The sequence below is a fragment of the Robbsia sp. KACC 23696 genome (assembly GCF_039852015.1).
Classification (GTDB): domain Bacteria; phylum Pseudomonadota; class Gammaproteobacteria; order Burkholderiales; family Burkholderiaceae; genus Robbsia.
Genome location: NZ_CP156626.1, coordinates 749,553 through 807,223, shown reverse-complemented (window position 1 = coordinate 807,223; position 57,671 = coordinate 749,553). Strand labels below are relative to the sequence as shown.

44 protein-coding genes and 2 pseudogenes (2 of these 46 cut by a window edge) are annotated in these 57,671 nt (G+C 62.8%); 22 read left to right on the top strand and 24 right to left on the bottom strand.

Annotated features, from left to right (window positions below; genetic code table 11):
* Positions 1 to 1,807 carry the beginning of an exodeoxyribonuclease V subunit gamma gene (gene recC / locus ABEG21_RS03255; protein WP_347555846.1) on the bottom strand. The gene continues 2,279 nt to the left of window position 1, outside the view, so 1,807 of the gene's 4,086 nt are visible here — the first part of the coding sequence; the start codon lies at positions 1,805 to 1,807; its stop codon lies beyond the left edge, outside the window.
* Positions 1,808 to 1,904: 97 nt separating this feature from the next.
* On the opposite strand from recC, the gene ABEG21_RS03250 reads away from it, so the two are divergent.
* A complete protein-coding gene (locus ABEG21_RS03250; protein WP_347555845.1) occupies positions 1,905 to 2,660 on the top strand; it encodes a histidine phosphatase family protein in 756 nt (251 codons plus the stop codon).
* A 36-nt stretch (positions 2,661 to 2,696) separates the two neighbouring features.
* On the opposite strand, the gene ABEG21_RS03245 is transcribed toward ABEG21_RS03250, so the two are convergent.
* Positions 2,697 to 3,635, bottom strand: coding sequence for a DMT family transporter (locus tag ABEG21_RS03245; protein ID WP_347555844.1), 939 nt, complete (start codon positions 3,633 to 3,635; stop codon positions 2,697 to 2,699).
* Positions 3,636 to 3,925: 290 nt separating this feature from the next.
* Here ABEG21_RS03245 and ABEG21_RS03240 point away from each other — a divergent pair, with 290 nt between their 5' ends.
* Positions 3,926 to 4,711, top strand: a complete 786-nt coding sequence (locus tag ABEG21_RS03240; protein WP_347555843.1) for a TetR/AcrR family transcriptional regulator — start codon at positions 3,926 to 3,928, stop codon at positions 4,709 to 4,711.
* Between the two features lie 10 nt (positions 4,712 to 4,721).
* On the opposite strand, the gene ABEG21_RS03235 is transcribed toward ABEG21_RS03240, so the two are convergent.
* Both ABEG21_RS03235 and nadC read right to left on the bottom strand, forming a co-directional pair.
* The gene (locus ABEG21_RS03235) at positions 4,722 to 5,444 is read right to left on the bottom strand and encodes a Sua5/YciO/YrdC/YwlC family protein (RefSeq protein WP_347555842.1); all 723 of its coding nucleotides are present in this window, start codon (positions 5,442 to 5,444) and stop codon (positions 4,722 to 4,724) included.
* Positions 5,445 to 5,459: 15 nt separating this feature from the next.
* Complete coding sequence (gene nadC, locus ABEG21_RS03230; RefSeq protein ID WP_347555841.1) at positions 5,460 to 6,293, bottom strand: carboxylating nicotinate-nucleotide diphosphorylase; 834 nt, start codon at positions 6,291 to 6,293, stop codon at positions 5,460 to 5,462.
* A gap of 121 nt (positions 6,294 to 6,414) precedes the next feature.
* On the opposite strand from nadC, the gene ABEG21_RS03225 reads away from it, so the two are divergent.
* From ABEG21_RS03225 to ABEG21_RS03215, 3 genes are all read left to right on the top strand, one after another.
* On the top strand, positions 6,415 to 8,907 hold the full coding sequence (locus ABEG21_RS03225; RefSeq protein WP_347556601.1) for a molybdopterin cofactor-binding domain-containing protein: 2,493 nt from the start codon (positions 6,415 to 6,417) through the stop codon (positions 8,905 to 8,907).
* Positions 8,908 to 9,041: 134 nt separating this feature from the next.
* Positions 9,042 to 10,226: a YeeE/YedE family protein gene (locus ABEG21_RS03220; RefSeq protein ID WP_347556600.1), complete on the top strand. Its 1,185-nt coding sequence runs from the start codon at positions 9,042 to 9,044 to the stop codon at positions 10,224 to 10,226.
* 210 nt (positions 10,227 to 10,436) lie between these two features.
* Positions 10,437 to 11,006 carry a hypothetical protein gene (locus ABEG21_RS03215; protein WP_347555840.1) on the top strand — a complete coding sequence of 190 codons (570 nt, stop codon included), beginning with the start codon at positions 10,437 to 10,439 and terminating at the stop codon, positions 11,004 to 11,006.
* Here the strand turns inward: ABEG21_RS03215 and hemB are convergent.
* Complete coding sequence (gene hemB, locus ABEG21_RS03210) at positions 10,939 to 11,922, bottom strand: porphobilinogen synthase (protein WP_347555839.1); 984 nt, start codon at positions 11,920 to 11,922, stop codon at positions 10,939 to 10,941. The genes ABEG21_RS03215 and hemB overlap by 68 nt on opposite strands.
* A 424-nt stretch (positions 11,923 to 12,346) precedes the next feature.
* Here hemB and ABEG21_RS03205 point away from each other — a divergent pair, with 424 nt between their 5' ends.
* On the top strand, positions 12,347 to 13,978 hold the full coding sequence (locus ABEG21_RS03205) for an ABC transporter substrate-binding protein (RefSeq protein ID WP_347556599.1): 1,632 nt from the start codon (positions 12,347 to 12,349) through the stop codon (positions 13,976 to 13,978).
* Positions 13,979 to 14,150: 172 nt separating this feature from the next.
* On the opposite strand, the gene ABEG21_RS03200 is transcribed toward ABEG21_RS03205, so the two are convergent.
* From ABEG21_RS03200 to ABEG21_RS03180, 5 genes are all read right to left on the bottom strand, one after another.
* Positions 14,151 to 15,851, bottom strand: coding sequence for an electron transfer flavoprotein-ubiquinone oxidoreductase (locus ABEG21_RS03200; protein ID WP_347555838.1), 1,701 nt, complete (start codon positions 15,849 to 15,851; stop codon positions 14,151 to 14,153).
* A gap of 203 nt (positions 15,852 to 16,054) precedes the next feature.
* Positions 16,055 to 16,777 carry an amino acid ABC transporter ATP-binding protein gene (locus ABEG21_RS03195; protein ID WP_347556598.1) on the bottom strand — a complete coding sequence of 241 codons (723 nt, stop codon included), beginning with the start codon at positions 16,775 to 16,777 and terminating at the stop codon, positions 16,055 to 16,057.
* An 82-nt stretch (positions 16,778 to 16,859) separates the two neighbouring features.
* A complete protein-coding gene (locus ABEG21_RS03190; protein ID WP_347555837.1) occupies positions 16,860 to 17,858 on the bottom strand; it encodes a dihydrodipicolinate synthase family protein in 999 nt (332 codons plus the stop codon).
* 20 nt (positions 17,859 to 17,878) lie between these two features.
* Positions 17,879 to 18,556, bottom strand: a complete 678-nt coding sequence (locus tag ABEG21_RS03185; RefSeq protein ID WP_347555836.1) for an amino acid ABC transporter permease — start codon at positions 18,554 to 18,556, stop codon at positions 17,879 to 17,881.
* Positions 18,557 to 18,678: 122 nt separating this feature from the next.
* Positions 18,679 to 19,542, bottom strand: a complete 864-nt coding sequence (locus ABEG21_RS03180; protein ID WP_347555835.1) for a transporter substrate-binding domain-containing protein — start codon at positions 19,540 to 19,542, stop codon at positions 18,679 to 18,681.
* Positions 19,543 to 19,914: 372 nt separating this feature from the next.
* On the opposite strand from ABEG21_RS03180, the gene ABEG21_RS03175 reads away from it, so the two are divergent.
* The 6 genes from ABEG21_RS03175 to ABEG21_RS03150 all read left to right on the top strand — a co-directional run bounded on the left by ABEG21_RS03175 (position 19,915) and on the right by ABEG21_RS03150 (position 24,938).
* On the top strand, positions 19,915 to 20,952 hold the full coding sequence (locus ABEG21_RS03175) for a LysR substrate-binding domain-containing protein (protein ID WP_347555834.1): 1,038 nt from the start codon (positions 19,915 to 19,917) through the stop codon (positions 20,950 to 20,952).
* Between the two features lie 259 nt (positions 20,953 to 21,211).
* Positions 21,212 to 22,411: a CaiB/BaiF CoA-transferase family protein gene (locus ABEG21_RS03170; RefSeq protein WP_347555833.1), complete on the top strand. Its 1,200-nt coding sequence runs from the start codon at positions 21,212 to 21,214 to the stop codon at positions 22,409 to 22,411.
* Positions 22,412 to 22,434: 23 nt separating this feature from the next.
* Positions 22,435 to 23,598 (top strand): acyl-CoA dehydrogenase family protein, encoded by a 1,164-nt coding sequence (locus tag ABEG21_RS03165; protein ID WP_347555832.1) that lies wholly within the window; start codon positions 22,435 to 22,437, stop codon positions 23,596 to 23,598.
* Positions 23,599 to 23,708: 110 nt separating this feature from the next.
* Positions 23,709 to 24,122, top strand: a complete 414-nt coding sequence (locus tag ABEG21_RS03160) for a MaoC/PaaZ C-terminal domain-containing protein (protein ID WP_347555831.1) — start codon at positions 23,709 to 23,711, stop codon at positions 24,120 to 24,122.
* 13 nt (positions 24,123 to 24,135) lie between these two features.
* Entirely contained in the window at positions 24,136 to 24,594 is a 459-nt protein-coding gene (locus tag ABEG21_RS03155) for a MaoC/PaaZ C-terminal domain-containing protein (protein ID WP_347555830.1), read from the top strand.
* Positions 24,591 to 24,938 (top strand): hypothetical protein, encoded by a 348-nt coding sequence (locus ABEG21_RS03150; RefSeq protein WP_347555829.1) that lies wholly within the window; start codon positions 24,591 to 24,593, stop codon positions 24,936 to 24,938. The genes ABEG21_RS03155 and ABEG21_RS03150 overlap by 4 nt, the downstream gene beginning before the upstream one ends.
* 37 nt (positions 24,939 to 24,975) lie before the next feature.
* Here ABEG21_RS03150 and ABEG21_RS03145 read toward each other — a convergent pair whose 3' ends face one another.
* Complete coding sequence (locus ABEG21_RS03145; protein ID WP_347555828.1) at positions 24,976 to 26,145, bottom strand: alpha/beta hydrolase; 1,170 nt, start codon at positions 26,143 to 26,145, stop codon at positions 24,976 to 24,978.
* Positions 26,146 to 26,298: 153 nt separating this feature from the next.
* On the opposite strand from ABEG21_RS03145, the gene ABEG21_RS03140 reads away from it, so the two are divergent.
* The 3 genes and pseudogenes from ABEG21_RS03140 to ABEG21_RS03130 all read left to right on the top strand — a co-directional run bounded on the left by ABEG21_RS03140 (position 26,299) and on the right by ABEG21_RS03130 (position 29,489).
* A complete protein-coding gene (locus ABEG21_RS03140; RefSeq protein ID WP_347555827.1) occupies positions 26,299 to 27,180 on the top strand; it encodes a gluconate 2-dehydrogenase subunit 3 family protein in 882 nt (293 codons plus the stop codon).
* A 2-nt stretch (positions 27,181 to 27,182) separates the two neighbouring features.
* Positions 27,183 to 28,937, top strand: a pseudogene (locus ABEG21_RS03135) (GMC family oxidoreductase); the annotation flags it as partial.
* Between the two features lie 156 nt (positions 28,938 to 29,093).
* Positions 29,094 to 29,489 (top strand): cytochrome c, encoded by a 396-nt coding sequence (locus ABEG21_RS03130; protein WP_347556597.1) that lies wholly within the window; start codon positions 29,094 to 29,096, stop codon positions 29,487 to 29,489.
* A gap of 4 nt (positions 29,490 to 29,493) precedes the next feature.
* Here the strand turns inward: ABEG21_RS03130 and ABEG21_RS03125 are convergent, their stop codons facing one another.
* Both ABEG21_RS03125 and ABEG21_RS03120 read right to left on the bottom strand, forming a co-directional pair.
* Positions 29,494 to 30,447 carry a dihydrodipicolinate synthase family protein gene (locus tag ABEG21_RS03125; RefSeq protein WP_347555826.1) on the bottom strand — a complete coding sequence of 318 codons (954 nt, stop codon included), beginning with the start codon at positions 30,445 to 30,447 and terminating at the stop codon, positions 29,494 to 29,496.
* Positions 30,448 to 30,618: 171 nt separating this feature from the next.
* Positions 30,619 to 31,284, bottom strand: coding sequence for a FadR/GntR family transcriptional regulator (locus ABEG21_RS03120; protein WP_347556596.1), 666 nt, complete (start codon positions 31,282 to 31,284; stop codon positions 30,619 to 30,621).
* A gap of 295 nt (positions 31,285 to 31,579) precedes the next feature.
* Here ABEG21_RS03120 and ABEG21_RS03115 point away from each other — a divergent pair, with 295 nt between their 5' ends.
* Entirely contained in the window at positions 31,580 to 32,989 is a 1,410-nt protein-coding gene (locus ABEG21_RS03115) for a mechanosensitive ion channel family protein (RefSeq protein ID WP_347555825.1), read from the top strand.
* Here the strand turns inward: ABEG21_RS03115 and ABEG21_RS03110 are convergent.
* Positions 32,931 to 33,884, bottom strand: coding sequence for an inositol monophosphatase family protein (locus tag ABEG21_RS03110; protein ID WP_347555824.1), 954 nt, complete (start codon positions 33,882 to 33,884; stop codon positions 32,931 to 32,933). The genes ABEG21_RS03115 and ABEG21_RS03110 overlap by 59 nt on opposite strands.
* 506 nt (positions 33,885 to 34,390) lie before the next feature.
* Here ABEG21_RS03110 and ABEG21_RS03105 point away from each other — a divergent pair.
* Positions 34,391 to 34,960: a TetR/AcrR family transcriptional regulator gene (locus tag ABEG21_RS03105; RefSeq protein ID WP_347555823.1), complete on the top strand. Its 570-nt coding sequence runs from the start codon at positions 34,391 to 34,393 to the stop codon at positions 34,958 to 34,960.
* A 187-nt stretch (positions 34,961 to 35,147) separates the two neighbouring features.
* Here ABEG21_RS03105 and ABEG21_RS03100 read toward each other — a convergent pair whose 3' ends face one another.
* Positions 35,148 to 35,933 (bottom strand): EAL domain-containing protein, encoded by a 786-nt coding sequence (locus tag ABEG21_RS03100; protein WP_347555822.1) that lies wholly within the window; start codon positions 35,931 to 35,933, stop codon positions 35,148 to 35,150.
* Positions 35,934 to 36,197: 264 nt separating this feature from the next.
* Positions 36,198 to 37,229, bottom strand: a complete 1,032-nt coding sequence (locus ABEG21_RS03095; RefSeq protein WP_347555821.1) for a hypothetical protein — start codon at positions 37,227 to 37,229, stop codon at positions 36,198 to 36,200.
* A 317-nt stretch (positions 37,230 to 37,546) separates the two neighbouring features.
* On the opposite strand from ABEG21_RS03095, the gene ABEG21_RS03090 reads away from it, so the two are divergent.
* From ABEG21_RS03090 to ABEG21_RS03070, 5 genes are all read left to right on the top strand, one after another.
* Positions 37,547 to 38,413, top strand: coding sequence for a M15 family metallopeptidase (locus ABEG21_RS03090; protein ID WP_347555820.1), 867 nt, complete (start codon positions 37,547 to 37,549; stop codon positions 38,411 to 38,413).
* A gap of 288 nt (positions 38,414 to 38,701) precedes the next feature.
* Complete coding sequence (locus ABEG21_RS03085; protein ID WP_347555819.1) at positions 38,702 to 40,300, top strand: hypothetical protein; 1,599 nt, start codon at positions 38,702 to 38,704, stop codon at positions 40,298 to 40,300.
* Positions 40,301 to 40,392: 92 nt separating this feature from the next.
* A complete protein-coding gene (gene tssM, locus ABEG21_RS03080; RefSeq protein ID WP_347555818.1) occupies positions 40,393 to 44,289 on the top strand; it encodes a type VI secretion system membrane subunit TssM in 3,897 nt (1,298 codons plus the stop codon).
* A complete protein-coding gene (gene tagF / locus ABEG21_RS03075) occupies positions 44,286 to 45,281 on the top strand; it encodes a type VI secretion system-associated protein TagF (protein ID WP_347555817.1) in 996 nt (331 codons plus the stop codon). Before tssM ends, tagF begins: the two co-directional genes overlap by 4 nt.
* A 4-nt stretch (positions 45,282 to 45,285) precedes the next feature.
* Complete coding sequence (locus tag ABEG21_RS03070) at positions 45,286 to 46,317, top strand: OmpA family protein (protein ID WP_347555816.1); 1,032 nt, start codon at positions 45,286 to 45,288, stop codon at positions 46,315 to 46,317.
* 549 nt (positions 46,318 to 46,866) lie between these two features.
* Here the strand turns inward: ABEG21_RS03070 and ABEG21_RS03065 are convergent.
* The 8 genes and pseudogenes from ABEG21_RS03065 to tssG all read right to left on the bottom strand — a co-directional run.
* Positions 46,867 to 47,262: an immunity 50 family protein gene (locus ABEG21_RS03065; RefSeq protein ID WP_347555815.1), complete on the bottom strand. Its 396-nt coding sequence runs from the start codon at positions 47,260 to 47,262 to the stop codon at positions 46,867 to 46,869.
* Complete coding sequence (locus ABEG21_RS03060) at positions 47,259 to 47,516, bottom strand: HNH/endonuclease VII fold putative polymorphic toxin (protein WP_347555814.1); 258 nt, start codon at positions 47,514 to 47,516, stop codon at positions 47,259 to 47,261. The genes ABEG21_RS03065 and ABEG21_RS03060 overlap by 4 nt, the downstream gene beginning before the upstream one ends.
* A 99-nt stretch (positions 47,517 to 47,615) precedes the next feature.
* A pseudogene (locus tag ABEG21_RS03055) lies at positions 47,616 to 47,750 on the bottom strand (RHS repeat-associated core domain-containing protein); the annotation flags it as partial.
* A gap of 303 nt (positions 47,751 to 48,053) precedes the next feature.
* Complete coding sequence (locus tag ABEG21_RS03050) at positions 48,054 to 48,524, bottom strand: hypothetical protein (protein ID WP_347555813.1); 471 nt, start codon at positions 48,522 to 48,524, stop codon at positions 48,054 to 48,056.
* Positions 48,517 to 53,172 carry an RHS repeat-associated core domain-containing protein gene (locus ABEG21_RS03045; RefSeq protein ID WP_347555812.1) on the bottom strand — a complete coding sequence of 1,552 codons (4,656 nt, stop codon included), beginning with the start codon at positions 53,170 to 53,172 and terminating at the stop codon, positions 48,517 to 48,519. Before ABEG21_RS03045 ends, ABEG21_RS03050 begins: the two co-directional genes overlap by 8 nt.
* Before the next feature lie 184 nt (positions 53,173 to 53,356).
* Positions 53,357 to 54,571, bottom strand: a complete 1,215-nt coding sequence (tssA, locus tag ABEG21_RS03040; protein WP_347556595.1) for a type VI secretion system protein TssA — start codon at positions 54,569 to 54,571, stop codon at positions 53,357 to 53,359.
* 37 nt (positions 54,572 to 54,608) lie between these two features.
* Complete coding sequence (gene tssH / locus ABEG21_RS03035; RefSeq protein ID WP_347555811.1) at positions 54,609 to 57,287, bottom strand: type VI secretion system ATPase TssH; 2,679 nt, start codon at positions 57,285 to 57,287, stop codon at positions 54,609 to 54,611.
* 34 nt (positions 57,288 to 57,321) lie between these two features.
* Positions 57,322 to 57,671 carry the end of a type VI secretion system baseplate subunit TssG gene (gene tssG, locus ABEG21_RS03030; RefSeq protein WP_347555810.1) on the bottom strand. It continues 949 nt past the right edge of the window, so 350 of the gene's 1,299 nt are visible here — the last part of the coding sequence; the start codon falls outside the window, past its right edge; it ends in the stop codon at positions 57,322 to 57,324.

The following is a 57,671-nucleotide window of genomic DNA, read 5'->3' as shown; positions in this document are numbered from 1 at the left end:
CCCCGTGATGCTCGCCGCCCGCCTTACCGTCACCATCACCGAGCGTCCAGGCGACGTCCTGGCGTTGCGCCGCATCCAGGCCCCATCGGATATTCGCCGCGACCATCCAGCGCCGCAGCAAAGGCAGGTCCGACTCGGCAATGCCGAAACGCGCGCGCAATGCCGGGACGTCGAGCAGGTCGAGCACATCGCTCAAGGCCAGACGCGACTGCGGCAAACCCAGCAGCAACTCGATCGCGCCGAGCAAAGGATCGTGCCGCAACGCGCCCTGGTCGGCGAGTTGATAAGGCACATGCCGCGGATCGCGCGTGCCCGTGAGGCCGAAGACCGCTTGCACATGCGGGGCATAGTGATCGATATCGGGCACCATCACGATCACGTCGCGCGGCTGCAGCGTCGGATCGTCGGCGAAGGCGGCCAGCAGTTGATCGTGCAGCACTTCCACTTCGCGCTGGGCACTATGCGTGCGATGGAAACGAATGGACAGATCCTCTTGCGGATCCACGGCAGGCCATATGGCGCGCGTTTCGGCGAGCGGTCGCAGCGCGAGAATGTCGTCTTGCAGCTGTTGCAGCAACGTGGCGTCGCCGTACGATTCGAACAAATCGATACGCCGGCCGATATCGGCGAAACGCGCCGCATAGCGCTGCGCGTCGTCATGCTGGTCCAGCAATCCGATGAAATCACGCCCCTGCTTGCCCCATGCCGCCAGCAAGGGATGCGCATGCTGATGCAACTGCGCATCGTCGAGTCCGTCGGGAATGCCGGATTTACGCAGTTGCCGCGCCCGCGTCGCGCGCAGCAAATCCTTGTCGGCGATGATGTCCGCCCAGTAATGCTGGCAAGGATTGTGAACACAGAGCAATACCTGCGTCCACGGCGCGATCGCCGACAACACTTCGAGTGCCTGTTGCGGTAACGACGAAATACCGAAGACGATCAACCGGCGCGGCAACATGCGCGGCCGCGTCGCGTCCACCGCGGGCGCCAACTGGTCATCGGCAATCGCGTCCCAGTCGATCGCCAGGGCGGCATCGCCCGCGGAGAATGCATCGATATCGAGATCCAGCGCGCCGGCAGCCACCATGCGCCGCGCGAGGGCCATGCGCATCTGCGCGATGCGGTCGAGAAAACGGCGGTGGATATCGGCCCGGCTCGTGCGCGCGCGGTCGCTATCGCCGTCGCTGTCTGGATCGGCGGCCACGTCGCGCAGCAAGGCGCGCCACAGGCGGGGCTGCCACGCCAGTGACGGCGCAATGGCTTGCCGCCCCTGCCGGCTGGTGAGAATGTCGTCACCGCCGCCGGCCCAGCCATCGAGCCAGTCCGCACGGTACACCTGGTATTGGTCGAACAGATCGGCCAGACGCTCGGCCAATTGGTATCGTTTTCGCAGATCGGCGTCGTGCGCCAGAAAGCGGCTCAGCGGCACAAAGGTCGGATCGTCGAGTAAGGTCGGCAATAAGCGCATCAGCCGCCAGATCATCAATCCCTTGTCGAACGGCGAAGTGCGCGGAACCGCCGTATCGCCCAACACGGCGCGATAGACCTGCCAAAGAAAGCGCGATGGCAACTGCGCATCCAATGCCGCCGCGATGCCGCAGCCGGCATCGCCATCGGCTGCATCCGGGTCGCGCGCCAGCGCCAGCTTCAACCATTGCGCGATGCCGTTGCTCTGCACCAGCACGATCTCGTTTTCGAGCGGCGCCAACGGATGGCGCGTCATCCATTGCACCAGCAATGCGCGCAGCGCATTGGGCTGATTGCCATGGACGACCATGAAACCGGGACGCAGGAAGGGAGGACGCATTGAGGGGCCAGCCGGACAGCTGCGTGCGAAAACGCTATTCTAAAGCCAATGGTGCCTGACGCCATGCCCCTCATACCATCAGGACGACGCCGCTCCCATGTCGATTCCCTCCGTTACCCGCTTTCCTGCCGAGACCGAACTGGACGTTGCGCACACCGATCCCGTCGGCACGGACACTACGCCACCGCCCCACGCCGAAGTCTGGCTGATCCGTCATGGCGAAACCGCGTGGAGCAAGACCGGACAACATACGGGCCGCACCGACGTGCCGCTGACCGACACCGGCCGCGAACAGGCGAAGGCGCTGCAAGCGTCTTTGGCCGGCATCGCGTTCGACGCCGTCTGGTGCAGTCCCCTGGTGCGCGCCCGCGAGACGTGCGCGCTGTCCGGCATCCTCGGCCCCGCCGGCGCGGAGACACGGGAATATATTGCGCAGGCCGATGTGCAGGAGTGGGATTACGGCATCTACGAGGGCCGCAAAACAGCGGATATTCGCCGCAGCGAGCCGGACTGGGCCGTGTGGGAGTCGCCGATGCCCGATGGTGAAAGCCTGCATGACATCGCGGTACGCGCGCACCGGGTCACCGATGGACTCCGCAAGGCGCTATTGGTCGCGGCGAGCGAGAAAAGCCAGGCGACGGACGGCGCGGACGGATCGCCGCCAGCTATCTCGCGTATCGCCGTGTTCTCGCACGGCCACTTTCTGCGCGTACTCGCCGGCACATGGATCGGCGATGCCCGCCTGGGACGGCATCTGACGCTCGACACGGCGACGATCAGCGTCTTGGGCTTCGACCGCGAAACGCCGGCGATCCGGCGTTGGAATTGGCTGCCCCCGTCGCGTCAGCGGTAAGGCGATAAGGCATTGGGGCGTCGGCGCGTGGCGGCATCAAGGGCGCGCCGCGGCACCCCGGATCGGGGGCATCCGCTTACCGATCAAACCACTGGCCAACAAGGTGCCCGCCAGCACGATGCAGGAACCCACCAGTGTCAGTGGCGTCAATGCCTCCTTCAAGAAAAGCGCGCCCCACAGCAGGCCGAAGACGGGAATCAGGAAGGTCACCGAGACCGCGCGCGCCGGGCCGGCACTCGCGATCAAGGCGTAATACAGGCCATATGCGAAAGCGGTGCAGAGCACGCCCAGCAGCGCGACAGCGATCCACGCCTGTGCCGATATCGCATTGGCGGGCCACCAGAGCCAGGCCAGCGGCAATAAGGCGGCCGCGGCCACCATCATGCTCGCCGTCGCGACGGCGAGAGAGTCGACGCCGGTCAGATGGCGCTTCGTGAAATTCGCGGCGATGCCATAGCACAGCGTGGCCCCCAATACGGCCAGCGGCGCCAGCGGATTCGATTGCGGACCCGTGCCGCGCGTCAAATCCGGCCACACCAGCACGACGACGCCGACCAGGCCCAACAGCATTCCCACCGCGCGCAGGCGACCCAAACGATCGCCGAGCCAGACAAAAGCGACCAAGGCGGCCCACAACGGCGTTGTTGCATTTATCACCGACGTCACGCCTGCAGACAGGGTCAATTCGGCATAGGCAAATAGACAAAACGGCAAGGCCTGATTCAGGATGCCGACGACGATCAAGGCCGGCCAGTGCCCTCGCATGGCGGCAAATCCCCCGACTGGCGCACTCGCCACCCGCCGCCTGCCTTGCTTGGCCAGCATGAATACAAGGAGGCAGACGGCCGCAATGGACACGCGCATCGCCATCAACGGTACCGGCCCGAAAGGCGCCGCGCCGATGCGAATAAAAAGAAACGAGGCGCCCCACACCGCCGCCAATGAAATCAACATACCGAACATGCGCGGTGTCATTCCGACTGCTCCAAAATGTAATGCACTAGAAAGCAAAGCGCGGTGTCGCGCCAAGACAGATGCGAGCGGACCAGCGCAAGAGCCTTAATGCATAGTCGAGTCGACCGGATTCAATCGATCGTTTGTACCTATCAAAAAGCTTTCGCGACGCGCGTGTCTTTATCTCAATTGCGCGCTACTCTAAGAGAATCAGGTCCGCGCGTAAAACGAGATGTTGTCCACGGTGATGTGAGATCGGCTCACACATTGCGACGGGCCCCTCAGCCGATACAGATGACGGAGACCGCACCATGCAAGGTCGGGACGCAGCGGCAACGAGAAACCGGATTCTAGACGCGTGTGAGCAGGTCTACGCAACCGAGGGCGTCGAAGGCCTGACACTGCGGACGATCACCGAACGGGCGGCAGTCAATCTCGCATCGGTCAATTACCACTTCGGCACGAAGGAGGTGCTGACCGCGGAGATGCTGAAACGCCGTGTGATGCCGATTCATCAGGAACGGCAGGCGCTGCTGGATAGCGTGGAAGCGCACTTCGGCACGCAGATTCGCCCCACCCATGTGCTGGGCGCCACCATCATCCCTTTGCTGAACGTGTTGACGACGCCGAATGCGCCGCTTCACCTGCTGTCGTTCTTGCTGCGGTCATCGTCCGATCCCGCCGCGATCGTCCGTCACGCGATGGAGTCCACGTTTCAACATGTCAGCGACCGGGTCGACGCGGCGTTTGCCCGAAGCGCCTTTCATATGCAGCGCGATGATGCAGTCTGGCGTTCGCGCGTTTTCTTCAACGCCTTTCCTGGCACCGTCGCAAATCAGAACCTCGTGACGATGCTGATCGATATGCTGAAGACGCCGAATGTCACCGCCTTCGATACCTTGCTGCAGTTCGGCACCGTGCTCGAATGCGTGATGCATCACGATGCGCGCGACGATACGGTTGCCGATTTGGCGCGCGAGACGCTGACGATTCTGGCGCGCGCACCCGCGCTGGTAACGCTCAGCGAGCGCATCGCCCTGCTGCCCGGGATGCCAGCGCCGGTGCTCGTCTCGCCGTTCCCTACATGGGGCACCTGAAGCGACTTGCTTAGCGGCGAAGCCAGGCGCCGGTGACTGCGTCACGAATCGGCGTCGCGCCTTGCTGCGCGCCCAGCGGCGCGTCGACGATGCCATCCAGGGCCGTCCCGAAATAACGCAGCAGCGTGGCATTGTCGCGTGCCGGAGGTGCGCCATGGATGTTCGCGCTCGTGGAAACGAGGGCGCCACCAAAGGCATCGCACAATGCCGCGGCAGGCGCATGCGCCGTGACCCGCAGCGCGATGCCGTCATGGCCGCCCGTCACCCAATCCGGCACGACGGCCGCACGCGGGAAGACCCACGTCATCGGCCCTGGCCACGTCGGATTCACCTCAGCCCACAGTCGCGCGCGCGCCGCATCGTCCAATCCGGACAAATCGATCAAGGGCAAGACCTGTTCGATACGCGAGGCGATCAACAGCACACCGACGGCGGCCGGCCGTTGCTTCAACGTAAAAATCTGCGCGACGGCATCGGCATTGAACGGATCCGCACCCAGGCCAAAGACCCCTTCCGTCGGATAGGCCAGCACCTGGCCATCTCGCAGCGCCTGTCCCGCTTCGCGCATCGATCGCGGTCCGGGCGACGCAGGCGATGGCACGCTGTCCATGCCGCGATCGCTCTTGCGTCGGCCCGCGCCGCCCCATCCATACCGCAGCGGGCGCACCTCGGCACCCGCGCCCAACTGGCTGGCGGTATCCGGCGCCGCTCCGGTTTCACGTTCGGTCATCATGCACTCGCCTCGTTCTCACGCCTCGTCCAGGCCGATATCGACACTGGACGCCGCCTGCGTCAGTTTGCTGGTGGAGATATAGTCGACACCGGTCCGCGCGACGTCTCCGATGCTCGACAGCGTAATACCGCCCGACGCTTCCAGCTTCGTGCGACCGTCGACCAGCGCAACCGCCGCACGCATATCCTCGATCGACATATTGTCCAACATGATCAAGTCCACGCCGGCGCTCAACGCCTCGCGCACCTGATCGAGCCGATCGCATTCGACTTCGAGCTTGGTCAGCACCGGCAATTGACGGCGCGCACGCCGCACCGCTTCGGCAATGCTGCCGCAGACGACGATGTGGTTGTCCTTGATCATCACGCCGTTGTCGAGCCCGAGTCGATGGTTCAATCCGCCGCCGCACACCACCGCGTGCTTTTCGAGCATCCGCAAACCGGGCGTCGTCTTGCGGGTATCGATCAGTCGCGCCTGCGTTCCGGCAACCGCTTCCACGTAGCGCGCCGTGGTATTGGCGATCCCCGACAGATGCTGGATCAGGTTCAACGCCGTGCGCTCCACGGTCAGCACGCTGCGCGCGATCCCCGATACCGCCATCAGGACCGTGCCCGCCTCGACACGCTGGCCGTCGCGGACGCGCACATCGAGCGTGAGCGTGGGATCGTAGCGACGAAAAACGCGCGCGGCGATGTCGATGCCGGCAACGATCAACGGCTCTCGTGCATTCATCACGAAATGGCCGGTCTCATCGGCTTCGATCATCAATTGGGCGGTCAGATCGCCGTGACCGATATCCTCGGTCAGCCAAAGATCAATCAAGCGTTCGGTCTGGAAAACGTCGTACATGCGGATCGTCCGTTGCAAAGCCAGAAAACCGGCCCGGGCGGCCGGAATAATTTTTTGCCATGATAGCCGTTCTCGCGCATACGAACCGAGGATTGCCTCGATGCACCGATCGCCCACCCGCTTGTCCCGCACCGCCCTGCTCGCGCGCAGTGGCGCCCTGTGCATCATCCGGCACCCGTCGGTGCCGCCGAAACCGGCGCCCGGTCAACCCGGCAGCGGCTCGCAATTCCTGCCCGACGAGCCGGAAATTTTCATCGCCCTGACGGATGAAAGCGACGAACGCGACAACCGCGACGCACCCGACGAACGGCGTCCGCGCGCGCAGGCCAGGATCTACGCGTTCAACGGCCATGTCGATCTGGGCACCGGCATTCGAACGGCGTTGGCGCAAATCGTCGCCGAAGAACTCGATGTCGCGGCACAGGCCGTGACGATGGTGCTCGGCCACGCGGATCAAACGCCGAATCAAGGGCCGACGATCGCCAGCGCCTCGATCCAGATCAGCGCGGTGCCCCTGCGCAAGGCCGCGGCACAGGCGCGCGCCACCTTGATATCGCTCGCGCAGGCCCACTTCGGCTATGAAGCGATGCCGCTGCTGCAAGCGCTTCCCGTCGATTCCCCTGCGTCGACGCAACCGTCCGTCACGCGGCCCGAAGGGTGGCAGACGCATGCTGGACAGGTCATCGCGCCGGACGGTCGATCGATTTCGTACGGCGCCCTCTTGGCAGGCCAACGTCTGCATCTCACGCTTCGTCTGGATGACGGGGTGACGGTGAAACCCAGCCGCGACTATCGCGTCGTCGGCACCACGCAGCCGCGCGTGGACCTGCCCGCCAAGGCCCGCGGCGCACTGACCTTCGTGCACGATATGCGAGTGCCCGGCATGTTGCATGGTCGCGTGGTGCGACCGCCGTACGCAGGCCATGATTGCGGCGCATTTGTCGGTCATACGCTGTTGCGCGTGGATGAGGCATCGCTGGCCGGCTTGCCGGGCCTGCGTGCTGTGGTCGTCGAGGGCGACTTCGTCGGGGTGGTCGCCGAGCGGGAGGAGCAGGCCATTCTGGCGGCCCGGCATCTGCGCGTCGAATGGCGTCCGGTGCCGGCCTTGGAGCACGGCCCGGCCGCCGGCGACGCACTGCGCGACACCGAGGCCGCCGCGCGCGCCATCCTGGCCGCGCCGGCAAAGCATCGGCTGTTGCTCGACGAAGGCGATATCGATCAGGCGGAAAGCGACAACCGCGCGGCAGGTGGCACCACCCTGCACCGTCTCTACAGCTGGCCCTTCCAGTTGCACGCGTCGATCGGTCCGTCCTGCGCCTTGGCCGAATACCGCCCCGGTGCGCGTTCCCGCGTCTGGTCCGGCACGCAGAATCCGCAAACGCTGCGGCATGATCTCGCGCATCTGATCGGTGTCACCGAAGCCGATATCGAGGTCATCCGGATGGAAGCATCCGGATGCTACGGCCGCAATGGCGCCGACGATGTCACCGGCGACGCGCTGCTGCTGTCGCGCGCGGTGGGGGCACCGGTGCGCGTGCAATGGTCCCGCGCCGACGAACACCTGTGGGAGCCGAAAGGCACGGCGCAGACGATGCAGGCGCGCGGCAGCGTGACGCCGGACGGATCGATGCTGGCCTACGGACTCACGACGCGCTACCCGTCCAACGACGCACCCTTGCTGCCAGCCCTTCTGATCGGCGCCGTGCCGGCAACGCCACGCGTCTTCGAAATGGGCGACCGGACAGCGGTCTCGCCTTATCTGAGTCCACATCGGCGTTTTATCTGCGAGGATCTGGCGCCGCTGGTCCGCGCCTCCTGGTTCCGCGGCGTATCGGCGCTGCCGAACGCCTTCGCACACGATGCGATGCTGGACGAACTGGCCTGGCATGCAGGCGCCGATCCGCTGACCTTCCGACTGCAACATTTGCAACAGGATGGGCGCGCCCGGGATCTGTTGAGTGCGGTCGCGGCGCGAGCAGGATGGCAGGTCGGACAGCGGCGCGGAAACGATGACCGGCGCCGCGACGCACCGCCGCGTCGCCTGCGGGGACAGGGGCTCTCCTACGCACGCTACGTGCATAGCCGCTTCCCCGGCTTTGGCGCCGCCTGGGCCGCGTGGCACATTGATCTGCTGGTATCGCCCGAAACGGGCGAGATCGAGATCTCCCGCGTAACGGTTGGCCACGATGCCGGGATGATGATCAATCCGGACGGCGTACGACACCAGGTGGAGGGCAATGTCATCCAGACACTGAGCCGTACGCTACTGGAACAGGTCCGCTTTGCCGACGGTCGCGCGGCGGCACGCGAATGGGGCGGCTATCCCTTGCTGACCTTCGAGCAAGTGCCGGAAATCGATGTCGTTCTGATGGAACGGCTGGAAGACCCCCCGCTCGGGGCGGGGGAATCGGCCTCCGTGCCAGGCCCCGCGGCCATCGCCAATGCGCTGTTCGACGCCACGGGCGTGCGCTTTTACGCCCCGCCGTTCACGCCGGAACGCGTGCTGGCGCGGCTGGCGGCGGCGCGCGATGCAGCGGCCGTCGATGCCGCCCGGCTATCCCGCGGCGCGGCGGTCGGCGCCGTCCGTGTCGCGGATTCGACCACAGGCGCCTAGTCCCTTCGGGCGACGCGGTCGACGGTCGTGCCCTAAACAGGCGACAATCGACGTTTTTCTGCGTCGTCCTCCGAATCATGGCTCATCCCGCTTCATCCCTTCCCGCCACACCGCGCCCGCTCCAACCGGCGCCGATGTGGAATCGACCGCCCTTCGTCCTCGCCGTCCTGCTGTGCCTTGTTGGCCTCGCATGGCTCGGCGCGATGGTCAGCGCACGTCAGGCCGCCCTTTATGCCGTCGGCATCCTGCTGGGGGCCACGCTGTATCACGCCTCGTTCGGCTTCACCTCGGCCTGGCGCGTCTTCATCGCCGATGGTCGCGGTGCCGGATTGCGCGCGCAGATGGTCATGCTGGCCTTCGGCACGCTGCTCTTCTTCCCGGCGCTGTCCGCCGGCAGCTTGTTCGGCACGCCGGTCACCGGCCTGGTCGCCCCCGCAGGCACGTCCGTCCTGGTCGGCGCCTTCCTTTTCGGTATCGGCATGCAACTGGGCGGCGGATGCGCATCCGGCACGCTCTACACGGTGGGCGGCGGCAGTACGCGCATGATCGTGACGCTGGCGGCCTTCGTTGTCGGCTCGGTCGTGGGGACCGCGCACCTGCCGTTCTGGTCGGCGCTGCCGGCCCTGCCCAAGATATCGTTGGTCCACGCCTTCGGCGTCGTGCCCGCCTTGGCATTGAATTGGGTCCTCTTCGCGCTTATCGCAGCAATCACGATCGCCATCGAGAAACGCCGGCACGGCCGGCTGCTGCCGGGCAACGACGGTATCGCCGAGCAGCCCGGCTTGCGCTGGCTACGCGGCCCCTGGCCCCTGTGGACAGGCGCGATCCTGTTGGTGTTGTTGAATTTCGCGACGATGGCATTGGCCGGTCGCCCATGGGGCGTGACCTCGGCGTTCGCGCTCTGGGGCGCGAAAGCGGTGCAGGCGATGGGCGTGGATATCGCCAGTTGGCCGTTCTGGCAGGTGAAGGCCAATGCCGTTGCGCTGCAGGCGCCGCTGCGGGAGGACGTAACCACGGTCATGGACATCGGCATCATAATCGGCGCGCTCGCCGCGTCGGCACTGGCGGGACGCTATGCGCCGGTCTGGCGCATTCCCCTGCGCTCGCTGCTGGCGGCCGTGATCGGCGGCCTGCTGCTGGGCTATGGCGCCCGACTCGCCTACGGCTGCAATATCGGCGCGTATTTCAGCGGCATCGTCTCGGGCAGCCTGCATGGCTGGCTCTGGATGATCGCGGCTTTTGCCGGCAATGTGCTGGGAACCCGCCTGCGCCCGGCCTTCGGGCTCGCCGTCGAGCGGGTCCGCCAGACAGGCTGCTGATTCGGAAACAGGCATAACGCGCCCGAATAAGCGCGGTACGCGAACTTCCAGCCGACGAAGCGCACCGGTTCGCACGGACCCGTCTGAGTTGCGGATACGCTGTCTAACCCAGCTCCCCGCTTATACCGGTGCGACATCATGTTCGGCTTGCCTTGGTTTCCCCGCTCACCTCTTCATCAGCATACGCCGCGCGTGTCGTCGGCGGCTCGAATGAACGCATTCACAGCGTATGCCGCGACGTCGTTCGCGCGCCTGCGCGAACGCCTTGGTCAACCACCCGTCTTCCAGGATCCCTGGGGTCTTAAGGCAAATGAGCATGCGGCAGATAGGCCCGTCGCATTGCACGCGGCGCCGGTATCGGCGTCCACCGCCGAGCCCGGTCATCGGACGCACGACGACGCCGAAACGGCGGACGGCAGCACGATCATCACCGTCGGTGTGCACCAGCGCATCGTACTGCCCTTGCCGGCGCGCGCGCATCTTCTGGTCTGTGATGGAAGCGTCGATGTCGAGTATCGACCGGCGGCGCTGAACTGGATCCCGGAGCGGCCGCAAGATCCGGGACCCGTCGCGCTCAGCGACGGCGAACACTATGAATGTGCGGAGCCGGGCTGCGTGGTGGTGTATGGCACCGGTCAGCACGTCGCGCATGTGTTGATCGCCCAAGAACCCGGGCGATGCCGTGTGGCGCTACAGTGGGTGCAGCGTGTCTTCAGACACCGTCGCGCGCAATATCCATCGCGAAGTACGTCAGGATCAGGTCAGCGCCCGCGCGTTTGATCGCGCCCAGCGTTTCGCGCACGACCCGCGCCTCGTCGATCGCCCCGGCCGCGGCGGCAAACTTGATCATCGCGTACTCGCCGCTGACCTGATAGGCCGCCAGCGGCAAATCCGAGGCTTCGCGGATGTCGCGAATGATGTCGAGATAGGCGCCTGCCGGCTTGACCATCAGCGAATCCGCCCCTTCCGCGGCATCCAGCAAAGACTCCCGGACCGCTTCGCGGCGATTCATCGGGTTCATCTGATAGGCTTTTCGATCCCCCTTCAGCTCGGTTCCCGCCGCTTCGCGGAACGGTCCGTACAGCCCGGAGGCGAATTTCGTCGAATACGCCATGATGCCGATGTCGTGGAATCCCGCGCCGTCGAGTGCGGACCGGATCGCCTGAACCTGGCCATCCATGGCCGCCGACGGCGCGATCATGTCTGCGCCCGCGCGGGCGGCGTTGACCGCCTGCAGTCCGATATTGGCAATCGTCGAATCGTTGTCCACACCGCCGTGCGCATGCAGGACGCCGCAATGGCCATGCGTCGTGTACTCGCAGAAACACGTGTCCGACATCACGATCAGCTCGGGCGCCGTCTGCTTCGAGATCCGTGCCATCCGGGCGACCAGGCCATCTTCCTTCCAGCTGTCGCTGCCCACTTCGTCCTTGTGGTGCGAGATGCCGAACGTCATGACCCCACGAATGCCGGCCTTAGCATAACGTTCGATTTCGTACGCCAAGCGCGATTCCGGAATCCGCATCACGCCAGGCATGGCTTCGATCGGTGCGTAGTCGGTGGCGCCCTCTTCGACGAAGATCGGCAGAATGAGATCGTCCAGGGTCCATTCGGTTTCCTGGAACATCTGGCGCAGGGCGGCCGTGCGCCGCAAGCGGCGAGGACGTGAAATCGGGTAGGCAGCGTGTGTAGTCATGGCGTGCGGCGCCGGCGAGCGGGCGCGAATATCGGTACTGGCAGAGCGGCAATGATACGCCTCTTCGCCGAATCGAGCGCCGAAGACAGGGAGTCCCCTCGCTTGACACGATTTTTGCTGCCACTTACTTTGTTTGGGGCTTTTGCGCCGCAAGCAACCTTTCCCATAACGATTCGCGCCGGTACGGAGCGCTTGCCATGCCGTACAGTCAGGCATCGAGGCGCCTCCAACGGCCGCTGCAAGGAGTATGCATTTGGAGACCGTTTTCGCGTCCCGTACGACGCTCACCTCGCTGTCAGCCCTGCGCCCATCGGACGCACAGTCTGAAATGACCGCGTCGCTTGTACCGGAATCTTCTTCGTCCTCGGTCGATTTTTCCGACACGTCGCCGCTGCGCGGCATGGCGCGCCGTCAGCGCCAGTCGATGCTGCGTCGGCCGGCATGGCTGGGGGCCTCGGCCGCGTCGATCGTGGCTGCCGCGCTGTCGCTCGGCGTCGCGCAGTCGGCCTGGGCCGTGCCGCAACAGATGAAAGGCACGCTTGTCTATTGCTCGGAAGGCAGCCCGGCCGGTTTCGACCCGGCGCAGTACACCACCGGCACCGACTTCACCGCCAGCGCCTATACCGTTTTCGATCAACTGGTCGAGTTTGCGCCGGGCAGCACGAAGGTGGTGCCGGGTCTCGCCGAATCCTGGGACGTCTCGCCGGACGGCCTGACGTACACCTTCCATCTGCGCCATGATGTGGCGTTCCAGACCACCGCCTGGTTCAAACCGACGCGCTCCTTCGACGCCGATGACGTGATCTTCTCGTTCCAGCGGATGCTGGATCCGAACCTGCCGTTTCAAAAGGCCTATCCGACGAGCTTTCCGTATTTCACGGACATGGGCCTCGACAAGCTGATCAAGAGCGTCGACAAAATCGATCCCTACACGGTGCGTTTCACGCTGAACGAGGTCAATGCGCCGTTCATCCAGAACATCGCGATGCCTTTCGCGTCGATTCAATCGGCCGAATATGCGGCGCAATTGTTGAAGGACAACAAAGCGCCGCAATTGAACCAGCAACCGGTGGGCACGGGGCCGTTCGCCTTGCGCAGCTATACCAAGGACGCGACCATCCGCTACGAAGGCAATCCGGATTACTGGAAGGCCGGCGCGGTGAAGCTGAAAAGCCTGATTTACTCGATCACGACCGATGCCACCGTCCGTGCGCAAAAGCTGAAGGCCGACGAATGCCAGGTGATGAGCTATCCGCGCCCGGCCGAAGTCGATTCCTTGAAGCAAGCGGCCAATCTGTCGATGCCGTCGCAGGCAGGCTTCAACGAAGGCTATCTGGCCTATAACGTCGAAAAGCCCTATCTGAAAGACGTCAATGTGCGTCGCGCGCTCGACATGGCGATCGACAAGGCGGCCATCCTGAAGGCGGTGTATCAGGGCATGGGCACGCCGGCCGCAACGGCGATGCCGCCGACCGAATGGTCGTTCGACAAGAGCATCAAGGCACAGCCCTACGATCCGGCAAAAGCAAAAGCGCTGCTGGCGAAGGCGGGGTTTGCCGACGGGTTCACGATCAATCTGTGGGCACTGCCGGTGCAACGGCCGTATAACCCGAATGGTCAGCTGATGGCGCAGATGATTCAATCGGACTGGGCGAAGATAGGCGTCAAGGCGAACATCGTCACCTATGAGTGGGGTGAGTACATGAAGCGCGGCCACACCGGCGCGCAGGATGCGATGTTGATCGGCTGGACCGGCGACAATGGCGACCCGGATAACTGGCTGGGCACCTTGCTGGGTTGCGATGCGATTCACGGCAACAACTTCTCGCGTTGGTGCGAGAAGCCGTTCAACGATCTGATCGTCAAGGCGCGCAGCACCAATGACCAGGCCGAGCGGACAAAGTTATATATGCAGGCGCAGAAGATCTTCGCCGATCAACTGCCGTTCTCGCCGATCGCCCACTCGATCGTGTATCAGCCGGTCAGCAAGCGCGTGTCAGGCATGGTAATCGAACCGTTCGGTAACGTGCGGTTCCAGGGCGTGAGCATCAAGTAAAGGGGGATGGCCAATCGCTGGACACAGGGGAGATTGGCCAACCTTGACGATCGAACTTGCAGAAGGACGCAATAAAAAAAGCGGGTCGCGTGTTATCACGCGCCCGCTTTTCTGTTGGTCGGTCCACGAACATTCAGACCGAATGTCGCGTTACCGGAGGCAGGGACTTCCCTTACATCGCGCCGTAATTCGGTCCGCCGCCGCCTTCCGGCGTGACCCAGACGATGTTCTGCGTCGGATCCTTGATATCGCAGGTCTTGCAATGCACGCAGTTCTGCGCATTGATCACCAACCGTTCCGCGCCACCCTCGCCTTGCGCGAATTCGTAGACGCCGGCCGGGCAGAAACGCGCTTCCGGGCCCGCATACTTCGCGAGATTGATGCGCACCGGCACCGTCGGATCCTTCAGCGTCAAGTGCGCCGGCTGATTTTCCTCGTGGTTCGTGTTCGACAAAAATACCGACGACAGACGATCGAAGGTCAACACGCCGTCCGGCTTAGGGTAGACGATCGGCGTGCACTCCGCCGCCGGCTTCAGCGTCTCGTGGTCGGCATGCGTGTGGTGCAGCGTCCACGGTACATTGCCGCCCAGCAGCTTCTGCTCGATCCCCACCATCACCGTGCCCAGATACAGGCCCTTGCTCATCCATTGCTTGAAATTGCGCGCGCGATACAGCTCCTGCTTCAACCAGGATCCTTCGAACGCCACCGGATAAGCCGCCAGCTCGTCGGCGCGGCGCGGCGCGGCCACGCCATCGGGCACCGTTCCCGCGCTGACCGCATCGTAGATCGCGTCCGCCGCCATCATCCCGGACTTGATCGCGGCATGGCTGCCCTTGATTCGCGACGCATTCAGGAATCCGGCATCGCAGCCCACCAAGGCGCCGCCCGGGAATACCAACTTCGGCAGCGACATCAGACCGCCCGCCGTGATCGCGCGCGCGCCATACGACAGCCGCTTGCCACCTTCCAGGATCTGGCGAATTGCCGGATGCGTCTTATAACGTTGGAATTCCTCGAACGGCGACAGATACGGATTGCTGTATCCCAAGCCGACGACGAATCCGACCACCACCTGGTTATTGTCCAGGTGATAGAGGAAGGAGCCGCCGTAGGTGTCGCTTTCGAGCGGCCATCCGGCGGTGTGCATCACCAGACCCGGCTTGTGCTTCGACGGATCGATTTCCCACACTTCCTTGATGCCGAGGCCGTAGACCTGCGGGTCCGCGTCCTTCGCCAGATCGAAATGCGCGATCAGCTCACGACCCAGATTGCCGCGCGAGCCCTCGGCGAATACCGTGTACTTCGCCATCAGCTCCATGCCGAGCTGAAAATTAGCAGTGGGCTCGCCATCCTTGCCGATTCCCATATTGCCGGTCGCGACGCCGCGTACGGCGCCCTGCGCGTCGTACAGCACTTCGGCTGCCGGGAAGCCAGCGAAGACCTCGACGCCCAAGGCTTCCGCCTGCTGCGCCAGCCAGCGCGTGACATTCGCCAGACTGACGACGTAGTTGCCGTGGTTTTTGAAATTGTCGGGCAGCATCCAGGTCGGCACCGAGCGTGACCCGTCCTTTGTCAGAAACAGGAATTTATCCTCGGTGACCGGCACATTCAGCGGGGCGCCGAGGGCTTTCCAATCAGGGATCAGTTCGTCGAGTCCACGCGGGTCCATCACCGCGCCGGACAGGATATGCGCGCCCGGCTCGGAGCCTTTTTCCAGCACGCAGACGCTGATGTCGTTGCCCTTCTCCGCGGCGCGTTGCTTCAGGCGAATCGCCGTGGATAAGCCCGCGGGACCGCCGCCGACGACGACCACATCGTATTCCATCGATTCGCGCGGACCATATTGCTCGACAAGCGCCGGATTTTGCATGCTGAAGGACAAGAACAGTAAATGGGGGACAAGGTGCCGCAGGCTCGCGCCGGGCACCGATTCGAATTTTTACACTATACCCGCGGATGATCGCACAGGATTGGTGCGTTCATTCGAAAATCGCCGGAACAGAGACACGCCGCCGCCCGGCTTTCGGACGGCGGATCAACCCGCAATGAGACTGGCTGCGCGCGCGAATGCGCTTAGCTGACCTGCTTCAGGAATGTCTGCGCGCGCTCGCATTGCGGCTGGAGGAAGAATTGCTCCGGCGGCGCGATCTCGGCGATTTTGCCCTGGTCCATGAAGACGATCCGATCGGCGACAGTACGGGCAAACCCCATCTCATGCGTCACGCACAGCATCGTCATCCCGTCGGCGGCGAGCGTCGCCATGACGTCGAGCACTTCCTTGATCATTTCCGGATCGAGCGCCGACGTGGGCTCGTCGAACAGCATCACGCGCGGCTTCATGCAGAGCGCGCGGGCGATCGCGACACGCTGCTGCTGGCCGCCCGACAACTGCCCCGGATATTTGCTCGCGTGCGTCGGGATCTTCACCCGCTCCAGATAGTGCATCGCCAGCGCATTGGCATCGGCACGCGACATCTTGCGGATCGCCATCGGCGCGATCGTCAGATTGTCGAGGACGGACAGGTGTGGAAACAGATTGAAGCTTTGAAACACCATGCCGACTTCACTGCGCACTTTCGCCAGATCCTGGGTACGCGAGGTCAACTCCACACCATCGACGATCACCTGACCTTGCTGATGCTTTTCCAGCCGGTTGATGCAGCGAATCATCGTCGACTTGCCGGACCCGGACGGTCCGCAAATGACGATCTTTTCGCCGCGCGCCACCTCCAGATTGATATCGTCCAAGGCATGGTACTGACCGTACCAGGTATGTACGCCCTTCAATTGCACCATCGGTGTGGCGGTGCCCGCCGCCTGGTCCAACGCGTCGCTCTGGGCGGCGGAAAATGCACTCATCGCTATGCTGCTCCGTTGACTATCGGTTCGCCGGCAGGACGGCCACACGATCGAGTGGCGCGACCAAAGCTGCTACCGGCTGCCCTTCGGCGTCCAGCAGGCCCATCTGAATCAGCGCCGCACGGATGCGGACGCAGACCACCTCGGGGACCGGTACGAAGGGCTCGCGCGCCTTCGGGCTGGCCATCACGTTCATCATCGTCAGCGCGACTTTGATACGTGCGTACATTTCATTGCGCGGCAGCGCGTAGATCGCGCGCACCAGCGGCAGCATCTTGTCGCTGGCCGCACGCATCGCCGGCAGGTCGTTCGCCGCCCCGGCGCGCCACAGGCTCACCAGGTCGTCCGGCACCAGCGCGGCCAGCCCGGACAGGATGCCGTCCGATCCCACGGCCAGTTGCGCAAGGAACCAATCGAAATTCGACGCAAGGATGCTCAGGTCGCTGCGTTCCGCCTTGACCGCGGCGTAGTTCTCTTCGTAGGCGCGCATCGTGTCGCTGCCTTCCTTGATCGCGATCACGCGCGGCAACTTCGCCAGTTCCAGCAAGGTCTGCGTCGAATAGCCATAGCCGGACGCGAGCGGATACTGGAAAATCGCCACAGGCAGATCGACCGCATCGATGACGGACTTCACATACGAGACCACCATCTCGGTACGAGCGCCGCCGAACGACGCCGGCGGAAAAATCGTCAACGCATTCGCGCCGGCCGCCTTGGCGATCTTCGCTTCGGCCACCGCCTCCCGCGTGCTTTGCGCGATGATGCCGGCGATCAACGGCTTGTCCGACTGACCGCCCTCGTTCATCGTCTTGCGCGTCGCGCGGATCACCGCCTCGCGCTCCTGCGGCGTCAACGCACCGCCTTCACCGGCATGGCCGTTGACCAGCACGGCCGAAATACCGTCGGCCATCGCACAGTACTGGATCACCCGCGCATACGATGCCCAGTCGATTTCCTGCGCCGCGTCGAAGGGCAATACCGTGGCCACTACCACGCCAGTCAGGGAGAGCGTTGTCATCGTGTTTCCTTATGTCTTGATCAACGGCTGGCCGAATGGCCCGCGCCGAAGTGAATTTCCAGCCGGCGTTGCACGAAGCCCCAGGCCGTCGTCAGCAACAGATAGAAGATGGCCGCGGCACCGAAGACCTCGAGCACCTCGAACTTCGCCTGCATCACCATCTGGCTGCGGCGCATCAGTTCCTCCATCGAGATCACCGACGTCAGCGACGTCGATTTCAACAGGCCGTTCACCGAGTTGCCGAACGACGGGATCATCAGACGGAACGCTTGCGGCAACGTGATCTTCCACGTGGCGAGCCACTTCGGCAGACCCAGGGCCTCGGCCGCTTCGTACTGGCCGCGCGGTACGCCCATGAAGCCGCTGCGGATGATCTCGGCCAGATAAGCCGCTTCATTCAACATCAGCGCCAGCAACGACGATTCGATGACGCCGAGACGGAGGCCGAATTGCGGCAAGCCCGTATAGACGATCACCAACTGGATCAGCAGCGGCGTGCCGCGGAAAACCCAGATATAAAAACTCGCGAGTCCGATCAGGACACGGCTTTGCGACATGCGCATGAAGGCCACCAGCAGGCCGAAGACCAGGCCGCCGATCACCGTCGCGATCGTCAACCATAAGGTGACGACGACACCCCCCCACAGATAGCCGTTGGTCAGGTAGCCAAAGAAATCGGGGACATTGAAGAAAGTCATCTACTCAATACTCATGATGGACAGGTCGCGCGACATGCGCGCCCGTACCGGTACTGCACCCTCAGGACGCGCGTGCCGGACGGCACGCGCGCATCGGCCTGCTGCGGCCGTCAGGCAGACCCTCAGGCCGGACCCGTGCCCACCAGCGTGATGTGCGGCGTATTGATCTTCGTCATGCCATAGCTGTCCATCAGCTTGGCGTACGAACCGTCCTGCACCATGTCGTCCATCGCCTTCGCAACGGCTTCGGCAACGGACTTCTTGCGGAAGGCCATCGTCGTCGGCGTGCCGCCCTGAGCGCCCAGAACCAGCTTGGCCCGCTTCGACTTCACGACCGATGCGCCGGTATAGCTCGGCAAGGCGGCGAAGTCGAACTGACCGGCGCGCAATGCCGCCAACATATCGCTGGCCGTCGGGAAGGCATGGATATCCACCGGCTTGCCACCGGCGTCGGCGATTTCCTTCGCGCGATCACGCAACCACTTTTCCTGGTACGAGTCGGCTTCGACACCCACCGAATGGCCGGCCAGGCCCTTGATGTCGGTCAGCGTCGCCTTCTGCGACGGGTCGGCGATCACGTCGATCGTCGACATCGCGTACGGCACCGTGTACATCGACTTCGAACGGGCCTCGGTCCAGAACATGCCGGTGTTGATGCCGTCGAAACGGCCAGCGTTCAACGCCGGTACCATCGCCGGGAAGTCCATGCGCAGCAGATCGGCCTTCAGGCACAGCCGCTTGCCGATTTCCTCGGCCAGTTCGACGTTCATGCCCTTCATCTTGCCGGTCTCGTCGATGAACTGCAGCGGCGGCAAGGTCGGGTTGATCGACAATTGCAGATGGCCGCTGGTGACCAGATCGCCGGCCGGAACGGCGATGCACGCCGCGTGAGCGGACGTGGCCATCACCGCAACGGCGGCGCACGAGGTCAGAGCGGTCGCGAGCGTGCTCACGAGAGTAGGCGCAGTACGGCGGCGTGAAAACATGGTCTCTCCAGGATGCGATGTGGTGACTGCTTCAATGCGGCGTGCGAGAACGAATACAGGAAGCCGGTGCAACATTCCCCGCGGCATGTGCATATGACTAGTCGGCTTCGGTAGTGAGACATTAGCGGCGTGCCATCCCCGCACGCCAGTGAAAAAAAAACGGGCGACTATAATCGACGGTTATAGCCGTGACAGCTGCCCGGGCGCGCAAGCGGGTCGCCGATCCCGGTGCAACCCGTTGAATGCACGCTCCGCCCGGCACTGTTTCTAACACGCCGCATTCCCTCGCAAGCGTAGAATCGCGCTGATGGCGTGCAAAAGGGCATCGCGTTTGCCCGGATTGCGGTGTGCCGGATTGCAACGTTGCGGAACATGGAACAAAGGGACAGGATGGCGACGGAATACCGGCCCAACGCACAGGGCGGCAGAAATGGCGGCCAGGGCAGTGGCCGCGCGAATGACGACGACGCAGGCGGGAGTGCTCCCAGCGCACGGGTACTGATCAATCTCCGACAACTTGAAGTGTTGCGTGCCGTGATGCGCTATCGCACCACGACCGGCGCGGCCACCGAGCTGGGCATGTCGCAGCCCGCGGTCAGCAATGCGATCCGACTGGCGGAGGCCAAACTGGGCTTTCCGTTGTTCGATCGCATCAGCAACCGACTGATTCCGACGTCCGAAGCAAAAATGCTCTTCGACGACGCGGAGCCGCTGTTTCTAGTCCATCAGGCCATTCAGCAGAAAGCGTGGGACTTGCGCACCGGCCGCGCCGGCGTGATCCGCGTGTTCTCGACCGCGGAACTCTCCGAATGGCTGGTGCCGAAGACCTTGGCGCGCTTCGCCGTCGATCATCCGAAGGTCAAGATCCATCTGGAAACGATGCGGGTGGATGCGATGCTGGAAAGTCTGGACTCCGGCATGGCGGACGTCGGTTTGTCGATGATGCCGCCCACACGTCCCGGCCTGATCAACGAGCCCCTGGGCGAGTTACGCATCGTGTGCGCGGCGCCGCCGGGCGATCCGTTGGAGAAATGCGACGTTGTTACCCCGAGTGCCTTGCGCGGGCGGCGCTTGATCGGCGCACCGGCACGAAGTCCCCTTGGATTGCTGGTGGAGCGCGTGTTCGAAGCGGACGGCGATTATTTCGTTCCCGATATCGAAGTGCGTTTCTCCAACGTGGCGTGTCGGCTAGTGGCCGAAGGATTGGGGGTCTCCTTGACCGACGAATTCTCGGCGCTGACGCAACCGCCCGGCAGTGTCGTGATCCGCCCCTTCAGCTCCGACATGCCCATTTCCCTCTGCGCCTTGCTGCCGAAGGACCGCCCCCGGCAACGTCTGACGGAAAGCTTCGTCGCCCACGCACGCGAAGTGGTGCGCGCGCTACGCGCCCAATCGCCGTTGCTCGATTGAGGCATCGTTCGCCGCCGGTCCCCTGCCGGCGGATACGCCCCGCCGTACCGTGCGGCGCACCGCTCCCCTCCCTCCGCGCAGCCGATCATGAGGCTCGCTTATAGTCGGAGTGCGCCATTTAATAGTGCGATTCGCCCGCCGCGCAATTTCCGATTGCTATGCTGAATAGCGTCAACAACACGTCTGCATAAGCCGTCTTCATCGACGACGACGTCCCGGTCGGGACACGCGGACCGTGTGCAAACCCAATCGGAACATCATGCTGAAACTCCTCGACGGCGTCCGTGTCATCAGCTTCAACCACTTCCATGCCGGCCCGATGGCTGCGCAAATGCTCGCCGATCTGGGCGCGGACGTGATCGCCGTCGAGCCGATCGACGGTGCCTTTCATCGCAACTGGGCAGTGGCCGATCATTTCGTCGGCACGCAAAGCGTCAATCTGCTGACGACGGGCCGCAACAAGCGCAGCCTGTCAGTCGATATGAAAAGCGAGGCCGGTCGCGCCCTGACGCAAAAGCTCGTCAAGGATGCCGACGTGCTGATGGAAAACTTCCGCCCCGGCGCGATGGCACGCCTCGGCTTGGGTTACGAAGCACTGAAGGCGATCAACCCGCGATTGATCTATGCGAGCGCCAGCGGCTACGGCGGCTCCGGTCCCTACGCGGCCAAGCCGGGGCAGGATCTGCTGCTGCAGGCGCTGTCCGGGCTGGCGGCCCGCACCGGTCGCGCCGATGGCGCCCCGACGCCGGTGGGTCCGGTGGTGGTCGACCAACATGCAGCCGTCATCTATGTGATGAGCATCCTGGCTGCGCTGTTCAATCGCGAGCGTACCGGCGAAGGCCGCCTCGTGGAAGTCAGCCTGCTGCAGGCCGCGATCGATCTGCAAACGGAATCGCTGACGGCCTGGTTGAACGGCGCCCGCAGCCCTTCGTCGCGCGGCCCGGACGGCCTGGCGAGCTGGTTCAGCGGCGGCGCCTACGGCATTCATGCGACGTCGGACGGCCATCTGGCGATCTCGATGGCCACGCCGGAGGCACTGGCCCGCGCGTTGGAAGAACCAGCGTTGGCCGCGATTCCGGCAAGCGACGGCTATACGCGACGCGAGGAAATCGTCCGCCTGGTCGGCGCGCGCCTCAAGCAAAAGACCACGGCGCAATGGCTCGAGCATCTGCGCGACTCCGATGTCTGGCACGGCCCGGTACAGGACTACGACGACCTGCAAGCCGATCCGCAACTGACCCATCTGGAAGCATTCAAGACGGTCGACGGCGTGGAAGGCAAGCCGGTGACCTTCGTCATGCATCCCGCCCGTTTCGATGGCCAAGCACCGGGCGTGGCACTGACGCCGCAGCCGCTTGGTGCGCAATCGGCGGAAATCCTGGGTGAACTGGGCTATGCGCAGAGCGAGATCGACGCGTTGATCGCGGACGGCGTGGTACGCACCGCGCCCGCCGCCTGACCCCCCTTATTGACGAGACTGACATGATCGACTTTTCCATTCCCTCCGAAACCCAGATGCTGGTGGACACGGTCCGCAAATTCGTGACCAACGAAGTGCAGCCGCTGGAAGCCGAAACCGAACATACCGGCGTGATCCCGGCCGACAAGCTGAAGATCGTGCGCGACAAGGCGATGTCGCTGGGGCTGTTCGCGATGAATATGCCGGACGATGTCGGCGGCGGTGGCCTGTCGAATGTCGACATGTGCTACGTCGAGGAAGAACTTGGCAAGACGTCCGATGCGCTGATCCGCCGCGTGTTCGGCCAGGTCTATCCGATGCTGCTCGCCTGCGAAGGCGCGCAACGCGACGACTATCTGCTGCCGACGGTCCGCGGTGAGAAGGTCTGCGCGATGGCCATCACCGAGCCGGGCGCCGGTTCCGACGCCGCGTCGATCTCGACGGTGGCGACCGAAGACGGCGACGACTTCGTCATCAATGGTCGCAAGCACTTCATCAGCGACGGCGACATCGCCGACTACGTCATCGTGATGGCGCTGACGGACAAGGAAAAGCGCGCGCGCGGCGGCATCACGCTATTCCTCGTCGACAAGGGCACGCCGGGCTTCCACGTCACCGGCAAGCAGCCGATGATGGGCCATCGCGGGTATGGCCATGCGGAACTGGTTTTCGAAAACTGCCGTATCCCGAAGGATAAGATCCTGGGGACGCTGGGTAACGGGTTCAAGCTGATCATGGACAGCGTGGCCGGCATCCGCCTCGCGCACATCGGCGCACGGGCCTGCGGCATGGCGCAGCGCGTACTGGAACTGATGCGCACCTATGCGGGCGAGCGCAAGCAGTTCGGTCAACCGATCGGCGATTTCCAGATGGTGCAGCAGATGATCGCGGACTCGGCCACGGAAATCTTTGCGACGCGAATGATGGTGCTCAACACCGCGTGGGAATTGGATCAAGGCCGCGACGTGCGCGACAAGGTGTCGATGGTCAAGCTGTACGCCTCGGAAATGATCGGCCGCGTGGCGGACCGCGGCATCCAGACATTCGGCGGCATGGGCTTCACGAAGGAAATGCCGCTGGAACGGATCTACCGTGACAGCCGCGTCACGCGCATCTACGACGGCACGTCGGAAATCCATCGCATGTTGATCGCGCGCAGTGTGATCAAGCGCGGTCTGACGCTCTAAACGCGACGGCAAGCAGACGGGGTGCGCCATCAGGCGCGGCCCGTCTCGGTTTGCACCGGCCCGCGATACCCGCTCGCCGCCCCTCTTTCATTGATAGACGCCTTCACACGATGCAAAACACCACTCCCCTGCAAGTCGGCGCGACAATGTCGTTCCGCAAGACGATGACCGTCGCCGAACAAGCCTTCTTCACCGGCATCAGCGGCAATCTGGCAACGATGCACGTGGACGCGGCCGCGGCCCGCGACGCGGGTTTTGCAAACATGCTGAGTTTCGAGATGGCGGTATTGGCGCTGTCGTCCACCTGTCTGAATCGGCTGGCCGGCAAGGCCTGGCGCATCGGCAAGCTGGATCTGTCGTTCGACGCACCGGTAGTGGTGGGCAGCACGATCGAAGCGATCGCCACCGTAACGGAAGTCACGTCGGCCTCGATCGATTTCGAGATCCGTTGCCTGATCGACAGCGAAGACGGCGGCAAGCAAGTCATCGGCGGCACCGCGGCGATGTTGCCGCTGCTCGGCTGAGCAGGGGCGCGCGATGTACGACATCAAACCATTCGACACGCTGCATGTGGGCGACGAAGTGTCCATCTGCAAGACGATCACCGAAGCCGACGGCGCGATGTATGAAGCCGCCACCGGCGACTTCGGTCCGGTGCATATCGACGAAGGCTATGCGAGCAAGACCCGTTTCGGCCAACGTCTGGCACCGGGCATTCTGGTGGCAGGCATCTGCACCAGCGTGCTGACGGCAGAATTGGTCGGCACGTTGGGCGTATCGATCGAAGACCGTTTCTGGTTCACCGGTCCGGTGTTCTATGGCGATACGCTGCGCTTTCGCGTCTGGATCGCCGAGATGAACGCGGAGACGCGCACCGCCGTCTGGCAGGCCAGTGCGACAAACGATGAAGGCAAGGAAGTGCTGAAGGCCGAGGCGACGTTGAAGTTTCCCCGCGTCAAGCCGAAGCCGGTCGAAACCGTGGAGCAGGCACAATGAAATTTCCGATCGAACGCTTGCCGGCCGATTCCGTCGGCCCCTACATTCATATCGTGCGGGTCGATATCGCGCCGGAGCAGGAAGCGGCGTTCAATCGCTGGTACGACGAAGTCCATCTGCCCGCGATCTTGTCCTGCCCGGGCTGGTTGACCGGCAGCCGCTACAAGGTCATCGACGATGGCCCGGCCTATGCGGCGGTCTATACGATCGCCGGCGACTGGGTCTACGACACGCCCGAATTCGAGGCCGTCAAAGGCTTCATGGAATTCACACCCTTCGTCTCGAATTTCGCGCGACTGCGTCTGGCGCCATTGGCGGCACTGCCCCCCATCGACGCGGCCTGAGCGCACGCGTCATCGCGCATCGGTCCGCCCCGCGGACCTAGCCGCCGAGCAGTCCCATCCAGCGTTGAAACAACGCCGGCCACAGCGTCTGTTCGGTGCCGGGACGTCCCAAGCCCCAGCCATGGCCGCCGGATTGGAATAGATGCAGGTCCACCGGTCGGCCTGCCGAACGCATCGCCGAGTACATCAGCAGGCTGTTGTCGACCGGCGAGATCGGATCGTCGGTCGCCTGCGCGAGAAACACTGGTGGTGTCGCCTCGTTCACCTGGCGGTCGACGGACAACGCCGCCGCCGCTGCATTGGCATCGTCTCCACTATTGTCGCGTCCCAGCAGCGAGCGTCGCGTGTGGGTATTGTCGAACGGCGGCACCAAGGTCAGTACCGGATACAGCAGCGCGGCAAACGCCGCATCGGACGCTAGCGCATCGATCGCATCCAGCGGTGCATAGCGCGCAACGTCGGGGGTGACGGCGGTCATGCCGGCCAGATGCCCGCCTGCGGAAAAGCCCATGACGGCCAGACGCGCCGGCTCGATGTGCAAGGTCTGGGCATGCGCCCGAATCACCCGCATCGCCCGTTGCCCGTCCTGCAGCGGTGCCGTCCGATCCCATCCTTCGCGCGGCAGTCGATAGATCAACTCACAGGCGGTGATGCCGAGCGACTGCAGCCAGCGGCACGTCGGCGTACTTTCATGACCGCATTCGATATGGGCATAGCCGCCGCCGGCGATGACCAGTATCGCCATGCCGGTGCGACGTGACGGATCCGCCGGATAGATGCGCAGCCGCGGTTGCGACACATTGCGTATCGCACCGCCAGCACTGACGCGCTCCGCACCGATCGCCGCGACTCGCGCGGTGTCGCGCACACCTGGAACGCGGCCCTCCGGCCACAAGGGCACGTCGATTACGTCGCCCGGTGCCGCGATCGGCTTCGGCGCCTCCGTCTCCGCTGCCTCGGGCACACCCGCTACAGCGCGCGACGCCCACCCGCCCCCTGCCAAGGTCAGTGGCACACCCAGCATCGCACGACCGACCCAGGCGCGACGCATGGCATCAGGCCGGTTTCCCGCGTGCTTCTCGCCGCTACCTTGCGAGGGAGAACCGGCAGCAGCGCCAGCGCTCGACGGGGGGATCGCATCTTCATGCAGACCGCCGTCGTCCTGCTCCCCGCCGTGATGCCGCGAGTCGTCTTCAAAATGCGTCAAATTCCTCTCCTGCTTATCCTTATCGCCCACCGCGTAAAGCATCGATTTCCTAGCGTTTACCCTTAGCCGCCACGACTCCGGGACCGCGAATCACCGTCATTGCGAGGTCAAGCATTTCGGAAGCCTTTCACCTCCTGTAATACCTAGCCTGTAGTGGCGAAGTCATCGCGGACAAACACGCGTTACTTCGACGGGGTGGTCCGTCCGTGCAAGACCGTTGCCATCCTGCCTGCCGGCGCCGTCATCACCGCCAGCGGACAGACCGCCGCATCGGGAAGCGCCGCCGCGGCAGCGTCTGCGCCCAACGCGCCGGCAAACGGCGTCGGCATGACTGCCGCGGAGCCGGTCCGACCCACATCGATCGATCTCGCGCAGTACACCCCGCACTACTTCAACGCCGACGAATGGGCGTTTATCAAAGCGGCCACCGATCGCCTGATCCCCGCCGATGCGGAAGGCCAGGGCGCGCTCGATCTCAACGTGCCGGTGTTCATCGACAAGCAGATGGATGCGGGCTTCGGTCATGCGTCGAACTGGTATATGAGCGGGCCGTTCAAACCGGACACGCCCTCATTATGGGGCTATCAAAATCCCTTGAAACCACGCGACCTGTATCGCGCCGCCATTGCCGCCATCAACGACCACTGCAAGCAGACATTCTCGGGCAAGGTTTTCGCCGATCTCGCGCATACGGAGCAAGAGCAATTGCTGACGGACATGGAAGGCGGCAAGGTCTCGTCCGACAGGGCCCCCATCAAGGACTTCTTCGGCTTCCTGTTGCAAAACACGAAGGAAGGCTATCTGGCCGATCCGATTTACGGCGGCAACAAGGACGCCGGGTCGTGGCAGATGATCGGCTTCCCGGGCGCCCGCGCCGACTTCCTGGATTGGGTGGGTCAGAACAAACGCTATCCGCTCCCGCCAGTCAGCATCGACAGCCTGGGGCCGAATCCCTCGCCCGCGCCTGCCTCAGGGGCAAGCAACGCGCAAGCCGACAACGTCCAAAGTGGCACGAACCCGCAACGGAACGCATAAGCATGGCCGATATCAAAAAACCGAAGGTCGACGCGGTCCTCGTCGGCATGGGCTGGACGGGCGCCATCATGGGGATGGAATTGACCGAAGCCGGCCTGAACGTAGTGGGTCTGGAACGCGGAGAGAATCGCGATACCTATCCCGATTTCGCCTATCCCAAAATCGCCGATGAATTGAAATACGCGGTGCGCTATCAACTGATGCAGGATCTGTCGCGCGAAACGCTGACGATGCGACATACGCCAAACGAGGTGGCCATGCCGTATCGGCAGATGGGCGCCTTCCTGTTGGGCAGCGGTGTCGGCGGCGCCGGCGTGCATTGGAACGGCTGCACCTATCGCGCGACGATGGCGGACCTGAAGATCCGCAGCCATTTCGAGGACCGCTACGGCAAAAGTTTCTTTCCCGACGATATGACCACGCAGGACTGGCCGTACACATCGGATGAACTCGAGCCGTTCTATGATCGCTTCGAATACGTTGCCGGCGTCTCGGGCATGGCCGGCAATATCAACGGCAAACTGATCGACGGCGGCAATCCCTTCGAGGCACCGCGCAGTCGCGATTATCCGCTGCCGCCTTTAAAGAATAACGTGCCCGCGGATTTGTTTGCGAAAGCGGCAAAAGATGTCGGCTTTCATCCGTTCCCGATTCCCGCGGCGAATGCTTCGCAAGCCTACACGAATACCTACGGCATGCAGCTCGGGCCGTGTAACTTCTGCGGCTATTGCGAACGCTTCGGTTGCTACATGTATGCCAAAGCCTCCCCGCAAGCCTGCATTCTGCCGGCCCTGGTACGCAAGCCCAATTTCGAACTGCGGGACCGTTCGCATGTGACGCGCGTGCTGCTGGACAGCAGCGGCAAGAAAGCCACTGGCGTCGAATACATCGATGCACAAGGGCGTACCTTCGAACAGCCCGCGGACCTCCTCATCCTCAGCGCTTACCAGATGCACAACGTCCGTCTCTTGCTGCTCTCCGGCATCGGCAAGCCTTACGATCCGCAGTCGAACGCCGGCACCGTTGGGCGCAACTACGCGTACCAGAAGAACAGCGGCGTCAAAATCTTCTACGATGCGAACACGGCGATCAATTCTTTCATCGGCGCGGGCTCCGGCGGCATGGTCTACGACGATATGAATGGCGACAACTTCGACCACGGGCCGGCCGGCTTCGTGGGCGGCGCCTATACGTCGGTGATGGTGACGGGGGGACGTCCCATACAGCAAGCGGGTATCCCATCCGGCACGCCGAATTGGGGATCGCAATGGAAAAAGGCGCTGAAGGATAACTACCTGCACAGCTTCTCGATCGGCACCGAGGGCAGCGTGATGTCATATCGGCAGAATTACCTGTCGCTCGACCCCACATACAAGGATGCATTTGGACAGCCGCTGCTGCAGATGACCTTCGACTGTCAGCCCAATGAATTCAAGATGACGCAATACGTCACGGAACAGGCGGCCAAGGTGGCGCAGGCGATGAATCCGAAGCAGTTCCAGCTGTCGTATTCGAAGCCGGGCGAACAGTTCGATCTGCGCCCGTATCAAACGACGCATACCACCGGCGGGGCCGTCGCCGGCGAGCGGCCCGACAACAGTGTGGTGAACAAATACCTGCAGTCGTGGGATGTTTCGAATGTGTTCGTCCTGGGAGCGTCCGCTTTCCCGCAGAACTTCGCCTACAACCCGACCAACACCGTCGGCGCACTGGCCTACTTCGCCGCGCATGCCGACAGCACGCAATACCTGAGCGACCAGGACCTCCATGCAATCGCCGTCTATTTGAAGGCCTTGCCGCCGAAATCGGGCAAGGCGGCGGCGGGTGCCAACAGCGCCTCGACATCGAGCACGTCGGAGGCATCGAGTACGTCGAGTACGTCGGGGCCCTCGGCGACACCCGGCGCAGCGACGGTGGCGGTCGATGCGGAACAGGTTCCGCCGCTACGCATCGGACAGATCGACTCGGCCGGTGCCCGTGTCTATCTGAACAGCTGCAATGCCTGCCATCGCTCGGACGGTACTGGCGCCAAGCGCATCTTCCCATCGCTGGCCGGCAACTCCGCGGTGAACGCGGACGATCCGACTTCGTTGATCCACCTGGTGCTCAGCGGCTCGCGGATGCCGAGCACGGCAACGGCGCCAGCGCCGATCGCCATGCCGGACTTCGGCTGGCGCCTGACGAATCAGCAGATCGCGGATGTGCTGACCTTCGTGCGAGCGAACTGGGGTAATCATGCCTCGGCCGTCTCTGTCGATCAGGTCGCCAAGGTGCGTCAGGCCGTGCGCCAGACGGAAGCGGCAAACTAAGCGCTCAGCCGAGGGACTGCTCGAATTCGAGCAGTGCCCGGGTGGCCTCCCGCACGGCCGGCATGTCCGCCGCGTCCGTGTTGGAGAGCAGCGGCAGCATCGGTCCCATATCGGCGATCCCGCTGACCGTCACCGCATCGTGCAGCACGCGGATCAAGGAAATCTTGTCGCGCAGCGTTTCCAACGGCATGAAGCGTGCATGCAAGGCCTGCGCTTCGTCGAGACGGCCGGCTTTGACGGCCTCGAACAGACGCATTACCGCACGCGGCGCGATGCATCCGGAACCGGTGGTCCACGCCGCCAGCCCATAGTCGTTCACGTGAGTGATGGCCGGGCGCTCGCCCATGCCGCTGACTAGCTTCCCCAAGGCGGCAGCACGCGCGGCCGGCGTCGATCCGCCGAGGCGATCGATCAGGGCCTGCAGGTAGGGATCGCTCTCCGGATGCTCCCGCACGATCGCGTACTTCACCGCCGCCAGCACGCCCTGCTCGACGAGGCGCGCCAAGGTGTCCAAGTCCAGATAGGCTTCTTGCTTGATGTAGAGCGTCAACGGAAAGCCCGCCAGCTCGGCAACGCGGGACAGGCCGTCGTACACGCCCGATGCCGTGGTAAAGCCCGCCATCGGCAACACCATCGCGGTACGATACTGCCGCTCGCGGAGCAGCCGCGCCTGGTCGAGCATCTTGCCGTAATCGGCACCGATCGCCGGTATCACGCGTGTCTGCGCATCGGCCTGCTCGGCGAGCAGATCCAGCAGCGCCGCGTATTCGCTGATCGGCACGTGATAGAGATTGGCATTGCCACCATACAGCAGCGTGCGCACGCCGCCCTGCGCGATATGCGCCATCAAGCGGCGGTTCTGCACCGGGTCCAGCGCATAGTCCGCGCGTCGGGCCAGCGGCGGCACCGCCATCACGGTCGTGCTTAATTCCTCGGCTGCAAAAGCATCGGTTCTCATCGTCACTCCAGGCGGGTCCGGATGGGGACAGGGCGGTGCAAGGCGCACGACCTCCGGTAAAGTTGTCAAACAACTTTACCTATCCGCACTGTAGCGCATTTTGGATCGAAGCGGCAACGTGGCGCGTACGAAATAACGGAAGGGGGCAGCGCCCCACAAAGCGCGCGGGGTTCAGGCGCCAAACATGCGCGTGACGGCCGCCTCCAGATGCCGGCGCATGGCATCCGAGGCACCTTGCGCATCGCGCGCGTCGATGGCGGCGACGATGTCGGCATGCTCGGACTGCACTTCCCGGCGACGCGTTACCGTCTTGATAAGCGACAGATTGCGGGACAAATTCATGCTGAACAGCACTTGCTCCTGCAGGAAACCGAGCACGGTGACGAAGTAGGGATTCATCGATGCCCGCGCGATCGCCTGATGGAAGGCGTAGTCCTCCTCCGCGCCGATGCCGCCGGTCTCGATCACCTGCTGCAGTGCGCGATTCGCGCGATGCATCGCCTCGCGCTCCGCCTCCCCGGCATCGGTGGCGGCCAGCGCGGCGGCGCCCGCCTCCGCGACGATTCGGAAATCGAAGCAGCGACGAATATCGGAGAGCGTTTCCAGCGGCGCGAATCGACGCACGTCCGGGTCCGGACGATGGGCGACCGTGGTTCCGGAACCATGACGCGTCTGAATGATGCCGTCGGCGCGCAGCCGTGCCAACGCTTCGCGCACCGTCGGACGCGAGGTCTGAAAGGCGTCCGCCAGTTGATGCTCGGTGGGGAGTCGGCCGCCCTGCGGATACACCCCGTCCAATATCTGACCGAGCAAGGCACCGTAAATCCGGTCCGGCATCCCCGTCGGACGCAGATCGAGCGTCCCGCGCGACGCGATCGGCGGCGTGCTCGGCTTCGGCGCGATGACGGCGTCGTGTTCTTTTTCCATTTTCTGGTCCTGCTTCCTTACGCGGTTGATACGCGGTTGCCTCCCGCTGGGTACGCGTGTCGTACGGGATCGTCGGTGCCGTAGCGGCCGCTTTTTTCGAGATGCCATGGCAAGTACACTGGCATCCCGCTGCGGCGTGACGGCGCGGCTTCTACGCCTCCCCGTCGGGCCCTCCGATCAACCCGTTCGCGTCTGCTTTCGCCACATGTTAACCCTTGCGCTCCCCGACTGGCTGACCGCCGCCCTATTCGGCGGCCTCACGGCGGCCCAGTGGATCGGCGCCGCCGTGATTGCCGCGCTCGGCTATCCCGCACTCGACGGCCTGCGACGTTGGGCGATTCGCCGACTGAGCGCATTGGCCGCCACGTTGGAAACGGCCTCGGCGGCGGCCGACACCGCATCGTCTCCCGCGATGCGACCGACGGAGACCTATACCCTCGTCGCCATCGGGCTGCTGCGGCATACGCGCAAACCGATGATGATCGCCGTCTCCGTGCTGGCAGGTCTGAGCCTCGCCGCGACCATCGGCGCCATCGCGACGTTCGACCCGGCGACCCTGCTGAGCAGGGGCGCACCCCATTCGGCCGGCACCGCAATGACCGCGACCGGCAATACCGACACCCTGCTGGCGTGGTTGAAACGGGGCTGGCAGACCGTCTTCCTGCTGCAATCGGCGCTTTGGGCCAGTCAGGCGGTATCGCTGCTCAGCGATCGCTATCTGGACCGGCATCGCCTGCGCCGCGCACGCGCGGCAGCTCAGGGGGCGGCCTCACCGCGGCCGGCGTCCGACGCGTCGGGCGCGGCACCGATGGCTGCGCCAGCGATGTCGCCGGTCCTCGTGGATGCCGAAGACGGCATCAACCCTGTCATCGTCCGCGTCCTCGCCTGGTTTGCACGGGCGCTGATGTGGGCACTCTTCCTGCTGTCCTTGCTGGCGCAGGGAGGCGTCAATGTCACCGCCTTTGTCGCGAGCCTGAGCATCGGCGCCGCCGCGATCGGCTTTGCGGTCCAAGGCATTCTGAGCGATCTGTTCGCTTCGCTGGCGATCGGATTGGACAAACCCTTCCGCATCGGCGATTACGTCTCCTTCGGCGAGGTCAGCGGCACCATCGAGCAGGTCGGCATGAAAACGACGCGTATACGGAGCCTGCGCGGCGAAGAAATCATCTGCAGCAATACGGCCTTGCTGCAACAGCAGATCCACAATTTTCAGCGGATGGAGACGCGACGTATCGCCTTCCGCTTCGGTCTCGCCTACGCGACTTCGGCTGCGCGCCTGCGTGCGGTGCCGGCGATGGTCGAACAAGCGCTGGCGCGGATTCCGAATACACGGCTCGACCGTGTGCACTTCGCGAGTTTTGCCGATCGTGCGCTGGAATTCGAGGTCGTCTACTACGTGAATCGCCCCGAATACGCAGTCTACATGGACTGCCAGCAGGCGCTGAATCTCGCGATCGTCGACGGGCTCGCCGCACTCGGCATCGCGTTTGCCCAACCGATCCGCGAAATCCGAATGCTCGATGGCGCGCCGGCCGGGGCATCTACGGCCGATGCGCTCAGCCCGCCACGCGCGGCGACGGCACCGTCGTCTCTACCATCCGCTGCAATGACGTGAATAGACCCGCCCCCGCGACGATCACCCGATGGCCATGACGCAGGCCGTCGGCGGCGAGAAAATCCTCGACCTCGCCGCCGGCCTCGCGCACCAGAACGAGCCCGGCCATGCAATCCCAGGGATACATGAACGGTTCGTAGTATCCGATCAGACGACCCGCGGCCACATAGGCAATCATCAGGGCGCCCGATCCGTTACGGATGAACATGCCCCCATCGGACAGTAAGGCGTCGAGGAAAGGCACCACGGTGGACGCAGGCACCTTGTGCGAATAGCCCAGACCGAGCGGCCCGTCACGGAAGGTACGTGCCGTGTGGGCTGCGATCGGTTTCACGCGTGCGGCATCGCCCGGGCCGTCGCCGGGGCTGGTCAGCCAGGCGCCCTTGCCACGTAGCGCATGAAACAACTCGTCGGCGTTCGGATCGTAGACGGCACCGATCGTCGGTACGCCGTCGACGACGACGCCGATCGAGACACACCAGACCGGCATACCTTGCAGAAAACAGGTAGTGCCGTCGATCGGATCGACCACCCAAAGCACGCGCCGCGATCCGGCGTCGCGCTCGCGCGCTGCCTCGATGTCGCCTTCACCGAACGCTGCGCCGTCGTCCGACGCGCTCTCCTCGCCAAGAAACGCATCCTCAGGAAATTCGGCGGCAATGCCGCCGCGGATGAACTGCTCGACCTCGCGATCCGCGCGGCTGACGACGTCCTGCAAGCCCTTGTGCTCGATCTGCAAGCTATCCCGCTCTCGGAAGAACGTCAGGGCATGACGGCCCGCGTCGCGCGCCAAGCGACAGGCCAATGCATAGCGCGCCTGCAGGTCCGACATTGCATCGGACGCAGCGGCGGTGCGCGCGGCAGGGCCCGAGGAAGGCATCGAAGTGTCAGTCATCAAGCGGGATCTCCGTCAACGAATCATCATGAAAATGCGGCGTGGCACGGCGCAAGGGTTTGCGAGACGCGACTATTATGATCGCGTCGACACACATGATCGCGTCGACACACAATAACGTTGCGTGTTGCACCGCCAATAATCCGCTTCACGCCCCGCGAGGTCGATGGGGCGGGCGCGCGTCACCGCCAGCCGGGCATGCAGCGCGGGACGCAGGGGTAGCGGACCACGACTGACCAATAAGTCTACGCCGCGATCGGGCAAAATCGAACGGACGCCTGCCGACTAGCAAAGCTTCCCCTATAATCAAATTACCGGGTATTCGTTGTTCTCGAATTCATCCGTAAGAAACATGGAACGGGCTGTACCGCCGTCCGACAATCTAGCCTATAACAAGACTTCCACACGCCACGCTGCGTCGGCGCCTTCGGGTGTCGGCGTGACGCACGCTGTACCCGTACATGATCGACATTTCCTTCCAACCGTCCTGACCAAGTAGGTTCTCCGTGCCAGAAAAACGAGAACAGATATTGCGAGCAGCGACGACGCTGTTCGGCAAGCATGGCTATCATGCAGTCGGCATCGACTGGATCATCGCTGAATCCAAAGTGTCGAAGATGACGATGTACCGCCACTTCCCCTCGAAGGGAGACTTGGTGGTGGCCGTCTTGAAAACCTGCCAATACCGGGACGCCGAGTCGCTGGAACGCTATGCGACCGCCGTACAGGAGCCTGTGGAACGCCTCAAAAGGGTATTCGACTGGCACCGCGATTGGTTCAAGAGCGAGGGTTTCACCGGCTCGATGTTCGCCCATGCGGCGTACGAGTTCTCCGACAAGGGAACGCAGATCCATCGGATCAACGTCGAGCAGAAGTCGCATTTGACCTGTTTCATCGGCGACATCCTCTCCGACATCATCGACCCGCAGAAAGCGCAGGAACTCGCGCCGGTGTTGGTCATGCTGCTGGATGGCGCGACGCTCGGTGTGCAGGTTTTCGGCGCGTCTCACGCGCGTTGCGATGTCTGGGAAGCCGCTTGCGGACTTGCCGGCATCAACGCCGTCGAGAGCTTTTAGCCGACCTTCGTCCGACAATGGCATCGCACGATGGCGTTTTCATGACGCCGTGCATCGCTTTCCCTTTTCGACACCGCGCCGCATCGGTTTTGCGGGATACGTCCGCTGTCCGATGGCATCGCCTGTTCGCCTCGCGCCGTTTACGGCCCGAGGCTTTTCCGCGTGCCGCGTGACGGCATCGCTTGCATCACGCGGATTCAGCCAGCCCGCCAATCTCGGGGAGCGCCTTGAATGCCGGTCGCGCAAACAGATAGCCTTGCATCAGCGCCACCCCCTCACTGGCGAAGAAATCGCGCTCGCCGGCGGTCTCGATGCCCTCGGCGATCACACGAATGCCCAGATCCCGGCAGATTTGCAAGACGCCGCAGACGATGCGCTGACGCGTGACATCGGCATCGATACCGCGCACCAGGCCCATATCGAGCTTGATTAGATCGGGCTGAAAATCGGCCAGCAACGTCAGGCCGGAATAGCCTGAACCGAAGTCGTCGATGGCGGTCTGGAAACCGAAGGATTGATACGCACGAAAGATCTCGACCAGGTGCGCGCGACTGACGATATTCTCGCCTTCGACGGTTTCGAAGATGATTCTCTCGAGCGGAAAGCCATACTTTTGCGCCGCCTCGAATGTGCTGCGGATGCACGCGGCCGGTTGATAGACGGCATTCGGCATGAAGTTGATCGACAGGAAACTCTGCATGCCGAGTGCCGACGCCTGCGCGATGGCCGTGGTCCGGCAGCGCTGGTCGAAGCGATAGCGATTTTCATTGCCAACCTGTTTCAGCACGGACGCAGCGGATTCGCCTTGCGGTCCCCGCACCAGGGCTTCGTGCGCATAGGCCTGGCCTGTGGAGACGTCGACGATGGGCTGAAACGCGAAAGCGATATCGATCGGGGCAGCGTCGGGGGCATCACACCCTTCACAGCGCGGAGGCCGCTCGGGCGCATGGCCCACGTCGCGGATGTTCATCATGAGCAGCAACTCGGTAGAGAGAATGACAGGCCGGCCGAGGCATCGGATTTGCGGATAAAAATAATCGTTCTAACCGTTTTTCGATGCACGATCCTGCGTGTCGGTCACTTTACTATGCTGCGATCGCCCCTTCAAAATGCGCTAGGCATGCGACGCCGGGTGCGACGCGTGCAAGCGACAAAGATGCCGGGTAGCGGACGCTCGGTCCGTGCGCATCGCAAGCAATCGCCGTCTTCCCCTTGACGTCACCGCGGCATCGCGCGATCAATGCGTCGCGGCAGCGGCCCGCTGATTGCCGGGGCAGGCCGGGTCGCTACCCCAATGCCCATCGCACACCTGCCAGCGACACACTTCACCATCGAAGAAGCCCTTGCTGCGACACGCCTCCACCTTCGCGGCCAGGCTGCCTGGCGCCGGTTTGGCACCACGCGCCGCGCCATCGGCCGTCGTGCCCTTCGCCGCGCCGGCCGCCGTCGAGCCCGGCGCGCCGTTGATCGCATTCGTGTGCTTGAACAAGGCGGCCAGGATATCGGCGTCCGGGTCCTCGCTCTTTGCACGCGTGCGGGTGGCGGCACGCTCCTGGTCATGCTGCTCTCGCAGTGCCGCCTCCCGCTCATGCCGCGTCATTTTCTTATCGGCATGCTTGGAAGCTGTCTCCTTGCTGTCCTTGGAGACGACCGTGTCGTGACGCTTGTCGGCCGCATCGGTCCGGCTGGCCAACGCCTTCACCGGGTCCGTTTGCAGTGCACCATGCGTATTGTCCATCGCGGCATGCGTCGATGCCGTCACGCCGTTCGCCGCCGGTGCCGGCGTGTCGACGATCGTGGCAGCCTGCATCGGCGGCGGCTGCGTGACAGCCGTCCCCGTATTCGCGGCATTCACGGTCGCGCTGCCGGTCCCTGTCTGCCCGGCACCAGACGCTGCCGTCATGTCCTGACGCGTCTGCGCGCCCGGCGTCGCCGCACTGCCGGAACCGTTTGCCGCAACCGCGGACGAGCGCGTCTCGACCAAGGTGTCGTCGTTCGTCGCGCGTTGTTGCGAGCGCCAAATGCCGCCGGCCGCCACGACTAGGGCCAACAACGCCACGACGCCCACCCAGACCCCTTTGCGCGCGGCACGCGGACCGACCGGTGCCGCCTTCGGCGCACCCTTGACCGCCTTCGCCCCCTTGCCATCGAGCCCCGCCAGAATGCGCGGCTCCGTGCCCGCGGGCTTCGGTGCCGTGGTCGATGATGCCGTACCGCCCAGCAGGCTAGGCGGTTGCTTGGGCGGCGTCACTCCGTTTCCGTCGCTCATCCTCTCTCTTCAATTCGTGTCGTTCATCAATACAGACCGCCCTTTCTTTTCCGCATTTTACGGCATAGCGATAGGCTGTCGCCCGGTATTTGCGCCGAGATCGGAAAATGCCGATCGACATCGCCGACTCGACGCTCCGTCTTTTTCATAAAAAATACGACAGAGACGGTGTATGCAGAAGCATTGGCGGAGTGCAATCTTTTCACATGACACGGCGGCATGCGAACATGGCGATGATTTTAATGCACAACCGCTTGGATTAGAAATGCCTTGATCCTACGGATAGGTAACATTTTCCTTTCAAAGTCGATAAGAACGTGATTTTCTTTGCTCTATCGAGTTACTTCCTCGCAGCGGTCTGTATCGCCGTACTGGTATTTCTTCCCGACGTGCGCGCTCAGGTGGTAGAACATACCGCACGGGCTTTCCGACGTATTACCGGAACGCTTGGTACTGTCGCGTCCCATGGAGAAAGGGGATTGGTCCATTCAGCCCGAGCGACCGCATCGACATCAGCCCGATTCCGGGATATGCTTGTGCGCCGTCGTTTGTTACTGCTCATTTCTGCGGGAACGCTGGCCACCCCGCCGTTAATTGCTTTATCGCTTCGTGGCAGGCAACAGATATTCCAGTTCAGCGACACGACAGACGTGTCCGATGAGAAAATCGATGCTTTGTTGCACGGAGAACAATTAGTTCCACCTCCGGCGCCGCCGCCAGAGATCTTCACGACACAGGAAGTGGAACAGATCCGGCCGCAGATCCGGAACGCCAGCCGAGACTGGAATCTGCTGGATGCGGATTTCCGGACCCGGCTGTTGCTGGTCTATAAGTTGATGGCCGAACGGTACGGCTATCAGATGGTGCTGCTGGAAGGCTATCGCAGCCCGGATCGGCAGGCGCGACTGGCCTCGTCGGGCAATCACGTCACGCAAGCCGGCGCCAACCAGAGTTATCACCAGTACGGACTGGCAGCCGACAACGCCTTCCTGCGCGACGGCAAGGTGGTGATCTCGGAAAAGGATCCGTGGGCGATGCAGGGGTACACGTTGTACGGCAAGACCGCCGCGGAGGTGGGGCTGGTATGGGGCGGAAACTGGTCGTTCCATGACTACGGACACGTCGAGTATCACAAACCAGGATTCAAGATGGGCGTATCGAAACCGCTCGATCCGTTGGAGTAGCGCAGCAGCGAGAGCATCGCGAACACGGTGCGGCAAGCAAGGCGCGCCGACGATACCGAGCGGCCATTTTGTAGACGACTGTAGAGAATAACGAAGCATGATACGGCCACGCATCGTCCTTTCGGACCGAACAGACCGTAGCGGCGCGCAGCGCGCCGCGACCACGCGGGGAGCGGGGAATCGCCAGAGCACACGAGGGCATGCCGTCGTCGGTGCCTCGCGGGCGGCCGCGCGACAGCGTCCTGCGGTCGCCGGCCGCCACGCGTCTGCCGCGCGGGATTGACCATCATGCAGACGCTGCCGATCAAACAGATTCTGAAAACGTCGCTCTCGATCTTCGCGGTGTTCGCCATCGTGTGGGTAGGCGTCATTGCATGGTGGAAGCACGGCAACCGCATCCCGTCGACACGCGATATCACCGATTACCTCGTGCTGATGCCCTCGGTCATCGTCATCGCCTATACCTTGTTGGGGCGCATGATCGGGGGCATCAAGCAGACGCTGGTCTCGACACCTGGCAGCGCAACACCCGCGCCGGCGACTGCTGCGCCCCAGGCCGACGCGCAACCCGATACGCCTCGCGCACCGGCCGTCGCACGTACCGCCGCATTCCGTCACGCCATCCTGCGCAGTCCATTAGGCGCCCACTCGGGCTTGATCAAGGCGGCCCTGAAAGAAGGCCGGACGGCGCCGCTCGATGCCGCCCTGCTGAATCTGTCGGGCTATCCGCGCCGTGCCGCGCGCGTGGCCGACCTGCGCCCGGAGGCACTAAACGAGACACGCGCGCGGCTCTCGCCCGCCGCCGGCGTCAACCCCGGCGCGATGTCCCTGTCGATTTCGGACGTATCGCTGCGCGCGGCCGCGCTGCTGTTCGATGTCTGCGGCGAGGGATTGCAGCACGTGCACCAGGCGTGCGCCGGCATGCCGCCGCAAGTCGATGCGCAAGGCCGTCGCCAACCGCTAGCGGTCACGCTCGCGGCGATCGTCCCCGACGACTGGTCGTCGGCGCTGACGCAGCGCGCGACCGAGGCGCTGCAGGTACGGCATAACGAAATCGCGGCACAACACGGCCATGCGTCGTCGGTGGCGCTTCAGGTCACGGCCCGGTCGGCCGACGGCAGCGACACCGCCTATCGCGTCGTCGCCGAGGCGATCGACCGCCTGCATGGCGCGCCGCTGCGTGGCGAGGCACTTCCCGGCGGCTTCAGCCAGCGGGTAGGTCCGGCCGTGATCATCGTCGCCGCGGCGCATTCGTCGATCAGCGACGAGCCGGAAAGCACGTTGAGCGCCGCCGGCGAAGCCGCCGTGGCCTTGATCCTCGGCGCGATGCCCGGCGACACCGCCCCCCTCCCCTATGCCGAACCGCCGGCGGTCGCCTTGAGCACACCGGGCTTCGCGCCGTCGATCGCGGCCGACGGGGCCGACGCACAGACAGAGGCCGGCAATCCGCTGCCGCAGTGGGAAGCACTGACGCATACGACATTGGCCGCCGCGCGCGCGTCGACCGACACGATGAGCGCGGTGTATTCCGACGCCGGCAGCAACGGCCCCGACAGCATCACGGTATCGGCACTCTGGAACCGGACCGTCGCGGCCTTGGCTGCGGAGCGCCGCTGCCTGGCAACGGACGGCGCCTGCGGCGCGACCGGCGCGGCGGGCGCCTTGCTCAGCGTGGCGCTGGCCGCGGCGGACACCGCCGAGCACGGAAAGCCCGCGCTTGCCGTGACATTGTCCGATCGACGGGAACTGGCAATGCTGGTCACCCGACCGGGCAACGCGTCATCCGATATCGCCGACATCGACATGCATGCCGATGCCAGCGTCCCCGCACCCGCTTCGTCGAACGCGGCCGATTCACCCGATCACTCGCAACCGCTAGCCGCCTGATCCGCCGCAGGTGCCGCGCCCCGATGCGCCGGTGCGACGCCTGCCAACGCTATCGGCCCGTAAGACATCCAAGAACAGGATCGCTTCTCTTCATGCAACGCTTGCTTCGCATACTGACTCATACCCGTACGTTGTCGATCATCGGTGCGTTGGCGCTGGCCGGCTTCCTGTTCCTGGGTGCGAGCGCCCTGCGCATCCGACTGATCTGGGCGGTCGCCGTCTTCGGCGTACTGCTGTTTCTCTGGATCGTGATCTGGTTGTTCAAGTTCCTCAAAGGACGGCGTTCCGGCGCGAAATTGAATGCCGCATTGGAACAGCAGGTCGAAACGGCGCAAGCGGCACCGGGCACCGAGCCGGGACGACAGGCCGAACTCGACGGGCTGCGCAGCCGCCTGGCGCAGGCCGTCAAAACGATCAAGACCTCGAAGATCGGACAGACTAGCGGCAGCAGCGCTCTCTATGAATTGCCGTGGTATATCGTCATCGGCAATCCCTCGGCCGGCAAGAGTTCGGCAATTCTCAATTCCGGGCTGCAATTCCCGCTTGCCGGCGAGAACACTGCGGCGATCCAGGGCGTGGGCGGGACCCGCAATTGCGACTGGTTTTTCACAACGGAAGGGATTCTGCTCGACACCGCCGGACGCTACGCGGTGCACGAGGAAGACCGTACCGAATGGCTGGGCTTCCTCGGCCTGCTGAAAAAGTACCGTCCGCGCGCGCCGATCAACGGCATCATCGTCACGGCGAGCATTGCCGAATTGACCGGCAGCAGGCCGGAATTCGCGATCGAACTGGCGAAAAATCTTCGCCAGCGCGTTCAGGAGTTGACGGAAAAGCTGGAAGTCTTCGCGCCGGTCTATGTGATGTTCACGAAGGCCGATCTGATCACCGGCTTCACCGAATTCTTCGGCGGTGGCGACCGCGCCGAATTCGAACGCGTCTGGGGCTCCAGCTTTCCGTACGAGCCCAGCGAAAAAGTAGACGCGGTCGCGCAGTTCGACAAGCGCTTCGACGAACTGCATGACGGCCTGAAGGACATCAGCATCGCGCAGATCGCGATGAGTCGCAACGGCACGCTGGCCCCGGGTCAATTGAGCTTCCCGCTCGAATTCTCTGCCATCAAGTCCTCGCTGCGCGCTTTCCTCGCGACCTTGTTCGAAACCAATCCCTTCCAGTACCAACCGGTCTTCCGCGGTTTCTACTTCAGCAGCGCGCTGCAGGAAGGCGTGGCCAGCAGCGCGGCATCGGAACGCATCGCGCGGCGTTTTTCGTTGGGCGGCAATCCGCTGCCGAACGCGGCGGCGATGCTGAGCAAGCACGGCTTCTTCCTGCGCGACTTTTTCTCGAAAGTGGTCTTTGCCGATAGCAAGACCGTCCGGCAATATGCGAGCCCGTTGAAAACGCGCGCGCGCTATCTGACGTTCTTCGGTCTGGTGACGGCGTTGGCGTTGATGCTCGGCGTCTGGACTTGGTCGACGGTCAACAACCAGCAATTGACGCGGAACGTCCAAGCCGATCTCGACAAGGTCGCGCGCCTGCAGAGCGAGCATTCGGATCTGCAATCGCGGCTGGAGGGCATGGATATCCTCGAGGACCGTATCCAGCAGCTGGAGCAGTTCCGCCAGAATCGGCCGCTGTCGCTGTCGTTCGGGCTCTATCAAGGCGACCGGCTCGAACAGCGTCTGCTCGACGAGTACTACTACGGCGTCAAGCAATTGCTGCTGTCGCCGGTATCGGCCAACCTCGATGCCTTCCTGAACGACGTCAATGCGCACGCAGCCGATCTGTCGCCGCTGAATCACGCGCCGACCGAGGTCAGCGGACAGGCCCATACGGCGCTGCAGGCCAGCCGCAACAACACGACCGCCGCCGGCACGTCGCCAGGCAATGGCCTCTATGCCGATGCCTCGGCGACGAATGTACAGGATGCCTATAACGCGCTGAAGACCTACCTGATGCTGGGCGACAAACGGCACGTCGAAATCGCGCATCTGACCGATCAGCTGGCGCGCTTCTGGCGCGGCTGGCTGGAGACGAATCGCGGCACGATGCCCCGTGACCAGATGATCCGTAGCGCGGAGCGGATGATCACGTTCTACCTGTCGCGGGTCAACGACGACGATTGGCCGATGATCGAGGAAAATCTCGCGCTGGTGGATCAGACGCGTGCCGATCTGCGACGCGTGGTCAGCGGCATGCCGGCACGTGAACGGGTCTACGAGGAAATCAAGGCGCGGGCATCGACACGGTATGCGCCGATGACCGTGGCGCGCATCCTCGGACCGGACGACGGCAAGCTGGTGGCCGGCAGTTATGCGATTCCCGGGACGTTCACGCGCGAAGCCTGGTTCGATTACGTGCAGCCGGCGATTCGCGATGCGGCAACGAAAGAATTGCAGGCCAAGGATTGGGTGCTGGACAGCACCGACAGCAACGACCTGACGTTGGACGGCAGTCCGGAACAGATTCAGAAGGCGCTGGTCGGCATGTACAAGGCCGAATACGCGGTGCAGTGGCAGCAGTTCATGAACGGCATCGCCGTGCGCGACTTCGGCACCTTCGTGCAGGCTAGCAACGCGCTGGATCGGCTGGGCGATCCGCAGGATTCGCCGATCCGCAAGCTGCTTGAGACCGCGTACGAGCAGACGTCGTGGGACAACCCGTCGCTGCTGAACACCGGCATCACGCGCGCGAAGACCGGCGTCATCAACTGGTTCAAGAATCTGTTCAACAGCAGCAACGTGCCGGGCAGCGCGAACATCGATATCAACGGCCGGCCGGTAGCCATGCCGATTGGCCCGGTGGGTACGGCGTTCACGGGTCTGGGTCGGATCGTGATGCAGCGCGACGAAGGATCGATGCTGCGGACCTATATGGATCGGCTGAGCAAGGTGCGTTCGCGCTTCAACACGTTGAAGAATCAAGGCGAACCGGGACCCGGCGCGAAGACGCTGATGCAGCAGACGCTCGACGGCAACGGCTCCGAATTGTCGGATGCGCTGAAGTACGTCGACGAGCAGATGCTGAACGGCCTGAGCGAAGATCAACGCAATGCACTGCGTCCGCTGCTGGTGCGGCCGTTGCAGGAAGGCTATGCGGTCATCACGCGTGCGGCCAGCGGCGAGATCAACAAGATCTGGATGGCGCAGATCTACCAACCGTTCCAGAGCGGTCTGGCGACCAAATATCCGTTCGCGGCGAGCGGCAAGGTGGAGGCCGCCCCGGCGGAAATCGCGCAGGTCTTCGGCCCGAGCGGTTCGATCTCGACCTTTGTCACGAGCACCCTCGGGCCGCTGGTGGTGCGTCGTGGCGACATCCTGAGCCCGCGTACCTGGGGCGATATGGGGCTGCAGTTGTCGCCGGATTTCATCGCCGGATTCGGCCGCTGGGTGGCGCCGTTGGCTGGCGGTGCAGTGTCGGGCGGGGCGGCGGCACAACAGCCGCAGACGGTGTTCCAGATCCTGCCGGAACCGAGCCCGGGTACGACGGAATACTCGATCACGATCGACAGTCAGCAACTGCGCTATCGCAATACGCCGCCGCAATGGACGAACTTCGTCTGGCCGAACGCGAGCGGCCAGCCGGGCGCGCAATTGACCGCGACGACCTATGACGGCCGGACCCTCGAACTGTTCAACCAGCCGGGCAACTATGGGCTGGAGAAACTGCTCGACGCCGGCCATCCGAAGCGGCAGGCCGATGGCACCTTCGATCTGGCGTGGACGCAGGGCAATGTGACGGTCTCCGCACGGATGCGCATCATCAGCAGCGCCCAGAGCGGCGACAGCGCGGGCGGCCAGGCGGGCGCCGGTGGCCAGAGCCTGCTGGGCACGACGCTGCCGCCCAGTGTCGTGACGATACCGCTGCCGGGCGGTGCCGCGCGCACCGGTGCGCCCGCGGCCCGTCCCGCAAGCGGCGGCACCACGGCGACGGGTGCGAGCGGTGCAATGAGCGGGCTGGGCAATGCGTCGGCGGGAGGCAGCCAATGAGCAAGGCGATCCAACAACATCTGGAGTACTTCGGCAAACTGCCCTCGCGCGGCGACTTCGTCCGCAGCACGCGCAATCCGCAGTTGCTGAATACGCTCGATCAGTGGCTGTCGCGCACGATGGAAATGATGGCCGAGGATCCGCGCTGGAAGCTGGTCTACGACACCATCGCCCCGCTCCATTTCGCGTTTCTCGGCTCGCATAGCAAGATCGCCGTGGCAGGCCATCTCGCCGCCAGCGGCGATGCCTCGCAGCGACGTTTTCCGTTCATCGTGGCGGCCGCTTTCGAAGTGCAGCAACCGATGCACTTTCAGACGCGCAGTCCCTTGGCACTGGCGCGACTCTGGGCGCGCGCGGAAGCGCAGATGACGCCGCTGCTAGGCCCGCAAGATCCCGCCGGCGCGTTGCAGCAACTCGCCGACACGCTGGTCACCGTCGACGTCACCGGCCCGGGCAGTCCGCACGACGGCACCTTTGCCGATTTCCTCGATCATCAGACGCTGGAAGGCCTGACGACGATGCTGCAGGCGGCATCGGGCGGCGCAGCCGTCAATCCGCGCCGTACGCTGCTGGCGCTGGGGATCTTGCTGAAGCCGCTGATCGGCGATACGACACCGCGCGTGGAAAAAGGGCTGACGCTGCCCTTGCCGACGGACCCGCTGTACCGCAGCCTGGTCGCGGTCCTGTGGTTGGAGCTGTGCGCGCCGTTCGTTTCGCGCGCGGACTTCGAGGTGGCCATCGTCATGACGAAGATTCAAGGCCGCGATCGGCTGATCATCGGTCTCGACGGTGGCTCGGCGCGCACCTTGCACAGCGTCTTCGATCCGCAGGCCTATATCACGCAGAACATCGATATCGACGACCCGGAATGGGTCGACGATCAGGCCCGTGCCGACCCGTCGCTGACCAAGCTGGTCAGTTATCTGGATCAACCGCAATTATCGTTGCGCGTCGCCGTGGATACGTTCCGCGAAGTCTTCACCGGAGAGTAGTGGGATGGGTTCAAAGCGTTTTCAAACGCCGTTGCGCGGCAGACTGGCGGTGACGATGTCGAGCGCGTTGCTGACGGGCCTGGCAGGCGTGCTCTGCGTCCCTGCAGCGGCCTATGCCGACGACGCCGGCGCGAACGTCACGGTGAACCGGATCGGTGGCGACAACGCACGGGCGACCGTGCTCGATGGTGGCGCAAGCGGCGGTAGCACGACGCTGGCGTCGAACCGCGGCGACATCGGTGGCAGCGGCGGCAGCGGTGGCGCACGGGTTACTTCGACCGCGCCGGCGACCAGCACGTCGATCGACGCGGCACCGGGACCGGGCGGCGCGATGCGGCCGGGTCAGGTGGTCGTGGGCGGCATCGTCCCCGACGACGCGACGAAGGCCGCCGTGCTGGCACGCGTCCAGGCGCTCTACGGCGCCGGCAACGTGCAGGATCAGCTCACCGTCGGCAATGTGTCGACGCCGGCGAACTGGTCGGGCAATGTGCAGAAGTTGCTGACGACGAATCTGAAGACCGTGCATCGCGGGCAGTTGAAGGTGGACGGCACGCAGATCGACGTGCGTGGCGAAGTGAGCAATGAAGCGCAGCGCCAGCAAGTAGCCAGCGACATGGCCACGGCCTTGAATCCGACGTTCACGATCCGCAACGGCCTGCGGGTGGCCGCGCCGCAACAGCAACAGAACCTGCTGGATCGGACGCTGGCCAATCGCACGATCGAATTCGAGATCGGCAGCTCGGTGCTGGCGCCGGAGGGCAAGGCCATCCTCGATCAGATGGCGACGGCACTGGCGACGATGCAGGGCACCCGCGTGGCCATCGTCGGCCATACGGACAATACCGGCGATCGCCGCTCGAATATCGCGCTGTCGCAGGCGCGCGCCGATGCGGTCAAGGGCTATCTGGTGGGACGCGGCATCCCGGCACAGCAGATGGATAGCAGCGGCGTGGGGCCGGACCAACCGATCGCCCCGAACGATACGGCCGATGGCCGTGCGCGCAACCGTCGGATCGAATTCAGAGCAGGCACGTGAGGACAGTGCGTTGCGGAATAGGGATGCACTGAGCCGGAATCCGAGCACGCCTTCCGCATAGTCCACGCGCGTCAAGCGATGCTTTGCGTCGTAGTCGCGAATGATCTGCGAGCCATAGCACGTCTGAAGATACGCAAGCCGATAATGCGCGCCAAAACGCGCATACGCTTCCGTCAATTGCGGCCCACGCTTCACGACGAGCCAGTCGGGACTCTCGCGCGTGAGCGTCAGCGACCGCGTCAAATCGTCTTGGGCGGCTCCTACCTTTGCAAGCGCCCTGCTTCGTCATAGCGCGCGTTCTGCGTAATCCGACTCGCCAGTGTCTGCGACGTCTCGCGATGCTGACGCTCGTACGTATAGCCAACTTCTAAAGGAACGGACGCTATGCCATACAGTCGTCGTGATACCAGAAGAAAACGGTGCCGGTCTAAGGATGGAACATGCGGGATTGCTGCACGGCGGCAAGTGCGTATCGCCATTTAATTCGCCAAATTCATCATTACAGCTAAGTAAAAATAAAATAGTCGTATATATGACTATTATTTTTAATCACGGACTGCCAATAAATCCGTACGCAATACTTTCAACGCGAATCCAGTCACATGAAAATGTCAGTGTTGCTTGATTTTTCAAAAAAAATCTTACGGATGCAGTTTCCCCCACATCCTCCAATTCAAATCTTTCAACGATGTTCTCAATCCCCCACCGATCGAATAATAAACCACTCATACCGATAAAAGATAGCTCAAGGTAAACCACGTCATAATTCTTCGGCCACCGGTGAGGAGAAATTTTTGGCTTCTCCTTCGTTATGAGCTTAATCGATAACCTCGGCTCATCTCGCTTGACATGGACATCGGTAAGCTCGGATCCATTAAGCGCCGGAAAATCGTCATACATGGAGGTTAACGCTTTGGGATTAATAACCCTTGAGGTCATTTTCATTTCTTATTCGGACAATTGAAATAGTAGTGATCTTCTATGCCGCTAACTTTTCCCGTCCGTGTATCGCCTTCGGGTCGGACGTTATGGTGCGGCGGCTGATCACCAATACCTCCTTCATCGTAATAATGCCCCGCGGAGTGGTCTTGACCAATCACGTTCTTCCCATTGACCTGATAGGTCAATTCCCTAGTCATGATCGGTTGCTTGTTGTCGCCCAAAATCCAAGTATTATTTGAGTCGGTCAATGGAACCATTTTCTGACGGATCGGTTGCTGAGATATTGGAATGCCAAGTCGTCGCCGAATTTCTCTCACACTAGCGCGCCGCGTCGGACTACATGCAAGGCCAAGTGGATCGATCCACTCAATCGCGTTAGAGGCAAATTGATAAACATTTAAGCCGCCTTGAAGCCCAATCGGATCCTTACTAATGAACCGCCCCGCCTGCGGATCATAGTACCGATACCGATTGTAATGCGCCCCCGTCTCGGCATCGAAATACTACCCCTGGAACCGCAGCGGATTCGTGATCCCAGCAGCCTCGGCTGCCACTCGCAAGCGGTGGCTCTATCAGCTGATCGTTCTTCGGCACACACCGATCATCCATGCCATACAGACATCTCGATACCAGAGTCAAACGTGCCGGTCTACAGATAAAAACATACCGGATTTGTGTACGGGCGGCAGGTGTCTATGGCCGTCGAACTCGGCGAGGCATCTCTGCCGCCGAGCGTGCAATCAAGGGTCGCTCACTGGCACCTTCGTTCTTTGCCTCGTCACACGAACGTCAATTTAAGCCTGCCACTCAGTAACATCGATCAAGCTTTTCCCATTTACCTCAAAAAAATCGAGACTTACCGCCATAGACATATCACTCGATATAAAAATAACGTCATTTAATATTTTTTCATCAAAATAAAATAACGAATTTATATTAAAAACACCATTCGATATAAGCATTCCACAATACTTCCAATCTTCGTCAATCAAAATATAAAAAGGCCCTCCGACCTGCTTAATTCCTGCAATAACTAGATGAATCTCTTGTAGAGATATTTGTCTTTTCCGCTGCAGGAGTCGAGCACTCGCATCGCGAAAGCGATTTAAGATCGCGTCAGTTTCCTCCAAAGAAAGCGTCTCCCACTGATCTTTCAGCGGAAGGAGAGACGCGATCTTGCGAAGATAGTCATTGTGAATTTTCTTTCCATTCGCCTTTCTATATAAGATTTCCTTTTTATATAGTTCCATATCGCGCTCAGTCATTGCATCCTCCATAGGACGCTTTTCCCTTGGGATTAGCTATCTTCGGCCTCCCGTAGTCGTTCATTCTTACCGCACCGCTGAAAGGATCCACCTTAACCTTACCTGCCTCCCAATGCGGGTCGTCCAGATGGCTTGAATCCATCGTTTGCTGCTGAACGGTCGCTTGCACGGTCCCCCCGCCTGTTTGCGGGACTTCATATCGATACTCCCGACCGGACGCATTTTTCGATTGACTCACTGGCTGTTGGCTGGTCGGAATGCTTGCTTGCCTCATAGCTTCGCGACGAGCCCCGCGAGACGTCATCGATCCGCATTTCAGCCCAAGCGGATCAATCCATCCGATAGAATTCGGTGCGTATTGATAGACATTGATGCCACCAGTCCAACCGATAGGATCCCTAGATATGAATCGCCCCACCTGCGGAGCATAATACCGATACCGATTGTAATGCCCCCCCGTCTCGGCATCGTAATACTGCCCCTGGAACCGCAGCGGATTCGTGATCCCAGCAGCCTTCGCCGCCTCACTGATCACCTCTCGCGCCTCACCCCAAGCCTTATACGACATCTCAATAGCGATATCGCCTCTTGCATCGCTCAGGTACTGCGGCGTCCCGATCTGGTCACATTGGTAGTAATAAACCGCCACGCCACCTTGTGCACCGGGCGGCTGCATCAGCGGATCGTTCTCCGGCACGTACCGATCGTCCGGGTGCCACACGGGCGTTTCGATACCAGAGACTACCGCGCCACGATACTGCGCAAGCGGCACGAACGTATCCGCCTCATACAAATAATGCGTGCTATTCGTCGCCGTCGTTTCAAACGCTAGTCGATCACCGTCCCAACCAAAGACGGTTTGATCACCATCCACTTCCTTCGCAATTCGTCGGTTAAACGCATCGTAGAAATACCGCGCCTGATGACGCCTTCCTGTTTCCGCTACATCGGCTCGCACCAGCCTATCGAAACCATCCCACTCGTAGCGCTGCTGTCCACGCGGCGATGTCTTCATCGCAAGGTTACCGTGCGCATCGTACTCGTAGTGCGTGCCGGCATAACCCTTCAACAGGTTGCCAAGCACCTTTGGCACTTCAGCACCGAAGCTATTCTCCTCTCGCCCACGCCCGCGATCGCCTGACAGGTCTCGACGTGCATACGCATCGGCCAAGCTATTCCCGGCATCACCGGCCCCGCCATTCGGCAAATCAACGATATTGCTCGCCGGATCAAACGCAAATCGCTCGCGACCCAGCGGACCTGACGCTTCCAGCAAGCGTCCAACAGGATCGTACTTATACGCGATCTCACCACGCCGACTATCTTGAATCTGCGTCAATTGCCCAGCACGGTCATAGCGATACTCCCGCACCGCAAACGCCGACGGCATCCCGCCTCTTGTCAGCGTCTGCTTTTGCAAACGCCCGGCTTCGTCATAACGCGTGTCCTGCGTAATCCGATTCGCCAGCGTCCGCGATGTCTCCCGATGCAAATCATCGCGCTCGATCTGCACGTGCTCCGCACCATCGATCAGCATGCCGTGCACGTGACCCGAACCGTAACGCAGCCAATCTACCCGATGCCCATCCGGCCGTACGCTGGCAATGCGATTGTCTAGCGCGTCATACTCATGACGCCACACATAGCTGCGCTTGTCGCCGAACACGCTGTACGCATGGTGTTCGCGAATCAGATTCCCAACCGGGTCATAGAAATGCGAAACGGTGCTCAAGCTGTTACGTGCATCCGCCAAGCGTCCCGCCTGATCATAGGCGTACTTCGCATCGCCTCGTGCCGTCACACGGCCCGCCGCATCGAGGATCAAGCCCGTCACGCGCCCGGCTTCCTCGATCTCCGTTAGTCGACCCGTCCCTGCGTCATAGCGATATTGCGTCGCTTGACCATCAAAGCCGACCTCTTCCAACAGGCGCCCGACCGGATCATACGCAAAGCGATACTGCGCGCCATTCGGATCCGTCAATCCGCTCAACCGCCCCTGCCGATCATACGCATAGGAAAGCGTCTGCCCCAACGCGTCACGCCGCACACGAATGCGCCCAGCCGCGTCGTAGTCATAGCGCGTAATCCGAGCAAGACCATCCTCGTGCTCCAGCAAACGAGCCTCAGCGTCATATTGCACACGCTCCACGCCCGCCGGCGTCGCAACAGAGGCCAACTGCCCATTCGTGCCATACGCGTATTGCGTCAAGCCATCTGCTGCATCGCGCGTCTCTAGAAGACGGCCTGCGTCATCGTATTTCCACTGCGTTGTCTTACTGGAGCAGTCGGTGTAGCGAATCAGGTTGCCGGATGCATCGTAAGCCAGCTTTTTGGTACCGCCCTTGGCATCGACGATCGTCGTCGGTCGTCCCGCACCGTCGTATTGATACTGCGTCTTGCGCTCCAGCGGATCTGTTTCGACAACGACATTCCCCGCATCGTCATATTCACGCAACCAATGCCCGCCAACCGGATCGACCAGCGCGACGACCTGATCCTTGTCGTCATAGCGCATTTCCGTCACGTCACCGGTGCGTCCGAACGTGCGCGTTCGGTTCCCGCGAGCATCATACTCATAACGCTCGCGACTACCGTCGGCGAAGACACGCTGCGTCAGCCAATGATGCTTATTCCAATGCAGCCATTCCTCTTTACCATCGGCTTGCTGCACACGATAAACATACCCGTCGATGTCGTACCAATAAAGCGTCCGCGCGCCACTCGCATCGGTGGCCTCGGTCAAGCGCATGTCGCTATGCCACTGCAGCCGAATGTCATGACTGCCGTCGTCGGCATACTCTCGCACGCATCGCGCACTGGCGTCGGTGCCGTCCCACTCCAGCGTGATGCCGCGTCCTGTTCGATCCGTATAACGCGTGACCAGGTGATGCTGATACGTATAGTCGCGACGGTTGCCATAGCGATCGAAGGCGACCAGCAAGTCGCCGTTTTCCGCATATTGATAGCGCGCCAGCGGCTGCGTGCTAATCGGGTCACCAGCCTGATCGAACTGTAGGATTTCACTGATTCGCCCTGCCGCATCATGCCGAAATCCAAGCACGCCCTCGGCATAACCCAAACGACTCAAACGATGCTTCGCGTCATAATCGAGAATGATTTTCGCGCCGTTGCGGGTCTGAATAAAGGCCAGCCGATAATGCGCGCCACGACGTTCATACGCCTCCGTCAACTCCAGCCCGCGCTTGACGACAAGCCAGTCGCTGCTCTCGCGCGTGAGCGTCAACGATTCCGTCAAATCGTCGTGGAAGGCCCCTACCGCTAGCGCGTCATAGGAAAGCGTCCGACCCATGGCATCGTGATACTGCAAGGCCCCCGTCGCGGACTCGTCGATGCGGGTGCTGAATGGCGTCGTCCAACGCGCGCCGATATCGCTGTCCTCGTACGATGCAAGGCGAGAATGGTAGGTTCGCTCCCAGACGATCGGCAGCGCGCCGGGAATTGTGAAATCCTCGTGCGTGAAGCGCTCGAAGCCCAAGGCGTAGCTAATTGAATTCTTAGAAGCAGAGACCCCGCCGATGTCACAAATGACCGGGCAACCCGCTCCGGGACCTTTCGCCGCTTCCGCGCCGCGCGAGCGCTCTAACGCACCGTCAGGGCGATGCGCTTCTACTTTCGCAGTACCACTCGGCGGAATACCGACAACCGATCCGGCCTTGTGCTTACGACGCCGCCACATTTGCACCGACTGCTGCAGGATCTGCATCAGCCACATCAACTGGCCAACGTCATTGCCGTTCAGCGCCAAGATCTTCTGCTTGATCAGCGGACTCTTCTCACGAAGAGACGCCGCTAATCCTTTGAGTAATGCAACGACTTCCGACGGTGGAGGCCCGGCCACCGCAGCAGCTTTTTGGCCGCCTTCCTTGACCAATGCCGTCGCCCCTTCCGCCAAGTAATGGAACAATCCCGATGCAACCGCTCCGGGATTATGCGCATCGAAGGCTTTAGAAGCGCGCTCTAACGCAGCGTCGGACGCTTTTTGATTCTGGCTCGCGTCGAATAGGCTGCTGTGCGCGGGGTCCGCAGCATCTTCAAATACCTGCGCCAGCGCATTAACGATCTCTTGCGCTTTGTTTGCACATTCCGTGAGATAGCCCTGCAATAAGCCTTGCAACGCTTGCAGATAAGCTTCGATCTCGCCTTGGAAATGTGTCTGAATATGGGCGACCAGCATCTCGATAACAGCGTCGCCGATCAGTTGCACGCCGGCTTGTGCCGCGTCCTTTCCCAAGGACAATACGTTCTCTCGCGCGAGGTGCAATAAGGGACGCGCGGCCATGCGCACTTCGCCACCGACGCCGATCGCAACCACGCCGATCAAATCGACACCCAAGTTCAACCAATCGAATACGCCGGGCGGTTCCTTCGACGTGGCAATGTCGCGAATATCGAGAATTACATCGGCAGCCGCGAGAATATTCGCGACCACAGGAATGACGTTGGCCGCTGTTTTAACGCGGTCTAACGTCAGATAGCCGCTACTTATTTCACGCAACCATTGATCGATCCGTTGCAGCGCGTTTCCTACATCGGACGGCGGAAGGTTGCCAGCAAGCGCGACAGTCCCATAGATCGTCGGTGCCGGTGTAGCGGTGTTCGTCCCCGCAGTCGCCGCCGGTGTTGCCATTTTCTTTAATTCCCTTTAACGCACCGCGCGCCGATGTGAGGCTATCCATGCAAACGCTGCTTTGTGAGTACGACACCCGCGATCGCGAGGCGAACCTATGATCCAGAAATGCGCGCAACGCGGCACGGTTCGGGACGCTTTACGTCGCCAGCCCGGCCATCGCAAGCAAACCGCCCCGCCTGCTTCACTCGTCGATTTTCTTCACGCCGAGCATATCGTTCAATTGCTCCAACGACGCGCCGTCCTTGACGACGGCATTGAGCCATTCGTGCAAAGGCATGTCGGCCCAGACCGCCGCTTTCTCCGCCATATAGGCGGCCGGACTATGCGGTTCCGTACGGCGGAAGAAGGCGGCGATTTCGCGCAGTCGAACGATCGCCTGCGACCGCGACGTGATCGGTCCCGCCGCACCGCCGGACAGTGTGGGCGACGGCGACGTGCCCGGTGTGCCGTTGGATACTACGCTCAGCTGCCCCATGCTATCGGTCTCCGTGTGGTCGAACTGCGGCTCGATACGTTCGTAGGCCCCGCCTGTCTGCGACGGCGTCGCCGTCGGTGCATCCGCCGAGGGCGCACCGGCGTCGCCGGCCGGCGTACCCTCTAGCGCACCCGCCGGATCGATGCCGGCATCCCTGGCGAAACGCTCGGCCAGACGTCGCACCGTCTCGTACGCTTCCTTCACCTGCCTGAAGCTGGGCGCATCGTCGCCGGCCCGGGCATCCAGCGTCGTCTCCAGGCCTTTGTAGGCGCGCTCGAACGCAGCCAGCTCGCGCAATACCTGCGTATAGAACGACGGCTTGGTCGCCCGACGCGCCGCATCGAATGCGTCGATCGTCACCTTGCCGCGCAGGATGTCATCGGCATTGTCCGGATCACGCTTGACGGCCTGAACCAGATTGGTCGCCACTTCCCAGTCGAGCGCGCCGAAGCGTCCGGCGCCGCCGTTCGTCAACGCGATGCCACGCAGTAATTCCGCGGTCCGTCCGGACAACCAGCCGACATTGCCCAGCCGATAATCCTGATCGCCTTCCTCCGGCAAGGGATGGAAACTGTCCCAATATTCCGCGCAGAGCCCGTCGAGCAAGGCATAGCCCTGCGTCAGGCCAGCCAGGCCGTCCTTCAGCCCCCAGGCCTCGGTCAGCCAGACGGCGAGCCGCAAGTCCTTCGTCTGCGTCGACAGCAGCGCCGTGGCGCGCGAGATCACGAGGTCCCAATCGGCCTCCTTGATCTCCGTCACCCACTCGCCCTGATCCAGCGACGGATCCTCGAAACGACGCGCCTCCTGGATCACATCGAAATCGTTTGAAAACAGCAGATCCTCGCCCGCGGGCAGACTTTCCGAGATCGGTCGCAACAGGGCTTGAACCGCCTCGGATCGACGCGATGCCACGTCGTTCATTTCGCTCAATGCATTCACCGTATCGGCCTCATTCAATTCATTCGACGGTGTAGGCGAAGACATCGCCTTCGCCGGCGCTGACGGCAATACGGCGGATCGGCGTACCGTCCGCCACCCGCACCAGGACCTGCTGCGCAATTTCCGGCAACAACGTGCCGTTCAGAATGTGATCGACGTTGCGGGCGCCGGAATCCACCTCGGTACACCGCGCGAGCACCGCGTCGACGAGCGCCTCGTCCCATTCGAAGACCGCATGATGATTCGCTTCGACCCGCGCCTGAATGCGCCCCAGCTTCAGCTCGATGATCTCGCCCAGCACCGTATCTGAGATCGGATAGTAGGGAATCACTTTCATGCGCCCGAGGAAGGCCGGCTTGAATGCCTTGTACAACGGCGCGCGCAATGCTTCCGCCAGCTCGTCCGGATCGGGCAATGCGTCCAGCGGCTGGTTCAGGCACTGCTGCATTACCGTCGACGAACCGACGTTCGACGTCAGGATGATGATCGTGTTGCGGAAGTCGATCTCGCGGCCCTCCGCATCGTCCATGAAACCTTTGTCGAAAACCTGGAAGAACATCTCCAGCACGTCGGGGTGGGCTTTCTCGATTTCATCGAGCAACACGACGGAATAGGGATTGCGCCGTACCGCTTCCGTCAGCACCCCGCCTTCGCCATAACCGACGTAGCCCGGCGGCGAGCCCTTCAGGCCCGACACGCTGTGCGCCTCCTGATACTCGCTCATATTGATCGTGATCATCTTGCGCTCGCCGCCGTACAGGATGTCGGCCAGCGCCAAGGCGGTTTCGGTCTTGCCCACGCCCGATGGCCCGACGAACAGGAACACGCCGCGCGGCTTGTTCGGATCCTCCAGGTTCGCACTCGCCGTCTTGACGCGCTGCGCGACTGCCGACAAGGCATGATCCTGACCGATCACGCGTGCGCTTAGCAGATCCTCCAGTTGCAGGATCGTATCGATCTCGTCACGTACCATCCGGCCCAGCGGAATACCAGTCCAGGCCGCGACAATGCTGGCCACGACATGCGCATCAACTTGCAAGGGCAGCATCGCCTGTTTGTCCTGCACCTGCTCCAGCTCGGCGATGGTGCTCGCCAGCGCGGCGTGGTGCGCGTCTTTCTCGCCTTCCGCCGCCTCGGCCAGCGCCCGACGCAGGCCGGCGATCCGCTCGACCAACGCTTTTTCCTGCGCGTATTGCGCCTCCAGCACCGCCAGCGCGGCACGGTCCGCCTCGTGCTGCGTACGCAACGCGATCAGACGTTCGTCGCGGTCGGCATTGGCTGGCTCGTCGCTTTGTTCGCGCTCCAGCGCGGCGACCGTCGTGGCGGTCCGCTCGATGCGCTTTCGCACATCCTCGATTGGCGCCGGCGTCGCGTTCAGTGCCAGCGCGACCTTCGCGCAGGCGGTATCCAGCACACTGACCGCCTTGTCCGGCAATTGCCGCGACGTGATGTAACGGTGCGACAAACGAACCGCTTCGACGATGGCTTCGTCCAGCACGCGGACGTTGAAGTGCTTTTCCATCAACGGCGCCATGCCGCGCAGCATCGATGCCGCCAACGTCTCGTCCGGCTCCTCGACCTTCACCACCTGAAAACGCCGCGCCAACGCCGCGTCTTTCTCGAAATACTTCTTGTATTCGCTCCACGTCGTGGCCGCCACCGTGCGCAGCTCGCCACGCGCCAATGCCGGCTTCAGCAGATTTGCCGCATCGTTCTGTCCGGCCTGACCACCGGCGCCGATGATCGTATGCGCCTCGTCGATAAACAGAATGATCGGCTGCAGACTTTTCTTGATCTCGTCGATGACATTCTTCAGCCGGTTCTCGAATTCGCCCTTCACGCTGGCGCCGGCTTGCAACAGCCCCATGTCGAGCACGCGCAAGGCGACGCCCTTCAGCGGTTGCGGCACGTCGTCGCCGACGATGCGCAACGCAAGCCCTTCGACGACGGCGGTCTTGCCCACGCCCGCTTCGCCGGTCAGGATCGGGTTGTTCTGACGGCGCCGCATCAGGATGTCGATGACTTGTCGGATCTCGGCGTCGCGGCCGATCACCGGATCGATCTTGCCGGCGCGCGCCTGCGCGGTCAGGTCGTTCGTATAGGTATCCAGCGCCGGCGTCTTCGACTTTGCCGCCGCAGCCGGGGCTGCATCGTTCGATGCGTTCGCCCCGTTCGCTCCGTTCGTGGCAGCGTCGTGATCGGCACCGCCCGTGCTCACCGGCGTTTCCGCGGAGCCCGCCGTGATGTCGTCGAAACGATGCTTCAAGTCTTCCAGCCGCACCTTGTCGAAGCGCGGCGACATCCGCTGTGCGATCTGACGCAAGTCCGCCGCCGTCAGCAAGGCCAGCAACAGATGGCCGGAGCGGATGCGCGCGCTATGACCGTCGAGCGAGGCGATCAGCCAGCCCTGCTCGAACAGATTCGGCAATTGCGCCGAGAACACCGGGGTACGCGTATTGCCGGTACGCAGGTCTTCCAGGCTACGCTCGAAATCGGCGCGCAAGGCATCGGCGGCGATCCCGCAGGATTTCGTGACGACGCTGACGTCCGACAAGGGGTCGTCGAGCAAGGCGATAAACAGGTGCTCGAGGTCCACCTCGAAGTGGCCCCGCGCCAGGCATTCACTGGCGGCTTTCTCGGCAGCCGAGCGGGTGGTGGCATCGAGTTTCTCGATCAAGACCTTCAACGGTGTGCGCATAGTCGTGAGCCTGCTTTTCTAAGATTTCGTCAATTCATGCTTGGTTGATGACCTGCAGCGCATAGCGCGCATCCTCGCGATGCGCCGGCGCGGGTCGAGATACCATGAACGCATCCTGGCCGAGACTGCCGGCACTTCCGAGACGACTCGGCCGTACCTCGTCCTTGTGCAACACCAGTTGCACTTCAAATTCGAACAGCACCCCGACCGTCAATTGCAGCAGCCGTGCCAACGCCAGCGCGCTGGCGCGGCCGCGCAGGAACGTCCGGTACTGCACGAGTGTCATCGGCCCGACCACCAGCCTTGCGCACATATCGCGCTGCCATACGCGTTCACCCGACAGCGCGGTCGCACCCAAGGTTGCGTTGTTCATACCCAGTCGCG

Excerpts from the sequence above, each read along its gene's own strand:
- ABEG21_RS03150 (WP_347555829.1), top strand. The coding sequence starts at position 24,591 with ATGAAATTTCCGATCGAACGCTTGCCGGCCGATTCCGTCGGCCCCTAC.
- ABEG21_RS03125 (WP_347555826.1), bottom strand. The coding sequence starts at position 30,447 with ATGAGAACCGATGCTTTTGCAGCCGAGGAATTAAGCACGACCGTGATG.
- ABEG21_RS03100 (WP_347555822.1), bottom strand. The coding sequence starts at position 35,933 with ATGATGAACATCCGCGACGTGGGCCATGCGCCCGAGCGGCCTCCGCGC.
- ABEG21_RS03065 (WP_347555815.1), bottom strand. The coding sequence starts at position 47,262 with ATGAAAATGACCTCAAGGGTTATTAATCCCAAAGCGTTAACCTCCATG.
- ABEG21_RS03115 (WP_347555825.1), top strand. The coding sequence starts at position 31,580 with ATGTTAACCCTTGCGCTCCCCGACTGGCTGACCGCCGCCCTATTCGGC.
- tssM (WP_347555818.1), top strand. The coding sequence starts at position 40,393 with ATGCAACGCTTGCTTCGCATACTGACTCATACCCGTACGTTGTCGATC.
- ABEG21_RS03175 (WP_347555834.1), top strand. The coding sequence starts at position 19,915 with ATGGAACAAAGGGACAGGATGGCGACGGAATACCGGCCCAACGCACAG.
- ABEG21_RS03245 (WP_347555844.1), bottom strand. The coding sequence starts at position 3,635 with ATGACACCGCGCATGTTCGGTATGTTGATTTCATTGGCGGCGGTGTGG.
- ABEG21_RS03085 (WP_347555819.1), top strand. The coding sequence starts at position 38,702 with ATGCAGACGCTGCCGATCAAACAGATTCTGAAAACGTCGCTCTCGATC.
- ABEG21_RS03155 (WP_347555830.1), top strand. The coding sequence starts at position 24,136 with ATGTACGACATCAAACCATTCGACACGCTGCATGTGGGCGACGAAGTG.
- ABEG21_RS03250 (WP_347555845.1), top strand. The coding sequence starts at position 1,905 with ATGTCGATTCCCTCCGTTACCCGCTTTCCTGCCGAGACCGAACTGGAC.
- ABEG21_RS03165 (WP_347555832.1), top strand. The coding sequence starts at position 22,435 with ATGATCGACTTTTCCATTCCCTCCGAAACCCAGATGCTGGTGGACACG.
- ABEG21_RS03070 (WP_347555816.1), top strand. The coding sequence starts at position 45,286 with ATGGGTTCAAAGCGTTTTCAAACGCCGTTGCGCGGCAGACTGGCGGTG.
- ABEG21_RS03050 (WP_347555813.1), bottom strand. The coding sequence starts at position 48,524 with ATGACTGAGCGCGATATGGAACTATATAAAAAGGAAATCTTATATAGA.
- tssA (WP_347556595.1), bottom strand. The coding sequence starts at position 54,571 with ATGAACGACGTGGCATCGCGTCGATCCGAGGCGGTTCAAGCCCTGTTG.
- hemB (WP_347555839.1), bottom strand. The coding sequence starts at position 11,922 with ATGACTACACACGCTGCCTACCCGATTTCACGTCCTCGCCGCTTGCGG.
- ABEG21_RS03095 (WP_347555821.1), bottom strand. The coding sequence starts at position 37,229 with ATGAGCGACGGAAACGGAGTGACGCCGCCCAAGCAACCGCCTAGCCTG.
- ABEG21_RS03060 (WP_347555814.1), bottom strand. The coding sequence starts at position 47,516 with ATGGTTCCATTGACCGACTCAAATAATACTTGGATTTTGGGCGACAAC.
- ABEG21_RS03110 (WP_347555824.1), bottom strand. The coding sequence starts at position 33,884 with ATGACTGACACTTCGATGCCTTCCTCGGGCCCTGCCGCGCGCACCGCC.
- ABEG21_RS03120 (WP_347556596.1), bottom strand. The coding sequence starts at position 31,284 with ATGCCGGACCGGATTTACGGTGCCTTGCTCGGTCAGATATTGGACGGG.
- ABEG21_RS03190 (WP_347555837.1), bottom strand. The coding sequence starts at position 17,858 with ATGACAACGCTCTCCCTGACTGGCGTGGTAGTGGCCACGGTATTGCCC.
- ABEG21_RS03185 (WP_347555836.1), bottom strand. The coding sequence starts at position 18,556 with ATGACTTTCTTCAATGTCCCCGATTTCTTTGGCTACCTGACCAACGGC.
- ABEG21_RS03235 (WP_347555842.1), bottom strand. The coding sequence starts at position 5,444 with ATGATGACCGAACGTGAAACCGGAGCGGCGCCGGATACCGCCAGCCAG.
- ABEG21_RS03160 (WP_347555831.1), top strand. The coding sequence starts at position 23,709 with ATGCAAAACACCACTCCCCTGCAAGTCGGCGCGACAATGTCGTTCCGC.
- ABEG21_RS03180 (WP_347555835.1), bottom strand. The coding sequence starts at position 19,542 with ATGTTTTCACGCCGCCGTACTGCGCCTACTCTCGTGAGCACGCTCGCG.
- nadC (WP_347555841.1), bottom strand. The coding sequence starts at position 6,293 with ATGTACGACGTTTTCCAGACCGAACGCTTGATTGATCTTTGGCTGACC.
- ABEG21_RS03205 (WP_347556599.1), top strand. The coding sequence starts at position 12,347 with ATGCTGCGTCGGCCGGCATGGCTGGGGGCCTCGGCCGCGTCGATCGTG.
- ABEG21_RS03220 (WP_347556600.1), top strand. The coding sequence starts at position 9,042 with ATGTGGAATCGACCGCCCTTCGTCCTCGCCGTCCTGCTGTGCCTTGTT.
- ABEG21_RS03045 (WP_347555812.1), bottom strand. The coding sequence starts at position 53,172 with ATGGCAACACCGGCGGCGACTGCGGGGACGAACACCGCTACACCGGCA.
- tssH (WP_347555811.1), bottom strand. The coding sequence starts at position 57,287 with ATGCGCACACCGTTGAAGGTCTTGATCGAGAAACTCGATGCCACCACC.
- ABEG21_RS03200 (WP_347555838.1), bottom strand. The coding sequence starts at position 15,851 with ATGCAAAATCCGGCGCTTGTCGAGCAATATGGTCCGCGCGAATCGATG.
- ABEG21_RS03170 (WP_347555833.1), top strand. The coding sequence starts at position 21,212 with ATGCTGAAACTCCTCGACGGCGTCCGTGTCATCAGCTTCAACCACTTC.
- ABEG21_RS03215 (WP_347555840.1), top strand. The coding sequence starts at position 10,437 with ATGAACGCATTCACAGCGTATGCCGCGACGTCGTTCGCGCGCCTGCGC.
- ABEG21_RS03240 (WP_347555843.1), top strand. The coding sequence starts at position 3,926 with ATGCAAGGTCGGGACGCAGCGGCAACGAGAAACCGGATTCTAGACGCG.
- tagF (WP_347555817.1), top strand. The coding sequence starts at position 44,286 with ATGAGCAAGGCGATCCAACAACATCTGGAGTACTTCGGCAAACTGCCC.
- ABEG21_RS03195 (WP_347556598.1), bottom strand. The coding sequence starts at position 16,777 with ATGGTGCAATTGAAGGGCGTACATACCTGGTACGGTCAGTACCATGCC.